A 55,087-nucleotide genomic window follows, 5' to 3' on the forward strand; every position below is an offset into this window, starting at 1 on the left:
AACGTCTTCGACACGCGCCCGCCCATCTCGGCGTCGGTTGCTCCGGCACCGGCCGCCGGCGGAAACACCTACGAGATCCACTTGCACGCCGCGCCCGGCATGAGCGAAGCGCAGCTCGTGCAGTTGCTCGAGCGCAAGCTGCAGGAGATCCAGCGCAAGGATGCGGCCCGCGCACGCTCACGCTTCACCGATCCAGACTGAGAGGTAGATCATGATGATGGCTTACGGGCTGTTCGTGTTCACGTTGAACACGGTCGCCTACCAGGAGTTCACCCGCCAGATCAACTGGCGCTTCGCGGCAAACCCGCGTGTCGGCTTGCGGCCGGCGCGGCAGTTCATCGGTGTCGATGAAGACCCGATCACGCTGAAGGGGACACTGCTGCCCGAGCTGACCGGTGGGCGCATGTCGCTCAAGATGCTCGAGCTGCTCGGCTCCCAGGGCAAGGCGTGGCCGATGCTCGAGGGATCGGGCACCATCTATGGCATGTACACGCTCGAGAGCCTGGAGACCACCAGTTCGCTGTTCTTCGACAACGGAGCCCCACGGCGCATCGAGTTCACGGCGACGTTCAAGCGCGCCGACAACTACGACCTGCGCCTCATGGGACTCGCCACCAGCCTTCTGGGCGGGCTTGCCGGCAATCTATTGGGAAGCGCTGGTGGTCTGGTCGGCGGCGTTGTCGGTGGCCTGGGTGGCAACGTGGTTGGAGGCATTGCCGGCGACGTCGTAGGAAAGGTGCTGTGATGGATCTCTTGGGCACGGCCACTGGCATGTTGGGCAAGGTCTTCGGCGCGCAGGACGATCTGGCGCCGGTGCCAATCTACCGTATCACCAAGGACGGTAAGGACATCACCGGCGCGTTCACCGGCCGGCTCATCAGCCTCACTCTGGAAGAGAACCGTGGCTTCACGGCCGACCAGCTCGACATCGAGCTGGACGACTCGGACGGTGCGCTGGAGCTGCCGTCGCGCGGCGCTAAGTTGGCGGTCGCGTTTGGCTGGCAACACGAGGGCCTGGTCGACAAAGGAAAGTTTGTTGTCGATGAGATTACGCACGAAGGCCCGCCGGACCGACTCATCATCCGCGCGCGCAGCGCGGACCTGCGATCTGGCCTCACCACGAAGCGAGAAACGTCCTATCACAACGTCTCCCTGCTCGACCTGGTGAACCTCATCGCACAGCGCCACAACCTCGGCGCCATGATCGCGTCGGCCCTGGCGAACCAACTGCTCTCTCACATCGACCAAACCGGCGAGTCGGACGCGAGTTTCCTCACCAGAGTGTCGAAGATGTTTGACGCCATCGCGACGGTCAAAGCCGACAAGCTGCTGTTCACGAAAATCGGGCAATCGTTGACGGCATCCGGCAAACCACTCCGCCCGATGACCATCACCAGACAGAGCGGAGACCGCCATCACTTCTCCGTTGTAGATCGCGAGTCGTTCGATTCCGTTGTCGCGTATTACCAGGACACGCGCGCGGCGAAGAAGGGGCAAGTGGTGGTCACGGCCGTAACCGAGAAGAGCACATCGACGTCGACGAACACCTCCGGCAACAAGAGCCAGAAGGGCAAGAGGAAAAAGCCAGAGGCTCCCGTTGTCGAACCAACCGGCAACACCAAGGAGTTGCGGCACACCTATGCCAGCAAGACGAACGCGATGCGCGCCGCGCGATCTGAGTGGCAACGCATTCAGCGTGGGGTCGCGAGCTTCTCGATGACGCTGGCCCGGGGCGACGCTGGGCTGTTCCCCGAGGTTCCGGTGACGATTCGCGGAATCAAGCCGCAGATCGATAGCACGGACTGGATACTCGCGAAGACACGCCACACGCTCGACGCACACGGTGGCTTCACGACGCAAATTGAGCTGGAAATCAAGGCGACCGAGGTACCAGACGAGGCTGCCGATCCTTGAATACACCACCGAACGGTCGGACGCGGAACGCCTATTTATCCCGCGCGCCAGTTGCCTTCTGGTTCCGTCGCTCCGCAGCTTCTTTTGCTCCTTCAGGGAGCGCACCGAACATCGCTGCAATTTGCTTCGGCGTTGAGAGCAACTCGCCGGCGAGCACGTTGATCAATTGAAACAACTTTATCGCTATATCTCTGTCATCACGGAGATCCAACTCTCCAGGATGCACCGCATTGTTTCCATAGACCCGTACAATATCCATCACCATAATCAAGCGTGGGTCCACCTTGTCGGCATAGAGTTTTGCAATCGCTGCATCAATCGAAAGACCTTGGTATCCTAATTGTCCGCATAATTTTTGAAGACACAGTCGCAGTAACGCTGCGGCACCTCGCGGCGATTTTTCAACAATAGCCCTGGCCTCGTTATAGTCGGCCTTGATATCGTCGGCTAGGTCTTCATTCGGCGGAGGACACGAAGATAGTTCCGGGTAGATCATGGCCTCCGCTACCCAGACAGCAATCCCATCGCAGCTTTCGCATTTGCTCAAGTTCAGCCCAGCGCCGTACCGAATCTCGCGCACACCCCGATTCTGGATAAATACCGCAATTGGGCCGATCTGCCGCAAGTGTAACGAATGACTATCTCCGACTTTCGGTCGCTCGGACAGCGTTCGACCTGAAATGAGTGCCTGCGCGATATTGGCGAGCGAATCTTTGGCAGTCGAAAAAGCAAGACTTTCGTACCAAGTGTGTGCGGAAAACGCGCCGCAGTGAGGGCAGTTGAAGCGCGGGTTCGAAAATGAAGGTGGGGCGATCTGCGTCAAGGAACTACTCCTGAGAAAATTTCGCGTGGCGCTTAGTCAACGCGTACCGGATACCAGTTCGCACCGCGGCGCGCTTCCGATTCCCGACACTCTCTACCCTGCCGATTCGGCACGATGATTAAACTGCCAATTGAATAAGCGCGTCCCTCGTAGTGACATATCGGCGCATCGTTGGAAGGGGTGGTGATTGCAAACGCTAGCCAACCTATCGCAATGGAAATCGCGACCATAGCGATTGCCGCCCATTTCATCCACCTTCGCCCACGTGCAGGGCAGCCAGAGCACGTTGGGCTGCGTCGGACGAGTATGGCCCCGGTCATCGGGCCGTTCGCCGCATTGCGCAACGTACGTTGATCCACTTCGCCGTAGATGCTGGCTGCGAGCTCCGCAGCGGTCTGAAGACGTTGTCTCGCCTTCTCCTCGCCACTGGAGCGCACACCGACAGTTGATCGAGCTGCAATACTAACGTCGTGACCGGCGACGTTCCCGACGTCGCCCAAAAAAAAATCTGTTGCCTGACCATGCCTCGCTAAACCCCGAATTTGCGTGATAGGTCAGTCTGGTCGGTTACTGCTGTTACTTCTTTTTATCGACGCCGACGACCTTTCGCGATTTGATCTTCACGTCACCCACTGTTTGATTTCCAATCGTGGCGCCGCCGAAATTCATCTGGTACTTGCTGCTGCTTGGTGCTGCGCCTGCCGTCAGTGCGGCAATGGCTGCGGCTTTCACTACATCCGGCGCATCGCGGTAGCGACGCACCAAATCCACTTCATCGGCGGAAAGCACTGAGGCATCCGGCCGCCCGGTAACGACAAAAAGCGCATCGACGCCGCTCTCAGAGAGATTAGCCAGGAAGCCGACATCGGGCGTCCGTTCGCCTTTTTCATAGAGAACCATCGTCTTTTCCGACACCCCCCCCAGCGCACCGAATGCCTTCAGGCTGAGAGCAAGGCGCTTTCTCTCGGCACGCAGCCGCTCACCAATACTTTCCATTTGGTGTGTTTTCTGTTGACGTACAAACCGAACGGTGTGTACTATTGGTTTGTGCAAGGTTAATCGTCCCAAGTATATCGCCATGACCTCTGAAAAGAAGCCGCTACGCCGCGCCCCTCGCGGCGTTATGTCGGACAAGCCGCTCTACACCCGCCTCACTTCCAACGAGCGCGACGAAGTTCTGCGCGTTTCTGACGCGGAGCGCTGCTCGGCCTCAAGCATCGTGCGTCGCCTCGTCTTGCTCGGCCTCTCCGTCTATAAGGCGCAGGCCGGATCCCGTTCTTGATCCGCTCCGAATGGAGGCCACCGTGTATCTAGATCCGAAAAGTGTCCGCGACAACCGAATGACGCTGCGGCTCAACGACGCAGAGCTGGCCATCATCACATCGATGGCGCAGTACCTCGGCGAACAGCCGGCCACGCTCGCCCGCCAGCTGCTGCTGCGCCAGGCGTCCGAAGCGTTTGGCCTGGCGAGCAATGTATCGCGCGACGCCGCGTAATCGAAGTCGACGAAGAGCCGCTCATCAGATGCCGGAACTTGAAATTGCCGTCAGCGACAGCGAGCTGGAGTTGATCGAAGAAATCCGCCGCACGCTCAATTTGCCGAGCATCGAAGAGGCAGCAACGTGGCTGTTGAAGGCCCGCATGCGTGAACAGATGGAGCGCGTCGCAGGTCGGCGACGCGCGATGTACGAAGTGAAGAAGCAAGGACGTGCGCAATGAAACTGGTTTGTCCGCACTGCGCGCGACGATTGAAGATCCGCACCAGCCGAATCATGACTCGCCAGACGAGCCAGCTGTACTTCCAGTGTGAGAACGTCGAATGCGCCTTCACCTGCATGGCGCTCCTCTCCATCGTTCACACGCTGGCACCGAGCCAGTCACCTGACCCCACGGTGTTTATCCCGGCGGGTAAGGCAAAGCTGCAAGAAACCGACGTCCGGCAGATGGACCTGCTGGACAGTAGCGAGTAACGCGCACAACTGAATCACCCCGAGTTGCCCCTCGCATCGTGCCCCTACGGCGCGAGGGGATTTTTTTGCCCAAATTTTCTAAGAGGAGATCGAAATGAAGCGCTCATCGGGTACCGCCAAGCTATCCCTCATCCAGCAAATGATTGCCGACGAAAATGAACGTCACGCCTATCGCATCAAGGAAATTGCCGGCATGACTGCGCGGCTCAAGTTGCTGGAGCCAGTACTGGAAGCACTGAAAGAACGCTGCGCATTCAACTGCGATACCCACAGTATCCGGCCCCTCTTTAACCGTGAGATCAAGGTTTCGGGATGGCTGGTCTATGTGCCAGTTCGGGTGCACGAGACGTTGCTGGAGATCGGCTTCGAGGAGACCTCTCGCCATGACTATCAGTCGACTTACACCGTCCGCCTGAAAAAGGGCCGACTCCGGATCGCAGTCTCCGTAGACCTGCATTACACCAGCCGCCTTTCTTGAGAAGCGCGATGGCGATCCACGACGTCACCGACGCCGACCGTCAACGTGCGCTGCATGCCGTCGACGCTTCTGCGGGATACGACGGCTTCTCATCACCAATGATGCAAACCACCTTGGCAGTCGTCTACCGCGCGTTGTTCAACCGCGCAGCTCGACAACTGCCCACACCTCGCGAACCTGCCAGCGTCGACGTAAAACGTCGTGCCGCCGGCGACCGCGATTAACCGTAGCAGGAGTAATCATGCGCCACCGCAAGACCCGTTGTGACCTGATTCACCGCACCGCCCTCGGCGGCTACACCATCGACGGCCCCTATGTCCGTCAGCGCGGCATCCGTCGCTTGGTGGCACGCATCGTCGCGTGGTTTGGGGGTGTCCGATGAACATTCGCACCTTCGGCCTGCCCGTCTCCTTTCCCGAGTTCCTGGTGCCCGCCGCCGCTGTCGCTTTCATGCTCGCGCATCGCGGCCGCACGCTTGAGGAGGCCATCGACGCGGGCCACGCCCTCGGCTACCGGCCCACTGTTTGCCCGCTCCCGCAGATGGACGGCGGGTGGACGTATGGCTTTGGTCTCACCGTGGAGCGCCTAGTCGTTCCCTTCGTGGTCGAGCTGTCGGAATTTCCGGCAGGTCACGCTTGATCGGGAGAAGAACATGCCGACCAGCAAGCACCGCAAACAACGCCGCGCCTACGTTCCGACCGAACGCCGCATCCCGGTCATTCTTTGCCACAACGGCGCAGCCGAATGTCAGCTCATGCTCGTGCCGCACGAGGAGCTCGAGAAGCTGCGCACCGGCTCTGCGACCGAGGAGTCCTGGCACACGCTGGCTTTTCGCATCAACGTGGGCCAGGCGCTCGCCGTCGCCTACTTCACCCCGGACGTGCGCGAAGCGCTTTCCGACGCAGCTATCGCAGTTTCCGAGGTTGGGAAGCGATACCTGGCGGACAAGCGCCTCGGTGTCACCGGCGACCAATTCCGCGCCATCGCGCGGGGCCTGACCATCACGGACGATCTACAGAAGATCACAACACGTCGCGAGCAGCTCGCAGCGCACGAGTTCGCGCTCACCACCGCACAACGAGTTCCAGCCGGAGAGGTCTTCACATGCAACCGATGACTTTCGGTGACCTCGTCCACCTGATGGGCGATCTAGGAGTCGTGGCTGAATGGGATCTCCCACCGAGCATCGCCAGCCTATGTCAAAGAGCGTTTGACTTTATCGAAGCGACCATCAAACACGGCCAACTCGCGCAAATCCTCGCGAGTATCGATACGGACGAGAAATTCATTGCCTTGCTGCGTACCGAGATCGCGCTGACATTGCTTGATAGCGATACGCAGCTCGCGCTCCAGCGTCCTGCAGCTCCTTATCGAACTGAGAAGGGCTGCACGTGATGAGGGGCCTCGCACAACTCGCCGGTATTTGGTGCGCGTCGCCGGACTTCCATCGTTGGCTCTGCGAGCTTGGCGGCATGCCCGCCGCCGAGGAGGATGCCATCGAGTTCATCTATCTCGCCTGCGAGATCAACTCACGCGCCGAGCTGGATACCGACGAACGCGCCGCTCGCCTCTTCGTTGAGAAAGTCCGCGGCCCCTTCCGCGAATGGCTCAACGGCAAGCCAGCAGCCTCCCCATCCCGACAACGCAAAAAGTAATCCCGCCGGCGCGAGCCGGCTTCTCTCATACCGAATAGATAAATGGCATCCATCGAGCAACTGAAACTGCGCATTAACCTTCACGAGCTTGCGGAGCGCCTCGGACTCAAACGCGCGCCAGGCGGTGACAAGGCGCTCTATCACTCGCCGAAACATGAGGACAAGAGCCCGTCGCTCTCGATCTTGCAGGACCACCCGAAGCACGGCACATGCTGGAAAGATCACAGCTCCGGCGAGGGCGGCTCGTGCGTGGATCTCGTTATCTACGTGCGCGGTGGCACCGTCGGCGAAGCAATGCGCTGGTTGCACGAAGCCTTCGGCATCGCTTTCGACAAGCCGGAGGCGAAAGAGCAAGAACGCAAGGGCAAGCTGGACTACATCGCTGACCGCTGCCTGGCCGGCAGAGAACGAGCGCGCGAGTATCTGAAAGGTCGCGAGATCTGCGACGCCGCTTTGGATGCGGCTATCGCAACCAGGTCGCTCGGATTCAACGACTGGACCAGCCAGCAACTCTCCAGCGGAAACGTTGGGTATGGTGGCCCCGCCGCCGCCTTCATCGTTCGCACCCAGGAAACCGGTCAGATTGTCGCCATCGACATGCGTTACCTCGATCCGGCCGCGAATGGTGGCGTCAAGACGCAAACCCAAGGGGCCAAGGACGGCCACGGCTGGACGGCTGACTGGCGCAAGCTCAAGCGCGCACATCGCGTCGTCGTTGTGGAAAGCGCCGTCAATGCGCTGTCTGTAGATACGTGTGGCATCCCTGGCACCGCGTCGTTCGCCATGCGTGGCATCGGCAACGTCCAACACATCGACTTTTCGTTTCTCCAGGACAAGCAGGTCGTCATCTGTTTCGACAACGATGAACCCATCGAAGAAGGCAAGCCGCGCGCGGGCCACCGCCCCGGCCCCGAGGCTGCGTGGGCACTGCACGAACGCCTGACCGCCATGAACATCAGCGCGATGCTTGTCGACCAGGCGCACTGGTCGGCGGATCTCGCCGACGGATCTACGGAGCACCAGCCGATCAACGACGTGAACGATTACCTGCGCCTGCGTGGCGCGCAGAAGCTTGCCCGAGCGCTGGAAACGCTCGAGCACTGGCTCATTGCCGGCCTCGCCGGTGACGACAAGGTGAAGGGCAAGAAGCGCGTGTTCCTACCGTCGCATGACTTCGCGCAGTACTGGAAATTCAGGGTGCGGCCCGACTTCACCAGCTATGTGTCGAAGATGAATAAGAACGAAGAGACCGAGGTGGAAACTCCGGTCATCAATGACCTGGCCGGCTTTCGTATCGCGTCGCTAAGTCGAGTATCCGTTGCCAGCGCGACGTCGACCATGACCGGAGATCCCGACCAGTCCCCGACCGTCTATTTCGCCGTATCGGTGCAGACGCCGCGCCACGGAGCCAAGCTCATCCGCAAGGTCATGCTCGATGACCAGCTCCACAACGTCGACCAGTGGGGCAAGTTCGGGCCGATCTGGTCGCCGGCGCCGTTCAAGCGCATGGTGAACATTCTCGAGCGCACCGCGCACCTCGGCGCGCGCCACGCGGCCAACTTCGTGGGCCTCGCCTGGCGCGATGGCCAACTCATCGTCAACGAGGGGCCGGACTGCTATTTCACCGAGGCAGACAAACAGTGCCCGTATCACAACCTGACCTTCCCTTCCGGGCCATCCACCGACGCGCGCAAAGTCGTCAATGCGTACCAGGAGACGTTCCGGCAGAACGCAGCGACAATTCCCCTGATTTGGTCGCTCGGGGGGCACCTGAAGGCGCTCCTGGGCTTCTGGCCGCATATGACCGTGCAGGCTGACAAGGGCGCGGGTAAATCGACGCTTATCAAGCGGCTTGAGCGCACGCTCGCCTTCACGATGTTCTCGGGCCAGAGCCTGCAGACCGAATTCCGTCTGCTCACCAGCATCAGCCACACGAGCCATCCGGTCGGATGGGAAGAACTGTCAGCGCGCCGCCAGGACGTCATCGACAAGGCAGTCGGCCTGCTGCAAGAGAACTACCAGTACACGGTGACGCGACGCGGCACCGACATGACCGAATACCTGTTGTCGGCACCCGTCATGCTCGCCGGCGAAGACGTGCCCGTGCGTAGCCTGCTCGGCAAGTTGGTGCGCACCACGTTGACCGGCAAGAAGGGGCCGATGATGCCCGACGATCTTCCGCGGTTCCCGTTGCGCCAGTGGCTCGAATTCCTGGCCAGCCTGAATCGCCTCGAGGTGCTGGCCAAGTACCGCGATCTGCGCGATTACTGTCTGAGCAGAAGCCGTGCAAGCGGTAGCGACGACGGGGCGATGCGCATGGCAGGTAACTATGCGGCCGTGCTGCTCGCATGGGGCTATCTGAGCGAGTTCGCGGGCATGGACCGCGACGAAGGCGGCTTCCCGAAAGATCTGCTGACCGAGATGAACACGCACATCGCCGAGACGAGCGCCGACCGTGAGCCATGGGTCTGGATCATGGAGACCGCGCTTTCCGAGATTGACGCCAGCAACTTCAAACACCCCTACACCTTCGACGACGTCGACGGCGAACCATGCCTACTCGTGCGCACGAGCCACGTCATGGACCACATCGCGCACTCCTCATCGCTGCGCGAGAAATGGAACGGCCTGCCGGTCAAGAGTGACCGCGTGTTCAAGAAGCAGATCCAGTCCGCCGGCGTCATCGTCGGCGAGAAAGAGCAAGAGCGAACGATCCACAACCGCCGCGTCAACTACCTGTCGGCGATCTCGCTCGACCGCATCAAGAACTTCGGCCTGGCCGTGGCCATCCGTAACGACAAGTGAACCCCATAATGATCTCGTACTCCGGCGGTGTCTTGTGCCTCATCACTGGACGCCGCATCGGCCGGCGCATCGTGCTCCGGCACTTCCTCATGATCGCGCTCCAATACCACGATGGCGTCCTGGCCAACTGCGCCTTGCGTCAGCTCGACGGTCTCGCGGGGGCATGGTAATGCCCCGCATCGTTCCATTCGCGGCCGGTACGGCCGCTGTATTCGATCAATCCCCGGCTGCCGGGCCAACGGCCCGCCCGGCGCATGGGACGTCCTACGGGGCGCGTGCCCGGGCGATTCTGGTCGGAGGTACGCGCCTTCAGATGGGTAGCGTGGTCAGCGCGCCTACGTCGACCTTCCTCGACTCCCCCGTACCCCCCGCGAGTGTTAGTCGGCGCGGGGAACTGCCGACCGTGAAGGAGGGGGCCGGCCGGGAGCCGATTTTGCGCAAGGGTACGTCGGGGAGCGCAAATAACTCGTGGATTTTGCCTACCGGTGTCGCTAAGTCATTGATTCCTGAAGCGACATGCCTCACGAGTCGTGGTGCTTTTTCCACGGGTCACCCAATTTTTTCCACGAGTCGTATTTTGCGAGTTTCACCCTGTCTCTATACCTCTCTCTCTCTTAAATTATTGAAGAAGAAAGAGAAAGCAGAGAAGAAAGGGATCGAACGGCGCACAAACCAGCATCCACGAGTCGGGGCATCTTTTCCACGAGTCAGCAAAGCTGCCTATTTTTTAATCCACGAGTTTTACCCCCTTCCACGAGTCGACTCGTGGAAACTCGTGGAAAATATTTCGTTAATATTCAACGAATTAACATTCATTGGCGGCCAATCCACGAATCCACGAGTTGCGCTGCCTGTGGTCACGTCCGCGCAGCAGGTCGAGCGGCAACGGATCGACCGGAAAGCCTCGCTCGTCGGCCGGGTAACGAACGCGTATCCGAGGGAGGTGGCATGAGTCTGCTCGTGACGCCCATATTTCTGACCAAAGACGAGATTCGCGAGATGACCGGTCGTGTCAGATATAAGTCGCAGGCGCTTGTACTTTCGGCGCTCGGGATCGAGCACAAAGTGCGGCCGGACGGCAGCATGCTCGTGCTCCGCGCGCATGTGGAGCAGTCGCTTGGCGGCGTGACCAAAACGCAGACGCGCCAACGCGTCTACGAGATCGATAGGAGCACTCTCTAAATGCCTCGCAAACGTAATAAGGAAAACATGCCGCTACCAGTTCGCTGGCAGTTCACTCACGGTGCTTACTACTACCGGGTGCCACCTGGCCTCGAACGCCTGTGGGATAACAAGAAGCGGTTCCGACTGGGCAAGACCTTGCCGGAAGCCTATAGGGAATGGGCGAACCGCATCGGCTCGCTCGATTCCGCGCGCAATGTTGGCGAGTTGCTGAACCGCTATGCGCTGGAAGTGATCCCGACGAAGGCAAACACAACACAGACGCTTAACCTGCAAGCGCTCAAGAAGCTGCGCGTCACGTTCGGATCATGGCCCCTCAGCGCCGTCGAGCCGCACCACATCTACACCTATGCAGATGCTCGCACGAAGACCGTGAAGACGGCTGACGGTGGAGTGAAGCGAGAGAAGGCATACACCGCAGCGTTGCACGAAATTGAGGTGCTTTCGCACGCATACACGAAAGCTGTCGAGTGGGGCTATATCAAGCGGCATCCATTCGCACACGAGGTGCGCCTCAAGAGCAAGCAGCCACGAGACCGGTACGTTGAGGATTGGGAAATCGCCGAATGCCTCGCCATCGAGCCGAAACGTAAGTTAGGCGGCGTACGGGCGGTGCAAGCATACATCCGAGTGAAAGTGCTGACCGGCCTGTCACGCGGCGATCTGCTGCGCTTAGAACCCGACGAGCATATCCTCGATGACGGCATTCACGTCCAACGGCATAAGACCAAGAACAGCACAGGTAAACGCACGCTGTACCTCTGGAACGACGATCTGCGCGCCGCTGTCGCCGAAGCTCAGGCCGCTCGTCCGGTCGCGACATCACGCTGGCTCTTCTGCACCCGCAAGGGCGAATGCTACGTCAAGGACCACGGGCGCGCGGGCGGATGGGAGTCACTCTGGGGCGATTTCATGGCTCGCGTGATGGCAGAAACGAAGGTGACGATCCCGTTCAGCGAGCATGACATTCGCGCCAAGGCGGCAAGCGATGCCGAGTCGCTCGAGCAAGCGCGTGCCCTGCTATCTCATGCAGACAGCAGAACAACGCAACGCATCTATCGTCGGAAGGCCGAGCGTGTGAATCCGCTCAAGAAACCGGGTTGAATGACACAACACCCGATCTGTGACACAGACGGACTTCCTGAACTGCCCGGAAACCCATATGAAATAAGGTGGCGGAGAGACGGGGATTCGAACCCCGGATAGGCTATTAACCTATACACGCTTTCCAGGCGTGCGACTTAAACCGCTCATCCATCTCTCCTGAAGGTCGCGAATTATAGCAGATCATCGGCAACATCCCATACCCTTTCGTGCGAACCCTGCCAAATTCACCTCCAGCCCCGCGTCGTCACGGGCGACGAAGATGGTCCACCAGTTGCCGGTCACGCTCGCTCGGACGCTTACCCAGCCAACTGAATACGATCGCCACAGCAAACCCCGCCGGTACCCCGAACGCCCCCGCCGAAATCGGATCCACCCCCCACCAGCGCGCCCCGACGAATCCCGTCAAACGCGTGAAGAACGGGTACGTCGTCATGATGTAATACACACACACCAGCAACCCGCTCACCATTCCCGCCGTCGCGCCCAGCCGCGTCGTGCGCTTCCAGAACACCCCCAACACCAACGCCGGGAACAAACACGACGCCGCCAACGAAAACGCCGCCCCCACCAGGAACAAAATATTCCCCAGGTTCAGCGACGTCACATACGACGCAAACATCGCCACGCATAACAACAATATCTTCGACGTCGTCACCCGCTTCTGACTCGACGCATTCCGATCCACCATGTGAAAGTAGACGTCGTGCGATAACGCATTCGCTATCGTCAGCAACAACCCGTCCGCCGTCGACAACACCGCCGCCAATGCCCCAGCCGCCACCAACCCCGAAATGACGTACGGCAACCCCGCGATCTCCGGCCCCGCCAACACCAGCATGTCCGGCTGCATCCAGATCTCCCCCCACTGCACCACCCCGTCTCGGTACACATCCGAGATATCCAACTGCACCGGCGTCGCGTGCCGCCACTGCATCACCCACCCCGGCAGATTCTCGTACCGCGCGCCCGCCAGATGCAACAGCACGTCGTACTTGAGCATCACCGCCAACGCCGGCGCACTCACATACAGCAGCGCCACGAAGAACAGCGTCCACCCCACGGAACTGCGCGCACCCTGCACCGTCGCCGTCGTCCCATAGCGCGTCAAGATGTGCGGCAAACTCGCCGTACCAATCATCAGGCACGCCATCAGCAACAGAAAGTTCAAACGCTGTGCACTGCGCGTCGTGTCGTCCCGCGCCGGAAACGGCTCCGTCATCGCGTGCTGCGGCTCGCTGCGCTCCACATACTGATTGCGCATCTCCAGCCACCGGTTCTGCGCGTCGCCGACGTCGCGCGGGAACGCGTCGAGCTTCGCCTCGAGAACCTTCACGTCACGCAACGGCCCATTGCGACGCTTCGTATCCAGCAACTGCCGCTCCAGCTCCGCACGCTCGCCATAAAAGCTGTCCGGCAAGCCGTCCAGCCGGCGCTGCATCTGCTCCGCCTGCTCACGATAGTAGTCGCGCACCTCGCGCTCAGGCACCGACTGCTGAATCTCTCGCTCCAGCGCCTCGACCTTCGCCAACGCCGTACCATAGCTGAACTGCGGGAACCAACCGTTACCCGTCTGATGGCCAATCATGGCCGTCGGCACCAGGAACGCCGTGATCATGATGATGTACTGCGCCACCTGCGTCCACGTCACGGCGCGCATGCCCCCGAGGAACGAGCACACGAGAATGCCCGCCAACCCGAAGAAAATGCCAATGGTGAACTCCACACCGATGAATCTCGACGCGATCAGCCCTACCCCCTGAATCTGCGCCACGAGATAAACGAACGAACACAGAATGGTCGAGAAAACGCCCAACCCCCGCACCACATTGCTGTCGTAGCGCGTGCCAAGAAAGTCGGGCACCGTGTAGCGCCCCATCTTGCGCAGGTACGGAGCAAGCAGGAACGCCACCAGACAGTAGCCGCCCGTCCATCCCATCACGTACGCCAGACCATCGTAGCCCGACACGTACAACGATCCCGCCAACCCCATGAACGACGCCGCGCTCATCCAGTCCGCCGCGCACGCCATGCCATTGAATACCGGCGGAACACGACGCCCCGCCACGTAGTACTCGGCAGCGTCCGACGTCCGGGAGATCAGGCCAATCACCGCGTACACGGCAATCGTCACGAACAGGAAGGCGTAACCGATCCACACGCCCGGGCCATTGACCCGCTCAAGCAGACCCATCATCAGCACGAACGAGAGGAATCCCGCCGTGTAATACACGTAATAGCGCAGCATCCTGCGCGTGAAACTCATCGGGAGGTCGGCGCCGACTCGGCGCGAGAGGAGGAACGAGAGGACGCCCCCAGGGATGTCGAACGCGCCGCAGGCGGGGGCGTGCCGCCGCCATCCTGGCCGAGACTGACGCGATGGGCATCGCGCAATGCCTGTAGTTCACGATGGTAGCGCGCGTCGTTACGCCGCTGCAGCAACGCATAGGCGACGATCAGGCCAATGTCGATCAGGATCGCCCCCTGGGCCCCCATGTAGAACGGCAGCGGCCACCCGGCAAATCGCACCGTGGCCCATTCGCGTGCCCAGAACTGCGGCACGAAGGTCACCACGAAGCCAATCGCCATGAGCACCGCCACCCGCCGCAAGGTGCGCCGCCAGTGACGCGCCGCAATGCCAGCCGCCGCCCCATGCCAATCGACATCGGGCAGCGAGCCTCCGGCCGCAAGGCCCGGCGGCCCGCTTGCGCCCGCCGGGTCGGCCTTGCCGGCCGGGCCGGTCTGCGAGCGATTTGCCATAGCCGCCCAGGAATCCGCGCTTACTGCGCTTGCTTGAGCTGCTCCAGGATGGCCGGATTTTCAAGGGTGGACGTATCCTGCGTAATCTCCTCGCCCTTCGCAATCACGCGGAGCAAACGGCGCATGATCTTGCCCGAGCGGGTCTTCGGCAGGTTGTCACCAAAACGGATGTCCTTCGGCTTGGCGATCGGTCCGATCTCCTTGCCCACCCAGTTACGCAGTTCGAGCGCCAACTGCTTGGCTTCGTCGCCGGTTGGGCGCGAACGCTTGAGCACCACGAACGCGACAATAGCCTCGCCCGTCGTGTCGTCGGGGCGTCCCACGACCGCCGCTTCCGCCACGATGGGGTTGGCGACGAGCGCTGACTCGATTTCCATCGTGCCCATGCGGTGACCCGAGACGTTCAGCACGTCGTCGATGCGGCCCATGATCGTGAAGTAGCCGGTCTTGATGTCGCGAATCGAGCCATCCCCCGCCAGATAGATCTTGCCGCCCAGCTCCGACGGGAAGTAGCTCGACTTGTAACGCTCCGGATCGCCCCAGATCGTGCGAATCATCGACGGCCACGGACGCTTGATCACCAGCATGCCGCCCTGACCGTTGGGCACGTCCTGCCCGGTTTCGTCGACGATCGCCACGGCAACACCCGGCAGACCCAGCGTGCACGACCCCGGCACCAGCGGCGTGGCGCCCGGCAGCGGTGTAATGACGTGTCCCCCCGTCTCCGTCTGCCACCACGTGTCGACGATGGGGCAACGCCCGCCGCCAACGTTTTCGTAATACCACATCCACGCTTCCGGATTGATCGGCTCGCCGACGGACCCGAGAATGCGCAACGACGACAGGTCGTACTGCTTGGGGTGTACCGCCGGCGTCTGCTCGGCCGCCTTGATCAGCGAACGGATCGCCGTCGGCGCCGTGTAGAACACCGACACCTTGTGACGCGCGATCATCTCCCAGAACCGACCCGCGTTCGGATACGTCGGCACGCCTTCGAACACGATCTGCGTCGCCCCCACGGCCAACGGACCGTAGGCGATATAGGTGTGGCCGGTGATCCAGCCGATGTCGGCCGTGCACCAGAAGACGTCGTCCGGCTTGATGTCGAAGGTCCACTGCATGGTGAGCGACGCCCACAGCAGATAACCGCCCGTGCTGTGCTGCACGCCCTTCGGCTTGCCCGTCGAGCCCGACGTATAAAGGATGAAAAGCGGATGCTCCGCGCCCACCCACTCCGGTTCGCACTGATCCGATTGACCCGCGACGAGGTCCTGCAACACTTCGTCACGACCGGCCTGCATCGTCACATTGCCGCCCGTGCGGCGGTAGACGATCACGGACTTCACGTGTTCGCAGCCGCCCATGGCGAGCGCCTCGTCGACGATGGCCTTCAACGGCAGCGCCTTGCCGCCGCGCATCTGCTCGTCGGCAGTAACGACGACCACCGCCCCGGCGTCGATCACGCGCTCGTTGAGCGACTTGGCAGAGAAGCCGCCGAACACGACCGAATGCGTCGCGCCGATACGCGCGCACGCCTGCATGGCGACCACGCCTTCGACCGACATCGGCATGTAGATGACCACGCGGTCACCCTTCTTCACGCCCTTGGCCTTGAGCGCATTGGCGAAGCGGCTCACGCGCGCGAGCAGGTCACGGTAGGTGACGGCGGTCACCGTGCCGTCGTCCGCCTCGAACAGAATGGCGTTCTTGTCGCCCAGACCCGCTTCGATCTGGCGATCCAGGCAGTTATAGGACGCATTGAGCTGACCGTCCTCGAACCACGTGTAGAACGGGGCATTGGTCTCGTCGAGCACTCGGGTGAACGGCTTGTGCCAGGCCAGATTCTCCCGCGCCTGACGCGCCCAGAATCCCTCGTAATCCTTGTCGGCCTCGGCGCACAGCGCCTCATAGGCGGGCATGCCGGAGATCTTCGCTTGGGCGACCAGCGCCTGCGGCGGCGCGAAGACGCGCTGCTCCTGCAATACCGATTCGATTGCTGCCATGAGTTGTCCCCTCTTATAGATATGCAAAAACTATTGCAATCCAGCCAAAACAGATCGCTGACATCACATTAAGACGAGCGACTTACTAACGCCTTACACTGGCACACGCGAGTCCCGCGCCTCGCGCGCGGGACTCGCACGAAGGCGCCGCCGCATGGCATCAGACTGTGGCGAATTCGCTACAATCCTACCCGCATCCCCTCTGACTCGCCACCCCCGGACTCGCCCGGAGCGCCCGTGAACTCGACACCCCCGTCTCAACCGCCCTCCGCACCTCGCTCGACGGCGTCGGCCACCGACCGCTTGTTTGCGCGCTTTCCGAGCTTCGCGCTGGCCGTGGCGATGACCTTCGTGGGCATCAACGTCGGTATCGGCAAAACCATGGTCGCCGTCATGCCGGTGGCCGCCTTCGCATTGTGGCGCTTCGTGATCGCCATCATCGCCCTTGCCCCACGCTACCGGCCGGCCGCCATGCGACGCGTTACAGGCCGCCAATGGCGCAACCTCTTTGTTCAGACGTTTTTCGGTACATTCCTCTTCACCTTGCTCATGCTTTCGGGCGTGCGGATGACGACGGCCACCGCCGCCGGGGTCATCACCGCGACGCTGCCGGCCTGTGTCGCCCTGCTGTCGTGGGCGGTGTTGCGCGAGCAGCCGTCGCGACGCACGCTCGCGAGCATCGGACTGGCGATCGCCGGCGTGGCCCTGCTCAACCTGTCGCGCGCCGATACGCACGGCGCCAACGCCACCGCAGCCGCCGGCAACGCCTGGCTGGGGAATGCGCTCGTGCTCGGCGCCGTGGTCTGCGAAGCCATCTACGTGATCGTCTCGAAACGGCTCGCGGCCGAACTCGCCGCCATCGATATCTGCGCGTATACGCACCTGATCGGTGGCGCGATGATGCTCCCCTTCGGCGTGGCGGGCCTGATGGCCGTGGATTATGCGGCGCTGACACCCGGGCATTGGGCACTCATCGTCTGGTACGGCCTCGCCGCCAGTGTCTTCTCATTTTTCCTGTGGATGCGTGGCATTCGGCACGTCAGCGCCCAGCTCGCGGGGGTTTTCACGGCGATGGTGCCCGTGGCAGCCACGGCCTACGGCGTGATCTTCCTGGGCGAACGGCTGACAGCAGCCCAGGGCGCCGCACTGGCCCTGACGGTGGCTGGCATCGTGCTCGCGGCGTTGCCGCGCGCCGGTTCGCGCAAGACGCTATTGCCCGCCCGGGATTGAATCGGACACGGCGCCTGCGGCAAGACGTTGTAAAATGCCCGCCAAGCGGAATGTCGCGACGCGATATCCGTGACGGGCAAGCGGTCACCGCGTAAAGCCGGATGCTTTGCCCGATGATTTCCTGTTGGATTTGCCTTATCGATAATTACGGCCTGCTGCGGCAAGCACGGGCCAACGTCACCACTTCGTCAAAACAACCATGTCGACCCCCGGCCGCCCGTCCGACGCGCCGATGCGCCCCCTGCCCCGCATCATCTTCTTCAGCCGCTGGCTCCAATTGCCGCTGTATCTGGGGCTGATCGCCGCGCAAGGCGTCTATGTCTACAAGTTCCTGGCCGAACTTTGGCACCTGATCTCGCACGCAACGACGTTCGACGAAACGCAGATCATGCTCGTCGTGCTCGGCCTGATCGACGTGGTGATGATCTCGAACCTGCTCATCATGGTCATCATCGGCGGCTACGAGACGTTCGTCTCACGCCTCGGCGTCGAAGGCCATCCGGACGAGCCGGAGTGGCTCGATCACGTGAACGCCGGCGTGCTCAAGGTCAAGCTGTCGATGGCGCTGATCAGCATTTCGTCGATCCACCTGCTGAAGACCTTTATCGATGCCGCCCAGCAAACGCCGCACACGATCATGTGGCAAGTGATCATTCACTGTGCCTTCCTGCTTTCCGCCTTCGTCATGGCCGTCGTCAACAAGATGACGAACGATAGCCACGCCCCGGCGTACGCGACACCGCAACTCATTACCCCCACCCGTCCCCACTAAGTCGAGAGCCGTTTCATGTCTACCGTCATTAAAGAAGACGACGTCATTCAGAGCGTCGCCGGTGCCCTGCAGTACATCAGCTACTACCATCCGGACGATTACATCCAGGCGCTGGGCCGGGCGTATGAGGCCGAGCAAAGCCCCGCCGCGCGCGACGCGATCGCGCAGATCCTGACCAACAGCCGCATGTGCGCCGAAGGCCGCCGTCCGCTGTGCCAGGACACCGGCATCGTGACCGTGTTCGTGAAGGTCGGCATGAACGTGCGCTGGGACGCCAAGCGCAACCTCACCGATATGATCAACGAAGGCGTGCGTCAGGCATACATGCACCCGGACAACGTGCTGCGCGCGTCGATCGTGGCGCCGCCCGAAGCCGGCCGCAAAAACACGAAGGACAACACGCCCGCCGTCATCCACTACGAAATCGTGGAAGGCGACAAGGTCGACATCACGGTCGCGGCCAAGGGCGGCGGCTCGGAGAACAAGTCGAAGTTCGTAATGCTCAACCCGTCCGATTCGATCGTCGACTGGGTCGTAAAGACGGTGCCGACGATGGGCGCCGGCTGGTGCCCGCCGGGCATGCTCGGCATCGGTATCGGCGGTACGGCCGAAAAAGCCATGGTGCTCGCCAAGGAATCGCTCATGGACCCGATCGATATCCATGATGTGATCCAGCGCGGCCCGCAGAACTGGAACGAAGAGCTGCGTATCGAGCTGTTCGAGAAGGTCAACGCCCTCGGTATCGGCGCGCAAGGTCTGGGCGGCCTGGCCACCGTGCTCGACGTGAAGATCCTCGACTACCCGACGCACGCGGCGTCCAAGCCGGTCGCCATGATCCCGAACTGCGCCGCCACGCGTCATGCGCACTTCACGCTGGATGGCTCGGGCCCGTCGTTCCTCGCCGCACCGTCGCTCGACGCGTGGCCGAACGTGCACTGGGCACCGAATACCGAGACGAGCAAGCGCGTCGATCTCGACACGCTCACGCCGGAAGAAGTCGCCAGTTGGACGCCGGGCCAGACCCTGCTGCTCTCGGGCAAGATGCTCACCGGTCGCGACGCGGCGCACAAGCGCATCGCCGACATGATCGGCCGCGGCGAGCCGCTGCCGGTGGACTTCAATGGCCGTGCAATCTACTACGTCGGCCCGGTCGATCCGGTGCGTGACGAAGTCGTCGGCCCGGCAGGCCCGACCACGTCCACCCGCATGGACAAGTTCACCGACATGATGCTCTCGAAGACGGGCCTCGCCGTCATGATCGGCAAGTCGGAGCGCGGCCCGGCCGCCATCGAGGCGATCAAGAAGCACAAGGCTGCGTATCTGATGGCCGTCGGCGGTGCCGCTTACCTCGTGTCCAAGGCCATTCGTGCGGCTCGCGTTCTCGCCTTCGAAGACCTCGGCATGGAAGCCATCTATGAGTTCGACGTCAAGGACATGCCCGTGACGGTGGCCGTCGATTCGACCGGCGTGTCGGTGCACCAGACCGGTCCGAAGGAATGGCAAGCCAAGATCGGCAAGATCCCGGTCGCGGCAGAGTGATGCGACGTAAAACAATGTAGCCGCAATGCAGCGCGCAACAAGGCGATACATGGCGATACAGGGCTGACCCGGCCGCAAACGATCAGGTCAGCCCCGCAAGATCGAGCCCGGCCTCCGCCGGGCTTTTTTTGTCCGCTCGCCGCCGTTCCGAGCCACGCCGATGCCACAATAAGGAGCACGAATGGATCGCATTTCCATTTGCACCTTGGTTCACGAAAGGCCTGGCAAGGCTTGGCTTCCCGACCTTTTCAGGCTACGCTTCAACCGCTCGTAAACCGAATAAGGCAGGGATCCCATATGAAAGGCGACAAGAAAGTCCTCGAACTCCTCAACGCACAGCTCACGAACGAGCTGACAGCGATCAACCAGTACTTTCTGCACGCCCGCATGTACAACCACTGGGGCCTCGCAAAGCTTGGCAAGCACGAGTACGACGAGTCCATCGGCGAGATGAAGCACGCCGACATGCTCATCGAACGCATTTTCATGCTCGACGGCCTGCCCAACCTGCAGGATCTGCACAAGCTGCTCATCGGTGAGAACACCGAGGAAATCCTGAAGTGCGACCTGAAGCTCGAATACCTCTCGCAAAAGACCTGCAAGGAAGGGATCGCTCATTGCGAAAGCGTGAAGGACTTTGTCTCGCGCGAGATCTTCAACGAGATCCTGCACGACACCGAAGAGCATATCGACTGGCTGGAAACGCAGATCGACCTGATCGGCAAGGTCGGCCTGCAGAACTACCAGCAGTCGGGCATGACGTCGTTTGACGAGTAACGTCGATACGCCGCAGCACGTGGACTCACCCGCGCATCGCCGCGCCGATATCGGTTTGCAGGCTTTGCGCTAGAATTCCGGGGCCGGCCATTTGCCGGCCCCTTTTCGTTTGCCATGCCCTCCAACGCGCCGATTGGCGTTTTCGATTCCGGTCTCGGCGGCCTGTCGGTGCTTCAGGCCGTACGCGCCTTGCTCCCGCACGAGTCCCTGCTCTACGTGGCCGACTCCCGCTTCGCGCCGTATGGCGAGCGTCCAGACGCATTCATCGAACAGCGCAGTCTGGCGATCGGTCGATGGCTGCGCGAGCGCGGCGCCAAGGCGCTCGTCGTCGCCTGCAACACCGCGACGGCGCACGGCGTGGCCGCGCTGCGCGCCGATGCGCCGTGGCCAGTCATCGGCGTCGAACCCGGCATCAAGCCCGCGGCGGCGGTATCCGCGCACGGCGTGATCGGGGTCCTCGCCACGGCGGCGACGCTGCGCAGCGCGCGGTTCGCCGATCTGCTGGCACGTCACACCGCACAGGGCCAGCGCTTCCTTTGCCAACCGGGCCACGGACTCGTCGAGCGCATCGAAGCCGGTGACGTCGACTCCCCTGAAGTCACGGCGCTGCTCGAACGGTTCATCGAGCCGATGGTGTCGCAAGGCGCCGACACGCTCGTGCTCGGCTGCACTCACTATCCCTTCCTGATACCGGCCATTCAGCGACGCTTCGGCACGACGCTTTCCCTCATCGACACCGGTGCGGCCATCGCCCGCCAGCTTCAGCGACGTCTCGACACCGGTGCCCTGAACGCTCCCTGCCTGCCCGACGCCCGCGGCGGCCTCCAACTGTTCACCACCGCGAACGCGAGCGCGCTGCAAACGATGGCCGACCGACTGCTGCCCAACGCTCCGCGCGTCCAGACGGTCGATGTCGCCGATATTGTCGACATCGCGGAGATCGCCTCGAGCGGCCCGGCCAGTCGCAATCCGCCGCCAGACCTTCCCATCATTTCCGCCTGACACCACTACCGCAAACCCCTGCGCCTGGCATGGAATAGGTCGACGGCACTTGCAAAACACGATCAATTGAATAATAATTATTCTCATTAGTGTTACATTTTGACGTTTTCATCATGATCGTCTGCGTCTGCAAATCCGTCTCCGACCGCCAGATCAAGGCCTGCATCGACGCCGGTGCCACCTCGATGGAAGATCTTCAGATCGACCTCGGTGTTGCACTGTGCTGCGGCAAGTGCGGCCCTTATGTCCAGGAAATGGTGTCGGGGGCTTCACCGTGCTGTGGTCGCTCGTGCGGCGGCGGCTGCCAGTCGATCCGCGTGACGGCCGCCTCGGACGTCGTGGTCGCACCGCCTTTGGCGCTGGCCGCCTGAGACGGCGCTCGCCCCCGCGCCCACAGCCCCCCGATTGCTCTACCTGCCCGGCATCGACGTTGCCGAGCGTTCTGCCTCGTGTTGTTCGATCCGCCCCTGCGACCCGGCGTCGCATCGGCGACAGAGCCAGCCACGGGATGTCCATGCGACGATCCGCATTGGCCGCCCAGCGCCAGCCAGCGACTTGTTACCCTCTGGAGGTGTCGGATGGAACTCTTGATTGGCTTTGTTTCGACGTTATGCTTGTCGTTTTTCCTGTTTCGAAGGTGAGTTTGCGCACGGCGCCTAACCCACTGCGTTCGCCGACCGCGCCGCTTGGCGCGGTTTTCCTTTGATCGTCTATCCGGCCTGTCCCGAGCCCCGAGTTTTCGCGCACTGCGCGGCGCTCACCGTTCATCGCCGCAATTTAGCGTACCCTAGCCGTTACCATGTCGACCGTGCCCCCTTCCGGCCTCACGCTCATGCCGAGCCGCGATCCGCTGACGTCGCCGCGAGCCGCTGCGATTGCGGCAGCGATCATCGTCATCCACATTGCCGCCTTGGTCGGGCTAACGCACCTGCGCAATACCCCGGAGCAGGCAACGATTGTGCCGACGGTCTTCACCGCCACGATCATCCCGCCCCAGCCGAAGCCAGCGCCGCCGCACGCCTCCCCGCCCAAGCCAGCACCCGAGCCCCCGAAGCCGAAGGTCGCGCCGCCGCCGCCGAAACCACGCGTACCGGCACCCAATGCGATCTCACAGAAGGCGGAGCCGGTGGCGCCGCCGCAGCCAACCGCCGAGCCGGTGAAAGACACGGCACCGGTCGCGCCCCCAGCACCGCCCACCCCCGTACCGGCCGCCGCACCGCCGGGCCGCGTCGAAGGCCTGAAACTCGAATGCCCTGACCCGCCACTGATCTATCCAACGCAGTCGCGCCGGCTCGGCGAGGAAGGCGTTGTCACGGTGCGGATGGTCATCAACACGCAAGGTCGGGTGTCTGGGGCAGACATCGTCAAGTCAAGCGGGTATCCGAGACTGGATAAGGCCGCCATCGAATCGGCCTACAAGATGCGTTGCGCCGCCCCGATGAAGGACGGCCGCGCGGTGGAAACCACGGCGATGAAGCCGTTCAGATTCAACATAGACAATTAACGCAACCCTTCACGAACGGGATCTCCCGAGGAAAGCAAAATGCAAGAGTATGGTTTGAGCCACGTCTGGGCGCAGGGCGATTTCGTCACCCGAGCCATCGCGATCGTGTTGTTGGTGATGTCGGTGCTGTCGTGGACGGTCATCCTCATCAAGGGCACGCAGGTCTTTCGCCTGAGCCGCCTGACGCGCACCGCCGAGCCGGATTTCTGGCACTCAGAGAACTTCTCTGCCGGCCTGCAGAAACTGGGCGAATCCGGGCAGAACAATCCGTTCCTTGCGCTGGCCCTCGCCGGTCAGGACGCCGCCGAGCATCACCGTCAGAGCCAGCCGCATCTGCACGACAAAATGGATGTGAGCGACTGGATCACGCGCGCCCTCAAGAACTCGGTGGACGACACGGTGTCGCGTCTGCAAAGCGGCCTGGCCATGCTGGCATCGATCGGCTCGACCTCGCCGTTCGTGGGTCTGTTCGGCACGGTGTGGGGCATCTATCACGCCCTGCTGGCCATCGGCGCATCGGGTCAGACGACGATCGACAAAGTGGCCGGCCCCGTGGGCGAGGCGCTTATCATGACCGCCTTCGGTCTGTTCGTCGCCATTCCGGCAGTGCTCGGCTTCAACGCCCTGACGCGCGCCAACAAGGGCATCGTGTCGAAGCTCAACCGTTTTGCCCACAGCCTGCACGCCTACTTCCTGACCGGCGCCAGCCTGCACCCGACACAGTTCGCGACCAACGTCTCGCCGGTGCGCAAGTCCACCCCGGCCAGCGCCAGCTAAGCCGCCGAGCACGACAAGGAGTTCGCCATGGCCATGGGTTCATACAGCAGCGACGACGGTGCCGACGACGCCATGATGAGCGAGATCAACATGACGCCGCTCGTCGACGTCATGCTGGTGCTGCTGATCATCTTCATCGTGACGCTGCCGGTGCTCAATCATTCGGTCAAGCTCGACCTGCCGCAAGCCAGCAGCCAACCGGAAGACACCCGGCCGGCCAAGATCGATGTGTCGATCCAGGCCGACGGCACCGTCTTCTGGGACAAGCAGCCGGTCGACGAGACCGCCCTCAAGGCACGTCTGGCGCAGGCGGCCGAAGCCCAGCCACAGCCGGAATTGCACCTGTTCGCCGACAAGAACGTGCGCTACGAGAGCGTCGCGCGCGTGCTGTCGGACGCGCAGACGGCCGGCATCACCAAACTCGGCTTCGTGACCGCCCCCGACACCAAGTAGGTTCGGCACATTCAGGATTCGCAGAAGCGCAAGCGCGGTGCTCGTCACCGCGTTTTTTTGTCCATTGCCGACGCAAACCGACCGGCGCGGCAGCGCTTTCGCAATATTGTTCCAAACGGGTAACAATCCTTCCTGCGTTACGGACTACTCCCGGGGCCATGCCCCCCGATATAGTTGGGGCATGACTTTGGACGCACAACGCCGCCTCGGCACGCGTCGTCACAGGAGATTCCCCATGAGTACCCCATACGCGCGCCCGGTTGCCCGCATCTTCACCGCAGCGCAAACGCAGGAAGGCGCCGGCTTTTACGTCAATCGTCCATTCCCGACGCGCATGATGACGGACTTCGATCCGTTCCTCCTGCTCGACGAGATGGGTCCGATGCAAGTCGCCCCCGGCGACGCCAAGGGCGCCCCCGATCACCCGCACCGCGGCTTCGAGACCGTGACGTACTTGCTCGCCGGCGAGATGGAGCATCGCGACTCGCAAGGCCACGCGGGCAAACTCACGCCGGGTGACGTGCAGTGGATGACGGCGGGTGCCGGCGTCATCCACTCCGAAATGCCCTCGCAGGCCTTTCAGCAGCGTGGTGGCGAGATGCACGGCTTCCAGCTCTGGGTGAACCTGCCGCGCACGGACAAGATGATGACGCCGCGCTACCAGGAACTGCCGGCAGCCGGCATCCCGCGCGCGACCAGCGAAGACGGCAAGGTATCGGTGCGCGTCATCGCGGGCGAGGCGCTCGGCACGCGCGCCGCCATCGAGACCCGAACGCCGATCCTCTACCAGCACTTCACGCTGCAACCGCAGGGGGCGCTCGATCATTCGGTGCCCGCGGACTTCAACGTGTTTGCCTACGTGATCGACGGCGAGGGGCAATTCGGCGCCGAAGCCACCTCGGCCACGGCGCATCAGATGGTCGTGTTTGGCGACGCCGGCGAGCGCATTACCGTGCGCAACGATAGCGACAAGCCAATGTCGTTCCTGCTGATCGGCGGCAAGCCGCTGGGTGAGCCAGTAGCCCGCTATGGCCCGTTCGTGATGAACACGGAAGTCGAGATTCGCCAAGCGATTCTCGACTTCCAGGCAGGTCGCATGGGGCGGATTCCAGCGTCGGGTACCGCCGACTGAGGCGGCGCCGTCGGGGAGATCCCTGCCGTTCGCACCGGCCCGGCGAAATTGGGTCACAATGACACGCAGAGCGCGTTGTGGTCCGACGTCGTCGCCGGGCCGTTCTCTTCATCTCTCGACATGTTCCATGACGTCCACCGTGACGTTGATGGAGGTCCCACAGGAGTTGCCATGGCTGCAGAAGCGATAGTCACCGCCCATTTGGGCGCCGCAGGTTTTACCACGCCACTCTCGGACGGCAAGCACGAGTGGCTGGCCGACGAGCCCGCGACGCTCGGCGGCGGCGACCTCGGCCCTGCCCCGGCGGCGTTGCTGCTCTCCAGTCTCGGTGCCTGCACCTCGATCACGTTGCAGATGTATGCGCGACGCAAGGAATGGCCGCTCAAGGAAGTGAAGGTGACGCTCGCGATGAATCCGGACGGAAAACCGCCCGCCGGGACTACGCAGATCACACGCAAGATCGAACTGGCCGGCGATTTGTCCCAGGAACAACGTCAGCGCCTCTTGGAAATTGCGAATGCATGCCCAATTCACAAGGTGTTATCGGGCACCATTGCCATCGACAGCACGTTGGCCGAGTAATATCCGGCGCGACGCCGGCATGCGGTGACTGCCTACGCGCCAGCCCCGACCGAAGGAGAGACTTTCTTGCAGTACGAACACCTGATCGAGGTCAACGACCTCCTGAATCCGCTGGCCTTTGCGCTGACGCGCGATCAACTGTGGCGCGGCCTCGTGCTGCGCGCAGAGCAGCCGGAAACTTTCGTGCTCGGACTCGATACGTGCATCGTGCACGAACGCACCGACGACTCGCTCACGCGCGAGTTGCGTTTCGGTGAGGCCGTGGTGCACGACCGGGTCGTCTTCGAGGCCGGGCAGTCGGTTCGCTACGAGACGGCTGCCACCGATCAACACGCAGGCGGCACCCTCACGATGCGTATCGAAGAGCCAACGCCGACGCACTACTTTGTGCGCTTCACCTACAGCACCACGCTGCAGGAAGACGCGGCCACGGCCGACACACGCTACAGCGAGTTCGTGAAGTCCGCCTATCGCGAGGCCGACATCGACACCGTCGCGCAAATCCGGGCGCTTGCCGAGCAAGGGGTACTGGGCTAAACCACCGTCAAGCTGTGCCTTGCCGGACGTGGCCTGCCGCCGTCCGGCAATCGCTCGATTAGTCATGATCTATTCGAAAAGATCAGAGATAGTAAAATTCAAATGTAAATAGTAATGATTCTCATTTAATATTCATCTCACAGTCAGCCACACGGATGAGCGAGATGACCGCAAGCCACACCCCAGCCCGCCAGACCCCGCCCGCCACGGCGCCGCGCCGTACCTTGTCGGCGTCGCGCGTGCAAGCCGCCAGCCCGACGGCGGCGAAACCGGCCAGCCACGCGACGGGGCGCGCGCTCACCAGCGATCACCTGCTGCAAGGCACGCAATGCGTGAACATCCTGCACAACGGACAGACGTATCAGTTGCGCGCCACGCGATATGGCAAGTTGATCCTGACCAAGTAAGCCGTTGAATCGATCAAGAATTCTGGCGGTGGCACGACCACGACCGTGCCCCCTCCTTTACCGAGTTTTGTGGGGACCACCTCGCCTAAGAGGTGTTTGGCAGTAGCCAGCGAATGCAACGCAATCCCATGTAGTTACGGCAAGCCCCTCTCTACCCGCGTTGCACGCCAGCCAAGCCACTTTTTTTGTCCACCCACTCGTGTTTCATTGGTGTTCTCCTCCTGGCCCAGCCCCTGCCAAGCCTCAGGCGGCGGCCATCCGGCCTGACAAGCCGTTGACCCGTCCACAAGGACGGGTTTTTCTTTGGGACCGTCAAAAAAAAAGCATCGCCGACGCTCGTCGGCGATACCTCTTCTCTTTCCGGCACCGGGGGCGAGCCCCCGGACGCGCATCGGTACCAGGTGTTTGTGCGCTCTTGCTTATGCGGCGCCCTTCAAGGTCGCGATTCCGGCCCGCGCAATCTGGGCATCCTGCGCCGACTTGACGCCCGACACACCCACGGCCCCGATCACGTTGCCGTCCACGACGATGGGCACGCCACCTTCGAGCATCGCGGTGTTCGGCGCGCTCAGGAACGCAAAGCGGCCGCCATTGATCATTTCTTCGAACGCGCCGCTCTCGCGACGGCCGACCGCCGAGGTCTGCGCCTTGCCCAGCGACATCATGGCGGTGCTGGGAGCCGCGCCGTCCATACGATGCAGCGACAGGGCATGACCGCCGTCGTCGACAATCGTGATGCACACGTTCCAGCCATTCGCGGTGGCTTCGGCCACGGCGGCGGCGTTGATTTTCTGCACGTCTTCAACGCCCAGGACAGCTTTCGTCTTCATACGTCTCTCTCGTTTGAGGTTGGCAATTCAAGGAGTCCGCGCCGATGCGCGGCTCCGGTTCGTTCATCGTCCTGCCCGAGACGCCAGTGCCGCGTGGCCTCTCGATGCAGATGGACGGCTCAATGTCCCACTGCCAGGGCCATCCATTCGCGCAGCGCCTGATGCGTAGTACGCAAGCCGCCAACGGTAGGCCACCAGCCCGGCATGACATCCGATTCGAACGCGTTCGCGTTGCAGCACGGTGCGGGTACCACCGTAAGACCGGCACGTTCGAACTGATCGCGGGCGCGGCGCATATGCCAGGCACTCGTGACCAGATAGACGCGCGACACGCCGGCGTTCGCCAACATACGCGCGCTGAAGGTGGCGTTTTGCGCCGTATTCAACGATTGTCCTTCGATCCAGCGCACCGGGACACCGAATTCGTCGGTGGCGACTTGCGCCATCATGCGCGCCTCGACCACTTCACCGGTCGGACTGCCTCCCGAGACGAGCACCGGTAATTGCGTGCGACGCGCGAGCAGCACTCCGTAACGCACGCGAGCCAGTGTCGCGTCGTTCACATCGGCACCGCTTTCGCGCCCAAATTCAGGCGCGTGCCGGGTCGCGCCGCCACCGAGGATCACCACCGCCTGAGGCAGCGTCGCCGCCGCCGAGGGCAACTGACGCGCGGCGTCGAGCGGCGGGAGCTCAAGCACAGCCCCGACTTCCAGCGGATCGGCCAGTTGTCGGCCGAACCAAGGCATCGCCTGCACCCAGAGCGCCAATGCGGCGGCGACCGCCAGCGTTTTGCCGACGCGCGGGCAGCGCCGCCAAACGACGAAAGCGGCGACCGCAAGCACCAGGACGTTGACTGGCGGCAGAAACAGGTTGACGAGAAGGTTGCGGGCAAGCCAATCGAAGGGCATCCGGCCAGTGTACTGGACTGCACCGCAGAGTGCACCCGTTGTCTATGACATTTCACCCCCGATAGGGGGGGCAGTCCGTATCGCGTGAGACACGTCGGACCGGCCGCATGGGCGGTGGCGGACGCAACGCCACGAAAGACGCCCGCGCGAGCGCACGGGCGTATGGCGCGGCTGCGGCAGCGACAGCCGCGACTCAGGCGAGCAAACTACGCAGCATCCACGCGTTCTTCTCGTGCAGTTGCATGCGTTGCGTGAGCAGGTCGGCGGTCGGTTCGTCCGACGCGGCGTCGACAGTCGGGAAAATGCCACGCGCGGTGCGTGTCACCGCCTCCTGCCCGTCGACCAATTGGCGAATCATCTCTTCGGCCGCCGGGACTCCGTCGGCTTCGGGAATCGATGACAGCTTCGCGAACTCCTTGTAGGTCCCCGGTGCCGGGTATCCGAGCGCACGAATACGCTCGGCAATCTGGTCGACCGCCAGCGCGAGTTCGTTGTACTGACCTTCGAACATCAGGTGCAGCGTGTTGAACATCGGACCGGTCACGTTCCAATGGAAGTTGTGTGTCTTCAGGTAAAGGGTGTAGGTGTCGGCCAGCAGATGGCTCAATCCATCGACGATACGCTTTCGATCCTTTTCGCTGATGCCGATGTTCACGCTAGCCACATTGTTCTTCTTTGCCATGGTCTGACTCCGTTGTTGATGGCGTCCCCTTCGTGCGGCAGGGACACACTGCAATGAAAATGCCGACGGCGCCCAACGCACCCTGGCTTCCGTCGGCATCGATCCAGTCTATCGGGATCGTGTGACGATACCCGGCACACCTGGGTGTGATACCGCCCTCTCGTCGATGTTCCTCGCGAGGGATCTCCGTACTTTCCTCAAGACTTGCGGGTCACCATTCCGGTTACACTGCGCGCATGTCCGCCGACCCCGCAGATTCCGCCAACCGCCTGTCGATGCCCGACCGCCCTGCCGCGCACGGTGCATTGAACCCCGCCACGCCCCTCTCGCAGACGCCGCTGCCACGCCAACTCCTGGTGACGCCCGACATCGTGTCGCGTTCGCAGATCGCCGGGTTCGCGTCGCAACTCGCGCAAGCGCTCGCCCGCGGCATCCGTCTTGTCCAGCTTCGCAATCGTTCGCTCGATGCCGACGGCTACCGGGCCCTGGCGGAGAGCGCCCTGGCCTTGACGCACGCGGCTGGCGCGCAGCTCATCCTCAACCCGCCGCACGACGTCGCGGATCTCTGGCTCGACGCCCCGAACGGCATGCATGCGAGCACCGTTCCGCAGGCCGACGGCTGGCATCTGACGAGCGCGCGACTCATGGGCTGTCAGCGTCGCCCTGTCGGCTGGCGGCTCGTGAGCGCGGCCTGTCATGACGCCGCGCAGGTCGAACGCGCCACCCGCCTGGGCCTCGACTTCATCACGCTTTCGCCGGTGCTCGCCACCGCGACCCATCCGGATGCCAAGCCACTCGGCTGGCCGGCGTTCACCGCGCTCGCCACGCAGACGTCGCTGCCGGTGTTTGCCCTTGGCGGCATGCGGGCCGACGTCTTGACGAGCGCGCGCAACGCCGGGGCTTACGGCATTGCGGCGATACGTGCCCTCTGGCCGTAGTCGAACCCCAAGTGGCACCTCGCGCCCCTCGAAGCCACTGTCATGTCAGATTAATTATTTTTATTGAAACGGTCGAATCAATCGTTTTTATATACTTAATAGCCAAAAGCAATACGCCGCAGCACAACGCTGCGGCGTATGACGTTTTCGACGATAACGGGCCGGGCGTGACCCCGTGTGTCAGTTCGACGTCGCCGGCAAATCGAGCGGAATCACGCCCGGCAGACGGCATCGGGCGACGGCTTGCGCCACCGCGTCGATCGCCGGCAGCCGCGTGAAGCTCTTGCGCCACGCCAGTACGACGCGGCGGTCGGGCACTGGCGCCGAGAATGGCACATAGCGCAGCAGACTATCCGGCGCCAGTGTTTCGGGCACCGACGTCTTCGGCAGCACGGTGATGCCTACGCCGCTCGCGACCATATGGCGAATCGTCTCGAGCGAGGACCCCTCAAATGTCTTCTGGATACCGTCGGCATTCTGCGAGAAGCGCATCAGCTCCGGACACACGCCCAGGACGTGATCGCGGAAACAATGCCCACTGCCCAGCAACAGCATCGTCTCCTGCTTGAGATCGCCCGCGTCGATGTGCGCGCGCTCAGCCCAGGGGTGCGAGCGCGGCAGCGCCACGACGAAAGGCTCGTCATAGAGCGGCCGCACCATCAGGCCGCTCTCCGGGAACGGCAGCGCCATCACCGCCGCATCGATTTCGCCCTGCTTGAGCAGTTCGATGAGCTTGAGCGTGTAGTTCTCCTGCAGCATGAGCGGCATCTGCGGCGTCGTCTCGATCATCTGCTTGACCAGGGACGGCAGAAGATACGGCCCGATCGTGTAGATGACGCCAAGGCGCAGCGGCCCGGCAAGCGGATCGCGTCCCTGCTTGGCGATTTCCTTGATCGCGATCGTCTGCTCGAGCACACGCTGCGCCTGCGCAACGATCTGCTCGCCAAGCGGCGTCACGCTCACTTCCGCGGCGCCACGCTCGAAAATCTGTACGTTCAGCTCGTCTTCGAGCTTCTTGATGGCCACCGAGAGCGTCGGCTGGCTGACGAAACACGCTTCCGCCGCGCGACCGAAATGGCGTTCGCGCGCCACCGCCACGATGTACTTGAGTTCCGTGAGGGTCATGTCGTCTTAACCTGTGTAAATTAATCGAGTTACCGCAATCGATAGATTTTGTTTTTTATAGCACAATCGAGCGGCAATTGCCCGTTTTCGGTCGACGTCCGCGCTGATGCCTGCATTGATGTCCTGCCGCCCGAGCGTCATGCCGACACCGGGGTCATGCCTTCAGATAGTCTTCCCGCGCGCCGAGCCAGCGCTCCAGGTGCGCAGCCACGGCACCGGGATGCGACGCGAGCAACGCATCGGCCACTTCCTGCGCGCCGGGGATCAACCAGGCGTCCTCGTTCAGGTCGACGAAGCGCAACATCGCCGCGCCCGACTGCCGCGCGCCGAGAAACTCGCCCGGGCCGCGAATTTCGAGATCGCGTCGCGCGATGACGAATCCGTCGGTGGTCTCGCGCATCGTCTGCAAACGCGCCTTCGCGCCCATCGATAACGGCGACGCGTACATCAGCAGGCACACGGATTCTGCCGAGCCGCGTCCGACACGTCCGCGCAGCTGGTGAAGTTGCGCGAGCCCGAAGCGCTCGGCGTGCTCGATCACCATCAGCGAGGCATTGGGCACGTCCACACCCACTTCGATGACCGTGGTCGCCACCAGCAGATGGGTGTCGCCGCGCGTGAAGTCGTCCATCACAGCCGCCTTCTCCGCCGGTGAGAGCCGCCCGTGCACAAGGCCCACGCGCAGTTCGGGCAGCGCCGCAACCAATTGCGCGTGCGTATCGACGGCCGTCTGCAGTTGCAGCGCCTCGCTTTCCTCGATCAGCGGGCATACCCAATACACCTGACGGCCGGCCAGCGCCGCCGCCCGAACGCGCTCGACCACTTCCGGACGCCGCGTGTCACTGATCAGCTTGGTCACGACGGGACTGCGGCCCGGCGGCAACTCGTCGATCACGGAAACATCCAGATCGGCGTAATACGTCATGGCGAGCGTACGCGGGATGGGCGTCGCGCTCATCATCAACTGATGCGGCATGGCATTGCCGCCCATGCCGGCCGCTTGCATCTTGCTGCGCAGCGCCAGACGCTGCGCCACGCCGAACCGATGTTGCTCGTCGACCACCGCCATGCCCAGCCGGGCGAACGTGACGGTATCCTGAATGATGGCGTGCGTACCGATAACGAGCTGCGCGGCGCCGCTCGCCACGCGCGCGAGGGCCTCGCGCTTTTCCTTCGCCTTCATGCTGCCCGCCAACCACGCGAGCTCGACGCCCAAGGGAGCGAGCCAGCCCGAAAGTTTGCGCAGATGCTGCTCCGCGAGAATCTCGGTCGGCGCCATGATCGCCGCCTGATACCCAGCGTCGATGGCCTGTGCGGCGGCCAGCGCCGCAATGATCGTCTTGCCGCTCCCCACGTCCCCCTGCAGCAGGCGCTGCATCGGATGGGGTTCCGCCAGATCGGCGCGGATCTCGGCCCACACGCGCTGCTGGGCGCCGGTCAGACGGAACGGCAGCGCCGCCTCGAAGCGCTCCAGCAAGCCCCCCGGCACCCGCGCGCCGAGCGCCGGGGCCGCGAGCCGTCGACGCGCCGCCTGCGCCCGTTTGAGCGACAGTTGCTGTGCAAGCAATTCCTCGCACTTGATGCGTAGCCACGCCGGATGGGAGCGCTCGACAAGCGCCGTCTCCGACACATTGGGCGGAGGCGCGTGCAGCAAGTGCACGGCGTCGGCCAACGCCGGCAGAGGATGGTCGGGGCCCAAGACGCGCTGTAGCAGTCCTGGCGGCAGCAACTCGGGCAGCGGCGTGCGCTCCATCGCGTTGTGGATGGCTTTGCGCAGATAGGCTTGCGACAAGCCCGCGGCACTCGGGTACACCGGCGTAAGGGACTCCGGCAACGGCGCCGCGGCGTCCTGCACCACGCGATATGCGGGGTGCACCATCTCCAAACCGAAGAAGCCGCCACGCACTTCGCCGCGCACGCGCACACGCGTGCCGACGGCGAGCTGTTTCTGCTGGCTACCGTAGAAATTCAGAAAACGCAGCACGAGTTCGTGACCGTCGTCCGCAATGCGTACGACCCATTGACGGCGCGGCCGATAGGCCACATCGCTCGACGTGACGACGCCTTCCACCTGCGCCAATTCGCTCGGCAGCACATCGCCGATCTTGCGCAGCGTGGTTTCGTCCTCGTAACGCATCGGCAGATGCAGAATCAGGTCGATGTCGCGCTTCAGACCGAGCTTGACGAGCTTATCGGCCGTGCCGGAGCCAGCCGTCTTGCGCGCAGCGCTCTTCGCATTTTTCGAAGACTTGGCCGACTTGGCGGGCGCCGTCTCGTCAGCGCCGGTTGGCGCCGTAGCCGGCAAGGCCGGGCGCCGCGCACGTTTGGCCGCGGGGCGTGGCGCGACGTCGACCTGCGCGCTGGCGGCATCGGCAAGATCCACGAGGTCGGCAGGGGCGTCGTCAGGCGCGGTGGCGGGCATTCTGCGTTCGGTCATGCAGTCGCGAGTCGGGAGCGTTCGGCCACGAGGCGCACACCATGCCGGCAGGCCTTCGGACGAACCAAGTAAAATGTCGGTTGCTACGCATTGTAAACGCTGATGTATACCCTTTCCGATTTCGATTTCGACCTGCCGCCCGAACTGATCGCGCAGACGGCGCTCACCGAGCGCACCGCCAGCCGCCTGCTGGAGGTCGATGGCAGCGTCACGCCGCCCCATCTGTACGACCGGCGCTTCGCCGATCTGCCCAGCCTGCTCGCCCCCGGCGACCTGCTTGTGTTCAACGATACCCGCGTCATCAAGGCGCGCCTGTTCGGCCAGAAGGCGAGCGGCGGCAAGATCGAAGTGCTTGTCGAGCGCGTGATCGACAACCGCACCGTGCTTGCGCAGATCCGCGCAAGCAAGAGTCCAGCGCCGGGCACCGTCCTCCACCTGGCCGATGCATTCGATGTGACCGTCGGCGAGCGCGTCGAACCGTTCTACACGCTGCACTTCCCGGACGACTGCTATACGCTGCTGGAGACCTACGGCCGTCTGCCGCTGCCACCGTATATCGCGCATGACGCCGACGCCGCCGACGAAACACGCTACCAGACCGTCTATGCCCGCAACCCGGGCGCGGTGGCTGCGCCGACCGCCGGGCTGCACTTCGACGACACCCTCTTCGCCCGACTCGACGCCTTGGGTGTGCACCGCGCCACGCTCACGCTGCACGTGGGCGCCGGCACGTTCCAGCCGGTGCGCGTGGAGAACATCGGCGAGCACAAAATGCACTCGGAGTGGTACGAGATCACGCCGTCGCTGGTCGATGCCGTCGCCGCCACGCGCGCGCGCGGCGGCCGCGTGGTGGCGGTCGGCACGACGTCGATGCGCGCCCTGGAGTCCGCCGCACAAGCCACGCTAGCCGCGGGCGGCACGCCGGGCACGCTGCGCGCCGGCAGTGCCGAGACAGACATCTTCATCACGCCAGGCTATCGTTTCCAGTTGGTCGACCGGCTCATTACCAACTTCCACTTGCCCAAATCGACGCTGCTCATGCTGGTGTCGGCGTTCTCGGGGATGGCGACGATTCGCGCGGCCTACCAGCACGCCATCGAGCAGCGCTACCGCTTCTTCAGCTACGGCGACGCGATGATCCTCTCGCGCGTGGCGCCGCACGACGCGCCGAAAGCCGCCGCCTGACCCCGGCCACCTGACGCAGCGCGGCCGTGCGGTCGACGGCCGTGCGACCCGGTACAATATCGCCTTGGCCGCGCATGGGGCGCTGGCCGCTTTTTTTGACGTCCCGCGCGGGCGCCGGCTTGTGTTGCCGGTGGTGCCGGGGCGCACGACACATGCTCAAGTTCGAACTCATCACCACCGACGGGCAAGCCCGCCGGGGGCGCGTCACGCTCAACCATGGCGTCGTCGAGACGCCCATCTTCATGCCCGTCGGCACCTACGGCTCGGTCAAGGCGATGTCGCCGGCCGAACTGGTCGAGAACAACGCCCAGATCATCCTCGGCAATACCTTCCACCTCTGGCTGCGCCCCGGGCTGGAGACCATTGCGGCCCATGGCGGACTGCACCGCTTCATGGGCTGGGATCGTCCGATTCTCACGGATTCCGGCGGTTTTCAGGTGTTCAGCCTCGGCGAACTGCGCAAGATCAGCGAAGAAGGCGTGAAGTTCGCGTCCCCCGTGAATGGCGACCGCCTCTTCCTTTCGCCCGAAATCTCGATGCAGATCCAGCACGTGCTCAATTCGGACATCGTCATGCAGTTCGACGAATGCACGCCGTACGAGATCGACGGTCGCCCGGCCACGGAAGTCGAGGCCGGCCAGTCGATGCGCATGTCGATGCGCTGGGCCAAGCGCTCCATCGACGAATTCAACCGTCTCGAGAACCCGAATGCGCTGTTCGGGATCGTGCAGGGCGGGATGTATGAACATTTGCGCGATGAGTCGCTCGCCGGGTTGTCGGCACTGGACTTCCACGGCTATGCGATTGGCGGATTGTCGGTCGGCGAGCCGAAGGAAGACATGATGCGTGTGCTCGAGCACGTGGCCCCGCGGTTGCCGGCGAACAAACCGCATTACCTGATGGGGGTCGGCACGCCGGAGGACCTCGTGGCCGGCGTGGCGGCGGGCATCGACATGTTCGACTGCGTGATGCCCACGCGCAATGCCCGCAATGGCTGGCTCTTCACGCGATTCGGCGATCTGAAGATCCGCAACGCGTCGCACAAGACCGATACGCGTCCCCTGGACGAAACTTGCGGCTGTTACGCCTGTCGAAACTTTTCGCGCGCCTACCTGCACCATTTGCAGCGAGCCGGGGAGATTCTGGGCGCGCGACTCAACACCATCCACAACCTGCATTACTATCTCACGCTGATGCAGGAAATCCGGGATGCCATCGAAGCCCACCGTTTCGACGCGTTTACGGTCCAGTTCCGGGCCGATCGCGCGCGCGGCGTGCATTGACGGCCAGCGCGCACAAGCGGGCACCGAAACCCGGGGATCGGGGTTGGGCAGTGGTAAAATGCCGGGCTTGGATCCTGCATCCTCGCACCGAAACACACGCCGCGCGTGTCCGGAGTCCCGGCCACACGCGGCTTTTACACGTCTTACATAAGGAGAACCGAACGTGCTGATTTCCGAAGCTTTCGCTCAGACGGCAGGCGCCGCGAGCCCGACCAGCAACCTGATGAGCTTCCTGCCGCTCGTGCTGATGTTCGTGGTGCTCTACTTCATCATGATCCGTCCGCAAATGAAGCGCCAGAAAGAAACGCGCAACATGCTGTCGGCCCTCGCCAAGGGCGACGAAGTCGTGACCTCGGGCGGCATGGCCGGTCGTATCTCGAAGGTGGGCGAGACTTTCGTGACCGTGGAGATCGCCGAGAACGTCGAGATCAATGTGCAAAAGGGCGCTATCACCACCCTGCTGCCGAAGGGCACCCTCAAGGCGCTCTGAGCCTTCGCGCCACCGCACTGCGGCCGCCCTACCGGCGGCCGCAGTGCATGGCAAGCTGGTCTGAAGCACGGTTTGCCACAAGGCATCACCCTAGCCCGCTGCTATGAATCGCTATCCTCTCTGGAAGTACATCGTCATTCTGGTGGCCCTTGCCATCGGCGTGCTCTATACGCTGCCAAACCTGTTCGGTGAAACGCCGGCAGTACAGATTTCCAGCGTCAAGGCGACCGTCAAGGTCGATCCCTCGACGCTCGCACGCGCCGAAGACGCACTCAAGGCGCAGAACATCGCCTACCAAGGCGCCGTGTTCGACAGCACGAGCAACAACCCGAGCGTGCGCATTCGCTTCGCCGACACCGACACGCAGTTGCGCGCCAAGGACTTGCTCCAGACGGCGCTGAACAACGACCCGACGGATCCGACCTACGTCGTCGCGCTCAACCTGCTCTCGGCCTCGCCGGAATGGCTCACCCGAGTCCACGCGCTGCCGATGTATCTCGGCCTCGACCTGCGCGGCGGGGTGCACTTCCTGCTGCAAGTCGACATGGCCGGCGCCATCACCAAGCGCCTGGACGCGAGCGCCGCCGATGCCCGCACGCTGCTGCGCGACAAGAACATCCGCCACAGCGGTGTGACGCGCACGGACAGCGGTATCGAAGCCGTCTTCAGCGACCAGAACGACGCCGAGCGCGCGCGTGGTGCCCTCACCGACGGTCTGCCCGATCTGTCCTACACCACGCAAGCCGGCCCGAACGGGACGTTCAAGGTCGTGGGCGCGTTCACGGATGCGGCCCGTCGCGCGGTACAGGACAACGCAGTCAAGCAGAACATCGTCACGCTGCATAACCGGGTCAACGAACTCGGTGTGGCCGAGCCGGTGATCCAGCAGGAAGGCCCGGATCGGATCGTCGTGCAGTTGCCCGGCGTGCAGGACACCGCCAAGGCGAAGGACATCATCGGCCGCACGGCAACGCTCGAAGCGCGCCTGGCCGATCCGGACGCGCCGCGCCTCATCACGGCCAACACGCCGGTGCCGCCGCAGGACGAACTGTTCCTGCACGGCAACGGCGCGCCGGTGATGCTCAAGCGTCAAGTGATCTTCAGCGGCGATCGCATCACCAGCGCCTCGGCGGGCTTCGACGATCACCAGCAGCCGTCGGTCAGCATCAAGCTCGACGCCGCCGGCGGCCGTGTGCTGCGCGACGTGTCGCGCGACAACATCGGCAAGCCGATGGGCATCGTGCTGTTCGAGAAGGGCAAGGGCGAAGTGCTGACGGTGGCGAATATCCGCAGCGAACTGGGCCAGAGCTTCCAGATCACCGGCATGGGCTCGGCGCAGGCCGCCAATGACCTGGCACTGCTGCTGCGTGCCGGTTCGCTGGCCGCCCCGATGGAGATCATCGAAGAACGCACGATCGGCCCGAGCCTCGGTGCCGACAACGTGCAAAAGGGTGTCGACTCGGTGATGTACGGCCTGGCCGCCATCACGTTGTTCATGATGGCGTACTACATGCTGTTCGGCGTGTTCTCGGTGATCGCCCTGCTGTTCAACCTGTTGCTGCTGGTGGCCGTGCTCTCGATGATGCAAGCCACGCTCACGCTGCCCGGGATTGCGGCTATCGCGCTCACGCTCGGTATGGCCATTGACGCCAACGTGCTGATCAACGAACGCATTCGCGAAGAACTGCGTGCCGGTGCGTCGGCACAGAAGGCCATTTCGCTGGGCTTCGAGCACGCCTGGGCAACGATCCTGGATTCGAACGTGACGACGCTCATTGCCGGTCTGGCGCTGCTGGCGTTCGGTTCGGGCCCGGTGCGTGCATTCGCCGTGGTGCACTGCCTGGGTATCCTGACCTCGATGTTCTCGGCCGTGTTCTTCTCGCGCGGCCTGGCCAACCTGTGGTACGGCGGCCGTCGCAAGCTCAAGACGCTGGCGATCGGTCAGGTCTGGCGCCCGGACGGTGCGAAAACCGCACCCGACGCAGGCGAGCAATAACCGCAGGCGCGAGAGGAAACAGTCATGGAATTTTTCCGCATCAAGAAAGACGTGCCGTTCATGCGGCACGCCCTGATTTTCAACATCATCTCGGCGCTCACGTTCGTGGCGGCAGTGTTCTTCCTGCTCACGCGGGGCCTGCACATGTCGATCGAGTTCACCGGCGGTACGGTCATGGAAGTGGCCTACACGCAGGCGGCCGATCTCGAGAAGATCCGGGGCGAAGTCGGCAAGCTCGGCTATCGCGACGTGCAGGTGCAGAGCTTCGGCACCTCGCGCGACGTGATGATCCGACTGCCGATTCAGAACGGATCTGACGGCAAGCAGGTCACCAGCGCACAGCAAAGCGACGCCGTGATGTCCGCCCTGAAGGCAGACGCCCCCAACGTGCAGTTGCGTCGCGTGGAATTCGTCGGTCCGCAGATCGGCCACGAGCTGTTCACGGATGGCCTGCTGGCGCTGACCTTCGTGGTCATCGGCATCATCATCTACCTGTCGTTCCGCTTCGAATGGAAGTTCGCCGTGGCCGGCGTGATCGCCAACCTGCACGACGTGGTGATCATCCTGGGCTTCTTCGCCTACTTCCAGTGGGAGTTCTCGCTGGCGGTGCTGGCCGGGGTGCTGGCGGTGCTCGGCTACTCGGTAAACGAATCGGTCGTGATCTTCGACCGGATTCGCGAGACCTTCCGCAAGATGCGCAAGGCAACGGTGCGCGAAGTCATCGACCACGCCATCACGACAACCATGTCGCGTACGATCATCACGCACGCGAGCACGGAAATGATGGTGCTGTCGATGTTCTTCTTCGGTGGGCAGACGCTGCACTACTTCGCCCTCGCCCTGACCGTCGGTATTCTGTTCGGTATCTACTCGTCGGTGTTCGTCGCCGCCGCCATCGCGATGTGGCTCGGCGTGAAGCGCGAAGACCTCATCAAGCACAGCAACAAGGACGGTGAAGAAGGCGTCGATCGCAACGATCCGAACTTCGGCGCACGGGTCTGACCGGCTCGCAGCGCATCGTCAGGAAGACCGCCGGCATGTCCGGCGGTTTTTTTTCGTGCGCTCGTCGCGCACGGGCGTCACCATGCAAAACGGGCCGCAGAAGCGGCCCGTCTCGTTGAAGCGGTGGAAGCGTTCTGGGCGTGCTCAGACCCGCTTGGCGAGCGATTCGGCGATACCGACGTAGTTCGCGGGCGTCATTTGCAGCAGACGGGCCTTCGCGTCGTCGGGGATGGCCAGTTGCTTGATGAAGTCCTGCAGCGCTTCGCGCGTGATGCCCTTGCCGCGCGTCAGCTCCTTGAGCTGCTCGTACGGATTGGGCACCCCGAAGCGGCGCATCACGGTCTGCACCGGCTCGGCCAGTACCTCCCACGTGTTGTCGAGGTCTTCGTTCAAACGCTGCGGATTGACTTCGAGCTTGTCCAGGCCACGCTTGCATGAGTCGTACGCGAGCAGGCTGTAGCCGAAGGCCACGCCGATGTTGCGCAGCACGGTCGAGTCGGTCAGGTCACGCTGCCAACGCGAGACCGGCAGCTTGTCGGCCAGATGGCGCAGCACGGCGTTGGCCAGACCGAGGTTGCCCTCCGAATTCTCGAAATCGATCGGATTGACCTTGTGCGGCATGGTCGACGAACCGATCTCGCCGGCCTTCGTCTTCTGCTTGAAGTAACCGACCGAGATGTAGCCCCAGATGTCGCGGTTCAGATCGAGCAGGATGGTGTTGGCGCGCGCGACGGCGTCGAACAGCTCGGCCATGTAATCGTGCGGCTCGATCTGGATCGTGTACGGGTTGAACGTCAGGCCCAGGCGCTGCTCGATCACGGTCTTCGAGAAGGCTTCCCAGTCGTATTCCGGGTAGGCCGAGAGGTGGGCGTTGTAGTTACCGACCGCACCGTTCATCTTGGCGAGCAGCTCGACGCGGCGAACGCGCTCGAGCGCGCGGGCCAGGCGCACGGCCACGTTGGCCAGTTCCTTGCCGAGCGTGGTCGGCGACGCCGGCTGACCGTGCGTGCGCGAGAGCATCGGCTGCGCGGCATGCTCGCGGGCCAGTTCGCCGAGCTTGGCGACCAGCGATTCGAGCGCGGGCACGACGACCTTGTCGCGCGCGCCCTTGATCATCAGACCGTGCGAGGTGTTGTTGATGTCCTCCGACGTGCAGGCGAAGTGGATGAATTCGCTCGCCTTTTCAAGTTCCGCCTGGCCCTGCACCTTCTCCTTGAGCCAGTACTCAACGGCCTTCACGTCGTGATTCGTGACCTTCTCGATGTCCTTGATGCGCTGCGCGTCGGCGTTCGAGAACTGGGTGGCCAGGTTCAGCAGGAACGTCTCCGCATCGGCCGAGAACGGGGCGATTTCCGCGAAACCGGCCTTTGACAGGGCGATCAGCCAGTGGATTTCGACCGTCACACGGTGGCGCATGAACGCCGCTTCGGACAGCCACGGACGCAGGGCGTCGGTCTTGCTGGCATAACGGCCGTCGAGCGGGGAAAGCGCGGTCAATGGGGAGAATTCGTCGGACATGGCACTGGGCACCGAAAAGGAAAATCGGGGGAGCCGGCGAGCCGCCAACTCGGAAAGGCCGATATTTTACCATTCTCGGCTTCGCCCATCCCGGCGCGGCACAACTTTGTCGCAATTCCGGTCGTCATCGCCCTGTGCCGCGGCGTTCGCAACACGCGCGCGCGACACCCCGGAGCGCACGTTATACTCTCCCCCGCACTACCGCGATTTATCAAGGATTCACATGAAGTTGATCGGTGCCCTCGCCAGTCCCTACGTTCGCAAAGTCCGCATTGTGCTGGCTGAGAAGAAGCTCGACTACAAGCTCGAGCTGGAGAACGTGTGGGCAGACGACACCCGTATCCAGCAGTCCAATCCGCTGGGCAAAGTGCCGTGTCTGGTCATGGAAGACGGCGAAGCCGTGTTCGACTCGCGGGTGATCTGCGAGTACCTCGACACGCTCTCCCCGGTGGGCAAGCTCATTCCGCCTTCGGGCCGCGAACGCGCCGAAGTCCGTTGCTGGGAAGCGCTCGCCGACGGCCTGACGGACGCCGCCGTGCAGATTCGTGTCGAGGCGATGTTTCACGACGAAGCCTCGCGCTCGCAGGCGCTCATCGACCGTCAGCGCAGCAAGATCGACGAAGGGCTGCGCGCGATGGCACGCGGACTCGACGTACGCCCGTGGTGCGCGAGCAACCGCCTGACGCTGGCCGACGTGGCCGTCGTCTGCGCGCTCGGATATCTCGATTTCCGGTTTCCGGAGATCGCCTGGCGCGACACGCATCCCAACCTTGCAGATCACTTCGCACGCATGTTCGCGCGCCCGTCGGTCGCCGACACCGTCCCCACGCTCTAGCCTGGTCCACCGACCGCGCTCCGGTCGTCGCGCCCATGCGAGGGCATGACGACCGCCGGCCGGTCGCGTCCGTGATCGCCGGCGGCTTCCGCCGACGGGCTGCGCGTCAGCAGCGCCCCCACCCCCCGCAGCAACCGCCAGGCGCGCGCCGTCGCGGCGCCGTCCGAGCCGACATCACCGCGTTCCGAGGCACGCGTTGCCCCGGCGGGTGCGTTGGTATTGGCCTTCGTGTCCGCAAGAACGGCGGCTGGCTGCACGGGCTTCATCGGCCGCACGGGCCGCGTGGTCTGCAAAGGCGGCTTGGGCACGACGGGCTCCGGACTCGCGTCGCGTAAGCGCGCGTATCCGGCCATCACCTTGCGCACGTAATTCTGCGTCTCCGGGAACGGTGGAATCTGACGCCCGTAACGCAGCACGGCGCCCTCCCCCGCGTTGTAGGCCGCCAGGGCAAGCGTCAGGTCGCCGTCGAAGCGCGACAGCAACCAACGGACGTAGGACGCCCCGGCGCGCACATTCTCGGCCGGGTCTTCGAGGCGCCGCACGCCGAAGCGCTCGCCGGTACGCGGCAGCACCTGCATCAACCCGATCGCGCCCCGCACGGACACCGCCTGCGGGTCATACCCCGACTCGGTGTCGATAATGGCGTGCAGCAGCGCCGCGTCGACCGATGCCACCTGCGCCGCGCGGCGCACCAGCGCGTCGAACGGCAGCGCGGGCTCGGCAGACATCGGCGCCGCCGTGTCGCGGCGGGCGGCGAGCGCAGGCGTTTGCGCCGGTCGCACCAACGGTTCTGGCATGGCGCGCGGCACGGGCACCACGAGCTGCGCGTCGGCCACTCGCGGGTGACGCGGCAGCAATCCCCGTTCCGTCGCCCATGCGGGCGTCGACGGCCCCATCACGCTCATCACGCTCAACACACTCCCCGCGAGCCGTGTGCGCCACCGGCGCAAATCCCGAATCCGGCGCCCACTCATACGCCGTCTCCCGAAGCCGTGCGCGCGGGCATGTCCGGCGTCTCGCTTGCGCTGGAGCCGCCCTGCAGCGTCACATCGGCGTGCGGCGTGGCCTTCGCCGCTTGCACCTCATAGGGTAGATCGAGCGCGAGCCGCAGAATCGCGGCCACCGCGTCGAACAGATCGGGGGGAATCGGCGCATCGATCTCGACGTCGTCCATCAGACGGCGCGCCACCGGCACATGTTCGACCACCGGCACGCCTTCGCGCTCGGCGAGGCGGACAATGGTTCGCGCGCGCGCATTGCGGCCCTTCTCGATAACGAGCGGCACGGGCGTCTCACCGGGCACGTAGCGCAGGCAAACGGCGAGGCGCGTCGGGTTGCGCACCACCGCCGTCGAGCGCTTCACGTTGTCCGACAGGCTGCCACTCTCGATCGTCTCCCGGTGAATGTCGCGCCGCTTGTTCTTGATCTCCCGGTTGCCCTCGACCTCCTTGGATTCCCGCTTGATCTCGTCGTGGGACATCATCAATTGCTTGCGCAGTTGATACTTCTGATATGCGAAGTCGAGCCCGCCAAACACCACGTAGGCGACGACCAGCACCGACATCAGCCAGAACAGCAACCGGGCCGTGAGGGCAAGACCGCAGGACGGCCCGCACTGCGGCAGCGCAGCGAGCGAGGGCGTGTACTGCCGGATGAGATAGAAAAAGACGACGGCCAGCACGGCCACCTTGACGAGTGACTTGCCGAACTCGAAGAGCGATTGCATCGAAAACAGCTGCTTGGCCTTGGCGATGGGATCGATGCGCTCGTACTTGGGACGAACGCTCTCGGGGGCCACGAGCATGCCCACCTGCAGCACCATCGCGAGCCATGTGGTCGTGATCAACAGCACGGCGAGACCGCCGGCGAAGCGCACGAAAAGCAGCAGCGACGGACCGAGCATGCCGCGCACGGCCTCGTCCACCGGCTCGTTGAGCCCCCCCAACATGCGCGATACGAGGGCTTGCAGCGCGTCGTAAAGCGCCGGACCTTCGAACATCAGCCACGCCAGCACCACACCGAGTTGCATGCACACGGCAAGGTCGGCGCTCTTCGCGACGCGCCCCTTCTTGCGCTCGTCCTCGATCTTCTTGGGTGTCGGCGGCTGGCTCTTTTCGCTCATGTCGGCCTCACGATGCGGGCAGCGCCAGCGCGGCCCAGGCGCGAAACACATCAGGCAGGCGATACCAGCCCTGCAGCGGCACGGCAATGGCGAACGGCAGACTGGCCACCGTCACGAGCAGCGCCATCGCGCTTTTCACGGGCATGGCGAGAAAGAACACATTGAGCTGTTGCGCGGCCCGGTTGACGAAGCCCATCGACATATCGACGAGCACCATCACCACCATCGCGGGCAGCGCCACCGCCACGCACATCACCTGCATCGCTTGCCAGAGCGCGAGCAGCCAGGCCACGCTGTCGTCATGCCATTGCCACGGCTGCCCGACCGGCAGCGCGGCGTAGGAGTCATAGAGCGCGGTGAGCAGGGCCTGCGCCGCCGGGGTGACAAAGAACAGCACGCAGAGCATCTGCGTGAGCGCGATGCCGAAGACTGACGACTGGGCCCCCATCAGCGGATTGAGCACGCTCGCCATGGACGCGCCGCGCATGGTGTCGATCACGTAGCCCGTCATGTCGACAGCCCAGAACGGCAGCGCGGCGGCGAACCCCAGCAGGCCGCCGATGCACAATTCGCGCAGGATCAGCATGCCCCACGCGCCCCAGTGCGACGGCATGTCCGGGCTCGCGTGCACGAGCGACACGACCGGCAACGCGAGCGCCAGCACCAGCGCATTGCGCAGCATGCCGGCACCGAGCATGCCGACAGAGAACACCGGCAGCAGCATCGCGATGCCCAGCGGGCGCAGCATTGCCACGCCCCACGCCACCCACCAGCCGTACAGGTCGGCCCACAGCGGCGAGAGCAAGGTGTCGACGTCGGGCGCCATGCCCGGCACGAAGGAAGACGTCATGCCGCTCACCGCATTCGACTGATCTGCTCGAACGCGTTACCCGCGTAATGCAGCAGCACGTGGCCCATCCACGCGTAGGTGGCGGCCAGCGTGACCGACACCGCGATGAGTTTGATGAGGAACTGCACGGTCTGGTCCTGCACCTGAGTGAGCGCCTGCACCAGCGAGACCAGCACGCCCACCACCGCCGCCACGACCACGGTGGGCAACGACATCAGCAGCGTGAGCCAGAGCATCTCGCTCGTGAGATTAACGACGATGGCTTCGCTCATTGACGCGCTCCGTGCCCCATCATGCGTAGGAGAGCATCAACTGGCGAACCAACTGCTCCCAGCCGTTCATCATCACGAAGATCAGCAGCTTGAACGGCAGTGCGATGGTCATTGGCGAGACCATCATCATGCCCATCGCCAGCAGAATGTTGGAGATCACCAGATCGATCACGACAAACGGCAGGTACAGCAGCAGCCCGATCTTGAACGCTTCGGCCAGTTGGCTCAGCGCGAACGCCGGCATCAGCACGAGCAGGGAGTCGCTCCCCAGGCGGTCGCGATGCGCCTGCGGCCAGGTTTCGCGACCGACGCTGGCGAAGAAGTCGCGTTGCCTCGCATCGGTGTGGCGGGTGAGAAACGCACGGTACGGCGACAGGACACTCGCATCGACATCGGCCACGAAATGCTTGGACGACAACGACACTGGACGCGCCTCGAGATTGGCCTCGATGTCGAAGGCCACCGGCGCCATGATGAAGCACGTGAGCACGAGCGATAAGCCGTAGATGGCGATATTGGGTGGAATCTGCTGCGTGCCAAGCGCATTGCGCAATAGGGCAAACACAACCGCGAGCTTCAGAAACGCAGTTCCCAGCACCACCAGCAACGGCATGATCGAGAGCAGCGACAGCAAGACGATGAGCTGCACCGGGTGGTCGAGCAGGGACATGCGAACTCCAATGAGCGTCGTTGGCTGCCGGGCTTGGCGTCTGGTCAGCGCCGACAAGGCAGAACGGAACCGTGCGACGTGCCCAACGCCAAACGCCACCGAGTGATGCCGTCGGAAGCGTTCTCCGCGCACACGGTCGGCGTGGCGCCATGCAAGCGACGCGCGCAAGCCGCAGCCTTTGGTCGAAGGATGTTAGGTCGTCTCCGGATGCACGCCCATCCGGTCACGACCCGAAATATCGCTGGGAAAATCGTCGCAAGCGGGCGTGCCATGTTCGCTTGGCGAGACCTCGATCGCGTGGCTCGCGGCGGGCGCGCCGATCATGCCGTCGATGCACACTGCGAGTCGGCCGTCTTCGAAACGCAGCAAACGCCCGGTGGCCCACGGTGAGTCGTCGCGCAGGAGCGTGACTCGATCGGCAGGCAGCGCACAAGCGGCCGCCTCGCATTGGAACGTCGCATCGCTGCCGGTACGCCAGGCGGTCAGCAACGGAATGGGAAATTGCCTCTCGGCGACGAGGGCAGACAATCGCACGATGGCCGCGTCCGGGTGTGATGCGGCGCCTGTCGACAAGGTGCCGCCGGGAGGGCCGGCGTCAGTGCCATCGAATGGGATGACGCGATGATCCAGTGGCATGCCGTCACGCATGGCAATGGCGTGATCGCCGTCCAGCAGCCAATACTCACCGCTCGCGATGTCCGCCGCCACGTCAAGGAGCACGGCATCTCCCACCTGGAGCCGCTCGCACTGCGCGCGCGGCAACGTCGCCCATCCGGCCGCCAGCGCACATCGCCGCGTCGGCAATCCCGACGGGTCGAGCGCGGTGTCGCCGGGCGTCGCCTGCCGGCAGCGCTCACGCAACCACGCCGTTGCACCATCGAGATACATCAGCGCCAACCGACGCCCCGCTCGGTGCAACACCATACCCACGCGCCACGCCGTCTCCACCTGCGCGGGCGCGAGGGTTGTCGCACGCGGCCATGATGCGGTATCGCAGGCGCCTTCGGCGGCACCGGCCACGACTGACCCGCTACCCCGTTCCGCCACATCCCCCACATCCTGCGCGTCGGCCACGGCTTCGGGCGACGTGTCAGCGCGCGCGCTGCCCACCGCCAGCGTGAGCGACGCCGCGCTCGCCTGCCATGCGGGCGGCAGCGCGTCCCACGACGACACCGGCAAGCTCGGCGCGAGCCAGTCACACCACTGCTGTGCATCGCACCAGAAGCGCGTGTGGCCAACGACACCTTCGTCGACGCTGGCGGTCACGATGAGACCGTCGCCACCCGCGCGAAGCCAGCCAACGCTGACTTGTGTATCACCCTCGGCAAGACGCACGCAGGAGACGCCCGCGAGTACGTCGTCCAACGGCCCCGACGGCGCGGTCGGGATCCCGACGTCCGGCTCAAGGGGCATAACGCGCCTCGACTTCGATCGTGACGGGCACTCTCAGCCGCGACGTCAGCGCGCGCTCAAGCCGGCCTCGATGCGCGAGCAAGCGCCGGTACATCGTGAGCTGCGCGCAGAGCAGACTCACCGTGACGCCCTGCCGCCCACGCCGCGCCTCGACGACCAACGTATCGAGTGCGCCGCCATGGACCAAGACCCGCAACGAACTGCCGCCCTCCCAGTTGGCGTCCTGGCGCGCGTACCAGATGCGCAGCCAGCGCAGCACGTCGGCGGGTCCGGAAACACACGCAGCCGGCTCGCATGCCAGGGTGAACGTCCGCTCGTGACGGTCGTCGTTTCGCCCGGCACCGGGCGTCGCCGTGTCACGCTGCGGGGAGGACGATCGGTCGCCCAGGCTGACGAACGCATCGGCTGACAGGCCACTTCGGTGAAGGGTACGCATCGTGAAGTCCTCTTGATGGCAAACGTGGTGAGCGCGTTTCGTTCTGCGTGGGTGCGCAATCCCCTCGATGCCGGACAATGGAACGGGACGATTCCCATGTCCCGTGGCCCATTCACCGGCGGTAAAACGTCAGCAACTCCCGCAGCTTCTCCTGCTTGCGTGCATTCGCCTGCAGACGTTCGTGCTGCTGGTGCACTTCGTCGGCGGCCTGCTTCGCGTGCGCGAGTGCGGCGCTGTGCCGGGTCCTGGCCTCGCCAAGTGCCGCGCGCTGCGCTTCCACCACATTCGGCGCGCTCGCGGCCTCGCGCCGCCCGTAGACGCCGCCGCACGATAGGGCGTCCTGCCACACGCGGCGCTGCGCCTCGCACGCGCGCTCGCATGCCGTGACCGCCTCGTTCGCCTCGCGCGCCGCAGCCGTCATGCGAACCAGTGCGGCGCGCAGGCTGGCATCGCGGCGTCGGGCGAGGTCGGCCAGCGCGGCGAGGCCTTCGCCATGCTTCAGTTCGCCAGATGTTCGAGCCATGCGCGTGTGTCGTCGAATGGCGCCACGTCATGCTGGGCCTGACAAAGAAAGGCGCGGATGTCCGGGGCGCGGGCGAGCGCGTCGTCCGTCTCGGGATCGTTGCCCGGCTGATACTCCCCGACGCGCACCAGCAACTCGACCTCCGCCGCCAGCGCCATCGCGCGCCTGACGCGGGCCGCCGCGTCGACATGCGGTGCATCGGTTACCGCCGCCATCACCCGAGAGAGGCTTTTCGCGACGTCGATGGCGGGATAGTGATTTGCCTGCGCAAGACGCCGCGACAGCACGATGTGACCGTCGACGATCGAGCGCACCTCGTCGGCCAGCGGCTCATCCAGGTTGTCGCCTTCGACGAGCACCGTGTAGAACGCGGTAATGCTGCCGCGCGTGCCGGTCCCCGCACGCTCCAGCAACCGCGGCAGACGCGCATAGAAACTCGGCGGCAAACCGCTCGTCGCCCCGAGCGGCTCGCCCGCCGCCATTCCGATATCGCGCACGGCGCGTCCGAAGCGCGTCAGTGAATCCATGAGCAACAACACGTCCTTGCCGTCGTCGCGAAACGCCTCGGCGATGGCCGTTGCGGTGTAGGCGGCCTTCATCCGTTCGAGCGCGGGTCGATCGGACGTCGCCACGACACACACGGTCCGTGCGCGCGCCTCGGGGGTGAGGGCTGTCTCGAGAAACTCGCGCACCTCGCGCCCGCGCTCGCCGATCAGGGCGACGACGATGACGTCGGCTTGCGCGCCGTGGCACATCATCGCCAGCAGCGTGCTCTTGCCGCCCCCCGCCGCGGCGAAGATGCCCAATCGCTGGCCGCGCCCGCAGGTGAGCATGCCGTCGATGGCGCGAATGCCGATGGGCAGGCACGTGGACACGAGCGCGCGCGTCATCGCAGGCGGCGGCTCGGCGTCCAGCGAACGCCACGCAATGCCGGACGTCACGCCCTCGTCGCTGGCGGCCGTGGGGGCCAACGGCCGTCCCAGCCCATCGAGCACCTCGCCGATCAGGTGACCGCCCACGGCCACGCGCGACGACGTTCCCAGCGCTTGCACCAGCGCACCATTGGCCACGCCGGTCGGCTCGGCATACGGCGCTAGCCACACGTGCCGCCCCTCGATCGCGATGACCTCAGCGTCAAGCGGCGGGAAGACCACGCGACATTGCTCGCCAAGTGCCGCGCCCGGCAAGCGGGCACGCATCGCATTCGGGGTGATCTGGTCGATATGCCCAAAGCGCACTTCACCGCCGGACGTTGCGCGCCACTCGTCACATGCCTTGCGCCGCGCGTCGAGCGTTCGGCGAAGCCCGTTGGCGATGCGCGCGGCGTCCGGGCGACGCATCTCAGCACGCTCCCTGTACGTCAATGGTGCCCAGCACCCGAACGTGCGGCTCGTCCGCCACCTCCTGGAACGACAACACCGCCAGGTCGGCGCGCTCGCGCTCGACGAGCTTGCGCAGGAAGCGACGCACGTCCATGGCGGTGAACAGCACGGCCGGCGTGCCGTCATGCTTGGACATGACGTCGTCAATGGCATTCAGAATGGCGTCGGTCTGCGCGGGATTCAGATCGGCATAGGAGCCCGACGCCGTCTGCCGCACGGCGGCCCGCACGGTATCTTCGATGCCGCGCCCCACGTTCCATCCCGTGACGTGTTCGGCCCCCCCGCGAAAGCGTCGCGTGATATGACGCCGCAGACCGAGCCGCACGTACTCGGTCAACATGATCTGATCGCGCTCGCGCGGCGCCCATTCGATCAGGGCCTCGAAGACGCGCCGCAGATCGCGGATCGACACCCCCTCGGCGACCAGCCGCTGCAGGACTTCCGCCGTTCGGTTGATCGGCAATTGACGTTGCAGCTCCTTGACGAGTTCGCCGTAGCGGTCCTCCATCGCATCCATCAGGAAGCGCGCTTCCTGGACGCCGAGAAAATCGGCGGCATGCGCGTCGATGACCAGCGACACGCAGTGCGCCACCCGGTCCGCGCCCTCGATCACGGTACCGCCTTGCCTCTGCCAGGCCTGGCGTTGCGCGTCGTCCAGCCAGAACAGGATCTGCCCACCGAACGGCAACGGCGTCTCGCGCGGCGCCCCGGCGTCGAGCTTGCGCAAGACGGGCACCGGATGCGCCGCATCATGGTGTGCCAACACGGCGTCAGGGGCCACATCGATCGTCATCACGCTCTCGTGATAGAGCTGAACGTCCAGAGCGTCGCTCGAGAGCGTAGCGTCGACGACCACCCGCACCTCGGGCATCGGCACACCGAACTGTTCGAACTTCCGGTCGCGCAAGGCATCGATGCCCGCTGCCAGTGCCGCGGTGCCTCCCCCCGCCTCGGCCAGCGCAGCCCCCAACCGCACCTGCAACGGCTGTGCGCCCGGGCGTCCCGGCTTCGCTTGCGCTGCGCCGGCCTCCCCGTTGGCACCGTCCTTGTCGGCGCTGCCCTCGCCTGCGACACGCCCCACCCACCACGCGGCGGCCCCCGCCAGCGCCGCGAGCAGCAGGAAGTAATGCATCGGAAAGCCCGGGATCAGGCCGAAGAGCACGAGCACGACGGCCGCCAAGCTCAGCGAGCGCGGCTGTGCGGCAAGCTGATCGGTGAGTTCGCGCGCCAGATTGCGACGCTGCTCGCCAGGCACCCGCGTGACGATAATGCCGGCCGTCACGGAAATGAGCAGCGCCGGAATCTGCGACACCAGCCCGTCGCCGATGGAGAGAATCGCGTAGATCGCCGCGGCATCGCCAGCGCTCATGCCGCGCATGAAGACGCCGACGCCGATGCCCCCCAGCAAGTTCACCACGATGATGACGAGGCCGGCGATGGCATCTCCCTTGACGAACTTCATCGCCCCGTCCATCGCGCCGTAGAACTGGCTCTCCTTCTGCACGACGCGGCGCAGGCGCTTGGCCTCGGCCGCATCGATCGTGCCCGCGCGCAGATCGCCGTCGATGCTCATCTGCTTGCCGGGCATGCCGTCGAGCGAGAACCGGGCGCCGACTTCCGCCACGCGCTCCGAGCCTTTTGTGATGACGATGAAGTTGACGACGGTGATGATCAGAAACACGATCATGCCGACGACGATGTTCCCGCCCGCCGCAAAGTCGCCGAACGTGTAGACGATGTCGCCCGCGTCGGCCCGCAGCAGAATCAGGCGACTGGTGCTGATGGTGAGTCCCAGCCGGAACAGCGTGGTCATCAGCAGCACGGAAGGAAACGCCGAAAAATCGAGCGGCTCGTTGATGTAGAGCGCCACCATCAGCAGCAGCAGCGACACGCCGAGATTGAGCGCGATGAGCAGGTCCATCACCGACGGTGGCATCGGGATGATGATCATCAGCACCGTGATGAGCAGCAGCGCGGCCAGGACGATGTCCTGCCGGCCGGCAGCGGCGCGAAGCCAGGGCAGGAGTCGCGTCACGGGCGGGCCTCGTGCCATTGCCGGGCATCGAGTCGCTCCAGCAGGCGACGCATTCGGGCAAGGCAAGCGAACCAATCGACCGCTTGTGAACGACCGCCGGCCGGCGGCGTGGCGATCAGCATCGGACGTCCCTGCGCCACGCAGGCGCGCACGGGAATGCCGAGACTCCACTCTGGCGCGCAGGTTTGCAGCAGCAGGGGCAGGCACCGCGGCGCGTGGGCAGCGCGATCGATCAGCGTCAACACCAGCGTCGCGCCGTGCGGCTCGACCTCGATCATCAACAGACAGGGGGCGAGCGAAATTTGCATGCGAGGCTCGACGCGTTGCGGCGGCAGCGCCAGCAATTCGAAAAGCTGCTCGAGCTTGCGTTGTGTCTGGGTGTCCATCGGGCGATCTTGCGTTGGGAACGTGCTTGCTGCGCACGTGCGGCGCGGAGGGCGTTCGAGAAGAGGTTGCGGCATGGTCGCGCATTCACGGCCGTGGCGGCAATCGGGCGCAGACCTGAACTTCGCGGCTTGCGTCTCGCCGGGAATCCGAGCGCGTCACAACATCATGCGCAGGCGATGCGCCCAGTTCACGATATCGGCGACGTTGTGCGCATCGAGCTTGCGCATCATGTTCAGCCGATGGGTCTCGACCGTCTTCACACTGATCGACAACAGTTGCGCGATGTCGCGATTGCGTTGCCCTTCCGCGACCAGCTTGAGCACCTGTCGCTCACGCAGCGTCAGCAGCCTCTCAGGCATCTCGAAGGCGCATGGGCGTGGCACATGCCGTGCGCTCGCCGGATCGTGCATGCCTCCGAACACGGCCGGATCGACGAAGCGCTCGCCCCGGATGACCTGGTACGACGCATGGATCAACGTCCCGCGCGGGCTGCTTTTGAGCACGTATGCTGCCGCCCCGGCCTCCAGCGACTGACGCGCGCGTTCGCTGTCGTCGCTGGCCGAGTTGACGACGATGCGCAGATCCGGCCAGCGCTGGGCACATTGGCGGATCACATCCACGCCGTCCATGCCGGGCAGGCCCAGATCCAGCAGCAGCAAGGCCGGTCGATGCACCACGCAGGCCCGGTAGACGTCGAGCCCATTGACGACCCGGGCAAGCACACGCCAGCCGAGATCCTGCTCGATCAGGAAGCAAAGTCCGTCGGCCAGTAACTCGTGGTCCTCGACAACGACGACACCGATACACCCCGTCATTCGCAGCTCCTCGACAGTTGGTCATAAGCACTTACGCAAGCGCTCATACGGATTCTTGTTCACTCTCTATCGACTTCGGGCCACTTGCGCGAATCTTGTGCCTTCGCCCGGCCCCAGGCGTAGGAAGACACCCCAAGCCACGGTCCCCGAGGCGCACTTCAGGTCTGCGCCGGATTGTGCCGGCACCTCGGCGCTTGATAATGACAAGCCTTGTGCGACGCCGTGTGGATCGACGGCGCCCCGTGATGGCGTGTGCAACAACGGATGTCGCATGCGCTTCGTTCCCCGTGCCTGTGCACTGCCTCCTTCAGATACCTATGCGTTTGCCATTTGCGCTTGCCGCGCTCGACTGGATTGCCCCGCGCGACGTACAGGGATCGCGCATTGCGCTCGATCTCGACGGCCAGCGCGGCTGGACCTGCCCGGTCGACGGCGGCTATTGCGTAGCCACGGCGGTGACACTGCCGCCGCCCACGCATATGCGTACACAGCCGCTCGCCACCGCGCTTGGCGACGACCCGGCACTCGCCCGCTGGCTCATGCGGATTTCCCTCGTGCTGGCGGGTCAACCGGCGTTGCGCGACGACAGCCTGTGCCTTGCGAACGACATCCTCTGGTGGGTTCATCGCTTCGACGCCGACGCACCGGCAGCCCGCGTAGAAGCGCAACTTCGGCGCCAACGGCTGGCCTGCACGATGGTCGCGTCGCAAGGCATGCACGCCGACGCGGCGCCGACGACGTCGCTCATGCCTCGTGCCGCCGGTCATCCCACCGGTGCCGCTGACGCCAGCCGGCGTCTTCAAGCGCTACGCCGCGGCTGACCATGCAGCCTTCCTTCACGTCGCGCGCCGCCGCCCTGCTTGCCGGGATCCTGTTGGCCACACTGGCCGTCGCGTCGTCTGCCGCGCCAGTGGCCCGGCCCGCGACACCCGACTGGCGTGGCGGCCCATTCGTCTTCCAGAGCGCCGGCACGCCCCTTGCGGAGTTGTTGCGCGACTTCGGGGCGCACCACGGCATTCCCACCGTCGTGAGTCCGCACATCGATGATCGCTTCATCGGCACGCTACCTGCGGGCGCCGCTCAGGCGACCCTCGATGCACTATCGGAACGGTATCGGCTTTCGTGGTACTTCAACGGCCAGACGCTGAACGTCTACAAGTCCAGCGAGGCAACCCGGCGCGTCGTGTCGCTGCGTTACGCCCTGCCAGGTGACCTGCTGGGGCACCTGCGCGACGCAGGCGTGCTGCACCCGCGGCACTGTGTGGCACGGACGATTCCGGCCACGCACGCGCTCGAAATCGCAGGCGTTCCGGCCTGCATCGAGACGGTCGCCATGCTCGCCGACTACCTCGAAAGCGACGCCCGCGATCAGCAGGAGAGCGAAGAGACCATCAAGATATTTCCCCTGAAATTCGCAACGGCGGACGACACAAGGTACTTTTATCGCGGGCAAGAAGTCGTCGTGCCGGGCGTTGTCAGCGTATTGAAGGATTTGATTCTCGGCGCCGGTCCGCTCGGCGCGCCGTCGGCGACGCTTGTCACGCCGG

General features: G+C 64.0%; 63 protein-coding genes and 1 tRNA gene (2 of these 64 cut by a window edge). 40 read left to right on the top strand and 24 right to left on the bottom strand.

Annotation, left to right across the window (positions count from 1 at the left end):
- The 3 genes in view from PTE31013_RS22280 to PTE31013_RS22290 are tightly spaced (at most 29 nt apart) and all read left to right on the top strand, a layout consistent with a single transcriptional unit that may run on beyond the window.
- On the top strand, positions 1–201 hold the 3' portion of the coding sequence (locus PTE31013_RS22280; RefSeq protein ID WP_150614829.1) for a phage tail tape measure protein. Its footprint begins 2,460 nt before the window's first position; only the last 201 of its 2,661 coding nucleotides appear in the window; its start codon lies off the left edge, out of view; its stop codon occupies positions 199–201.
- Between the two features lie 10 nt (positions 202–211).
- Entirely contained in the window at positions 212–745 is a 534-nt protein-coding gene (locus tag PTE31013_RS22285; protein WP_150614830.1) for a phage tail protein, read from the top strand.
- Positions 746–774: 29 nt separating this feature from the next.
- A complete protein-coding gene (locus tag PTE31013_RS22290; protein WP_246174826.1) occupies positions 775–1,914 on the top strand; it encodes a phage late control D family protein in 1,140 nt (379 codons plus the stop codon).
- A 31-nt stretch (positions 1,915–1,945) separates the two neighbouring features.
- On the opposite strand, the gene PTE31013_RS22295 is transcribed toward PTE31013_RS22290, so the two are convergent.
- Both PTE31013_RS22295 and PTE31013_RS22300 read right to left on the bottom strand, forming a co-directional pair.
- Positions 1,946–2,737 carry a DUF4145 domain-containing protein gene (locus tag PTE31013_RS22295; protein WP_150614831.1) on the bottom strand — a complete coding sequence of 264 codons (792 nt, stop codon included), beginning with the start codon at positions 2,735–2,737 and terminating at the stop codon, positions 1,946–1,948.
- A 576-nt stretch (positions 2,738–3,313) separates the two neighbouring features.
- Positions 3,314–3,733 (bottom strand): helix-turn-helix domain-containing protein, encoded by a 420-nt coding sequence (locus PTE31013_RS22300; protein WP_150614832.1) that lies wholly within the window; start codon positions 3,731–3,733, stop codon positions 3,314–3,316.
- A gap of 82 nt (positions 3,734–3,815) precedes the next feature.
- Between PTE31013_RS22300 and PTE31013_RS22305 the strand changes: the two genes are divergently transcribed.
- The 15 genes from PTE31013_RS22305 to PTE31013_RS22365 all read left to right on the top strand — a co-directional run bounded on the left by PTE31013_RS22305 (position 3,816) and on the right by PTE31013_RS22365 (position 11,931).
- Complete coding sequence (locus tag PTE31013_RS22305; protein ID WP_150614833.1) at positions 3,816–4,019, top strand: hypothetical protein; 204 nt, start codon at positions 3,816–3,818, stop codon at positions 4,017–4,019.
- A 58-nt stretch (positions 4,020–4,077) separates the two neighbouring features.
- On the top strand, positions 4,078–4,233 hold the full coding sequence (locus tag PTE31013_RS22310) for a hypothetical protein (RefSeq protein WP_246174827.1): 156 nt from the start codon (positions 4,078–4,080) through the stop codon (positions 4,231–4,233).
- Positions 4,234–4,261: 28 nt separating this feature from the next.
- Complete coding sequence (locus PTE31013_RS22315; protein ID WP_150614834.1) at positions 4,262–4,456, top strand: hypothetical protein; 195 nt, start codon at positions 4,262–4,264, stop codon at positions 4,454–4,456.
- The gene (locus tag PTE31013_RS22320; RefSeq protein WP_150614835.1) at positions 4,453–4,707 is read left to right on the top strand and encodes an Ogr/Delta-like zinc finger protein; all 255 of its coding nucleotides are present in this window, start codon (positions 4,453–4,455) and stop codon (positions 4,705–4,707) included. The genes PTE31013_RS22315 and PTE31013_RS22320 overlap by 4 nt, the downstream gene beginning before the upstream one ends.
- Before the next feature lie 94 nt (positions 4,708–4,801).
- Positions 4,802–5,185, top strand: coding sequence for a hypothetical protein (locus tag PTE31013_RS22325; protein ID WP_150614836.1), 384 nt, complete (start codon positions 4,802–4,804; stop codon positions 5,183–5,185).
- Positions 5,186–5,193: 8 nt separating this feature from the next.
- A complete protein-coding gene (locus PTE31013_RS22330) occupies positions 5,194–5,409 on the top strand; it encodes a hypothetical protein (protein WP_150614837.1) in 216 nt (71 codons plus the stop codon).
- 17 nt (positions 5,410–5,426) lie between these two features.
- A complete protein-coding gene (locus PTE31013_RS24950; protein ID WP_174978678.1) occupies positions 5,427–5,567 on the top strand; it encodes a hypothetical protein in 141 nt (46 codons plus the stop codon).
- Positions 5,564–5,824, top strand: coding sequence for a hypothetical protein (locus PTE31013_RS22335; protein WP_150614838.1), 261 nt, complete (start codon positions 5,564–5,566; stop codon positions 5,822–5,824). The genes PTE31013_RS24950 and PTE31013_RS22335 overlap by 4 nt, the downstream gene beginning before the upstream one ends.
- 13 nt (positions 5,825–5,837) lie before the next feature.
- The gene (locus tag PTE31013_RS22340; RefSeq protein ID WP_150614839.1) at positions 5,838–6,302 is read left to right on the top strand and encodes a hypothetical protein; all 465 of its coding nucleotides are present in this window, start codon (positions 5,838–5,840) and stop codon (positions 6,300–6,302) included.
- Complete coding sequence (locus PTE31013_RS22345; RefSeq protein ID WP_150614840.1) at positions 6,290–6,580, top strand: hypothetical protein; 291 nt, start codon at positions 6,290–6,292, stop codon at positions 6,578–6,580. Before PTE31013_RS22340 ends, PTE31013_RS22345 begins: the two co-directional genes overlap by 13 nt.
- A 77-nt stretch (positions 6,581–6,657) precedes the next feature.
- The gene (locus PTE31013_RS22350) at positions 6,658–6,840 is read left to right on the top strand and encodes a hypothetical protein (RefSeq protein ID WP_150614841.1); all 183 of its coding nucleotides are present in this window, start codon (positions 6,658–6,660) and stop codon (positions 6,838–6,840) included.
- A 42-nt stretch (positions 6,841–6,882) separates the two neighbouring features.
- A complete protein-coding gene (locus PTE31013_RS22355; protein WP_150614842.1) occupies positions 6,883–9,645 on the top strand; it encodes a toprim domain-containing protein in 2,763 nt (920 codons plus the stop codon).
- Positions 9,646–9,653: 8 nt separating this feature from the next.
- Entirely contained in the window at positions 9,654–9,815 is a 162-nt protein-coding gene (locus tag PTE31013_RS24955; protein WP_174978679.1) for a hypothetical protein, read from the top strand.
- Between the two features lie 778 nt (positions 9,816–10,593).
- Positions 10,594–10,827: a DUF4224 domain-containing protein gene (locus PTE31013_RS22360; RefSeq protein WP_150614843.1), complete on the top strand. Its 234-nt coding sequence runs from the start codon at positions 10,594–10,596 to the stop codon at positions 10,825–10,827.
- Complete coding sequence (locus tag PTE31013_RS22365; RefSeq protein WP_174978680.1) at positions 10,828–11,931, top strand: site-specific integrase; 1,104 nt, start codon at positions 10,828–10,830, stop codon at positions 11,929–11,931.
- A 69-nt stretch (positions 11,932–12,000) separates the two neighbouring features.
- Here the strand turns inward: PTE31013_RS22365 and PTE31013_RS22370 are convergent.
- From PTE31013_RS22370 to acs, 4 genes are all read right to left on the bottom strand, one after another.
- Positions 12,001–12,091 (bottom strand) — tRNA-Ser (locus tag PTE31013_RS22370).
- An 87-nt stretch (positions 12,092–12,178) separates the two neighbouring features.
- Positions 12,179–14,197: a sodium:solute symporter family protein gene (locus PTE31013_RS22375; protein WP_174978681.1), complete on the bottom strand. Its 2,019-nt coding sequence runs from the start codon at positions 14,195–14,197 to the stop codon at positions 12,179–12,181.
- Entirely contained in the window at positions 14,194–14,691 is a 498-nt protein-coding gene (locus PTE31013_RS22380) for a DUF4212 domain-containing protein (RefSeq protein WP_150614844.1), read from the bottom strand. Before PTE31013_RS22380 ends, PTE31013_RS22375 begins: the two co-directional genes overlap by 4 nt.
- A gap of 20 nt (positions 14,692–14,711) precedes the next feature.
- Positions 14,712–16,694, bottom strand: coding sequence for an acetate--CoA ligase (acs, locus tag PTE31013_RS22385; protein WP_150614845.1), 1,983 nt, complete (start codon positions 16,692–16,694; stop codon positions 14,712–14,714).
- A gap of 237 nt (positions 16,695–16,931) precedes the next feature.
- On the opposite strand from acs, the gene PTE31013_RS22390 reads away from it, so the two are divergent.
- The 13 genes from PTE31013_RS22390 to hemP all read left to right on the top strand — a co-directional run bounded on the left by PTE31013_RS22390 (position 16,932) and on the right by hemP (position 27,406).
- Positions 16,932–17,924 carry a DMT family transporter gene (locus PTE31013_RS22390; protein WP_425495587.1) on the top strand — a complete coding sequence of 331 codons (993 nt, stop codon included), beginning with the start codon at positions 16,932–16,934 and terminating at the stop codon, positions 17,922–17,924.
- 199 nt (positions 17,925–18,123) lie between these two features.
- The gene (locus PTE31013_RS22395; protein ID WP_150614846.1) at positions 18,124–18,696 is read left to right on the top strand and encodes a TIGR00645 family protein; all 573 of its coding nucleotides are present in this window, start codon (positions 18,124–18,126) and stop codon (positions 18,694–18,696) included.
- A gap of 15 nt (positions 18,697–18,711) precedes the next feature.
- Positions 18,712–20,235, top strand: coding sequence for a fumarate hydratase (locus tag PTE31013_RS22400; RefSeq protein WP_150614847.1), 1,524 nt, complete (start codon positions 18,712–18,714; stop codon positions 20,233–20,235).
- 297 nt (positions 20,236–20,532) lie between these two features.
- Complete coding sequence (bfr, locus tag PTE31013_RS22405) at positions 20,533–21,012, top strand: bacterioferritin (RefSeq protein ID WP_150614848.1); 480 nt, start codon at positions 20,533–20,535, stop codon at positions 21,010–21,012.
- A 114-nt stretch (positions 21,013–21,126) separates the two neighbouring features.
- Positions 21,127–22,014, top strand: a complete 888-nt coding sequence (gene murI / locus PTE31013_RS22410) for a glutamate racemase (RefSeq protein WP_150614849.1) — start codon at positions 21,127–21,129, stop codon at positions 22,012–22,014.
- A 113-nt stretch (positions 22,015–22,127) separates the two neighbouring features.
- On the top strand, positions 22,128–22,385 hold the full coding sequence (locus tag PTE31013_RS22415) for a (2Fe-2S)-binding protein (RefSeq protein WP_150614850.1): 258 nt from the start codon (positions 22,128–22,130) through the stop codon (positions 22,383–22,385).
- 428 nt (positions 22,386–22,813) lie between these two features.
- Positions 22,814–23,518 (top strand): energy transducer TonB, encoded by a 705-nt coding sequence (locus PTE31013_RS22420; protein ID WP_150614851.1) that lies wholly within the window; start codon positions 22,814–22,816, stop codon positions 23,516–23,518.
- Between the two features lie 39 nt (positions 23,519–23,557).
- Positions 23,558–24,295 carry a MotA/TolQ/ExbB proton channel family protein gene (locus tag PTE31013_RS22425; RefSeq protein ID WP_150614852.1) on the top strand — a complete coding sequence of 246 codons (738 nt, stop codon included), beginning with the start codon at positions 23,558–23,560 and terminating at the stop codon, positions 24,293–24,295.
- Between the two features lie 27 nt (positions 24,296–24,322).
- Positions 24,323–24,748 carry an ExbD/TolR family protein gene (locus PTE31013_RS22430; protein WP_150614853.1) on the top strand — a complete coding sequence of 142 codons (426 nt, stop codon included), beginning with the start codon at positions 24,323–24,325 and terminating at the stop codon, positions 24,746–24,748.
- A 235-nt stretch (positions 24,749–24,983) separates the two neighbouring features.
- Positions 24,984–25,880, top strand: coding sequence for a pirin family protein (locus PTE31013_RS22435; protein WP_150614854.1), 897 nt, complete (start codon positions 24,984–24,986; stop codon positions 25,878–25,880).
- Positions 25,881–26,051: 171 nt separating this feature from the next.
- Positions 26,052–26,462, top strand: a complete 411-nt coding sequence (locus tag PTE31013_RS22440) for an OsmC family protein (RefSeq protein ID WP_150614855.1) — start codon at positions 26,052–26,054, stop codon at positions 26,460–26,462.
- Between the two features lie 66 nt (positions 26,463–26,528).
- Positions 26,529–26,999 (top strand): SRPBCC family protein, encoded by a 471-nt coding sequence (locus PTE31013_RS22445; RefSeq protein WP_150614856.1) that lies wholly within the window; start codon positions 26,529–26,531, stop codon positions 26,997–26,999.
- A gap of 164 nt (positions 27,000–27,163) precedes the next feature.
- A complete protein-coding gene (hemP, locus tag PTE31013_RS22450; protein ID WP_343039561.1) occupies positions 27,164–27,406 on the top strand; it encodes a hemin uptake protein HemP in 243 nt (80 codons plus the stop codon).
- Between the two features lie 419 nt (positions 27,407–27,825).
- Here the strand turns inward: hemP and PTE31013_RS22455 are convergent, their stop codons facing one another.
- The 3 genes from PTE31013_RS22455 to PTE31013_RS22465 all read right to left on the bottom strand — a co-directional run bounded on the left by PTE31013_RS22455 (position 27,826) and on the right by PTE31013_RS22465 (position 29,826).
- Complete coding sequence (locus PTE31013_RS22455; RefSeq protein ID WP_150614858.1) at positions 27,826–28,236, bottom strand: GlcG/HbpS family heme-binding protein; 411 nt, start codon at positions 28,234–28,236, stop codon at positions 27,826–27,828.
- Positions 28,237–28,355: 119 nt separating this feature from the next.
- Positions 28,356–29,144, bottom strand: a complete 789-nt coding sequence (locus PTE31013_RS22460; RefSeq protein WP_150614859.1) for a YdcF family protein — start codon at positions 29,142–29,144, stop codon at positions 28,356–28,358.
- Positions 29,145–29,337: 193 nt separating this feature from the next.
- Positions 29,338–29,826, bottom strand: coding sequence for a Dps family protein (locus PTE31013_RS22465; RefSeq protein WP_150614860.1), 489 nt, complete (start codon positions 29,824–29,826; stop codon positions 29,338–29,340).
- A gap of 236 nt (positions 29,827–30,062) precedes the next feature.
- On the opposite strand from PTE31013_RS22465, the gene PTE31013_RS22470 reads away from it, so the two are divergent.
- A complete protein-coding gene (locus PTE31013_RS22470; RefSeq protein WP_425495588.1) occupies positions 30,063–30,764 on the top strand; it encodes a thiamine phosphate synthase in 702 nt (233 codons plus the stop codon).
- A 180-nt stretch (positions 30,765–30,944) separates the two neighbouring features.
- Here PTE31013_RS22470 and PTE31013_RS22475 read toward each other — a convergent pair whose 3' ends face one another.
- Together PTE31013_RS22475 and recG are read right to left on the bottom strand one after the other, a co-directional pair.
- Positions 30,945–31,889: a LysR substrate-binding domain-containing protein gene (locus PTE31013_RS22475; RefSeq protein WP_150614861.1), complete on the bottom strand. Its 945-nt coding sequence runs from the start codon at positions 31,887–31,889 to the stop codon at positions 30,945–30,947.
- Positions 31,890–32,043: 154 nt separating this feature from the next.
- Positions 32,044–34,326 (bottom strand): ATP-dependent DNA helicase RecG, encoded by a 2,283-nt coding sequence (recG, locus tag PTE31013_RS22480; protein ID WP_150614862.1) that lies wholly within the window; start codon positions 34,324–34,326, stop codon positions 32,044–32,046.
- 102 nt (positions 34,327–34,428) lie between these two features.
- Between recG and queA the strand changes: the two genes are divergently transcribed.
- From queA to secF, 5 genes are all read left to right on the top strand, one after another.
- On the top strand, positions 34,429–35,511 hold the full coding sequence (queA, locus tag PTE31013_RS22485) for a tRNA preQ1(34) S-adenosylmethionine ribosyltransferase-isomerase QueA (RefSeq protein ID WP_150614863.1): 1,083 nt from the start codon (positions 34,429–34,431) through the stop codon (positions 35,509–35,511).
- 152 nt (positions 35,512–35,663) lie between these two features.
- A complete protein-coding gene (tgt, locus tag PTE31013_RS22490) occupies positions 35,664–36,794 on the top strand; it encodes a tRNA guanosine(34) transglycosylase Tgt (RefSeq protein ID WP_150614864.1) in 1,131 nt (376 codons plus the stop codon).
- Positions 36,795–37,017: 223 nt separating this feature from the next.
- Entirely contained in the window at positions 37,018–37,284 is a 267-nt protein-coding gene (gene yajC / locus PTE31013_RS22495; RefSeq protein ID WP_246174841.1) for a preprotein translocase subunit YajC, read from the top strand.
- A 103-nt stretch (positions 37,285–37,387) separates the two neighbouring features.
- Complete coding sequence (gene secD / locus PTE31013_RS22500) at positions 37,388–39,280, top strand: protein translocase subunit SecD (protein WP_150614866.1); 1,893 nt, start codon at positions 37,388–37,390, stop codon at positions 39,278–39,280.
- 24 nt (positions 39,281–39,304) lie between these two features.
- Complete coding sequence (secF, locus tag PTE31013_RS22505) at positions 39,305–40,282, top strand: protein translocase subunit SecF (RefSeq protein WP_150614867.1); 978 nt, start codon at positions 39,305–39,307, stop codon at positions 40,280–40,282.
- A 144-nt stretch (positions 40,283–40,426) separates the two neighbouring features.
- On the opposite strand, the gene purB is transcribed toward secF, so the two are convergent.
- Entirely contained in the window at positions 40,427–41,800 is a 1,374-nt protein-coding gene (gene purB / locus PTE31013_RS22510) for an adenylosuccinate lyase (RefSeq protein ID WP_150614868.1), read from the bottom strand.
- A 223-nt stretch (positions 41,801–42,023) separates the two neighbouring features.
- On the opposite strand from purB, the gene PTE31013_RS22515 reads away from it, so the two are divergent.
- A complete protein-coding gene (locus PTE31013_RS22515; protein WP_150614869.1) occupies positions 42,024–42,635 on the top strand; it encodes a glutathione S-transferase family protein in 612 nt (203 codons plus the stop codon).
- Here the strand turns inward: PTE31013_RS22515 and PTE31013_RS22520 are convergent.
- The 12 genes from PTE31013_RS22520 to PTE31013_RS22575 form a co-directional block, all read right to left on the bottom strand.
- The gene (locus PTE31013_RS22520; RefSeq protein WP_246174831.1) at positions 42,632–43,609 is read right to left on the bottom strand and encodes a lytic transglycosylase domain-containing protein; all 978 of its coding nucleotides are present in this window, start codon (positions 43,607–43,609) and stop codon (positions 42,632–42,634) included. The genes PTE31013_RS22515 and PTE31013_RS22520 overlap by 4 nt on opposite strands.
- Positions 43,606–44,757 carry an EscU/YscU/HrcU family type III secretion system export apparatus switch protein gene (locus tag PTE31013_RS22525; protein WP_246174833.1) on the bottom strand — a complete coding sequence of 384 codons (1,152 nt, stop codon included), beginning with the start codon at positions 44,755–44,757 and terminating at the stop codon, positions 43,606–43,608. Before PTE31013_RS22525 ends, PTE31013_RS22520 begins: the two co-directional genes overlap by 4 nt.
- Positions 44,758–44,764: 7 nt before the next feature.
- Positions 44,765–45,607, bottom strand: coding sequence for a type III secretion system export apparatus subunit SctT (gene sctT / locus PTE31013_RS22530; protein ID WP_150614870.1), 843 nt, complete (start codon positions 45,605–45,607; stop codon positions 44,765–44,767).
- A gap of 5 nt (positions 45,608–45,612) precedes the next feature.
- Positions 45,613–45,879 (bottom strand): type III secretion system export apparatus subunit SctS, encoded by a 267-nt coding sequence (gene sctS / locus PTE31013_RS22535; protein ID WP_150586623.1) that lies wholly within the window; start codon positions 45,877–45,879, stop codon positions 45,613–45,615.
- Positions 45,880–45,898: 19 nt separating this feature from the next.
- A complete protein-coding gene (gene sctR / locus PTE31013_RS22540) occupies positions 45,899–46,549 on the bottom strand; it encodes a type III secretion system export apparatus subunit SctR (RefSeq protein WP_150614871.1) in 651 nt (216 codons plus the stop codon).
- A gap of 192 nt (positions 46,550–46,741) precedes the next feature.
- Positions 46,742–47,962, bottom strand: coding sequence for a hypothetical protein (locus tag PTE31013_RS22545; protein WP_150614872.1), 1,221 nt, complete (start codon positions 47,960–47,962; stop codon positions 46,742–46,744).
- Positions 47,952–48,398, bottom strand: coding sequence for a hypothetical protein (locus PTE31013_RS22550; RefSeq protein ID WP_150614873.1), 447 nt, complete (start codon positions 48,396–48,398; stop codon positions 47,952–47,954). The genes PTE31013_RS22545 and PTE31013_RS22550 overlap by 11 nt, the downstream gene beginning before the upstream one ends.
- Before the next feature lie 112 nt (positions 48,399–48,510).
- Positions 48,511–48,921 (bottom strand): hypothetical protein, encoded by a 411-nt coding sequence (locus PTE31013_RS22555; RefSeq protein WP_150614874.1) that lies wholly within the window; start codon positions 48,919–48,921, stop codon positions 48,511–48,513.
- Positions 48,897–50,261 carry a FliI/YscN family ATPase gene (locus PTE31013_RS22560; protein WP_150614875.1) on the bottom strand — a complete coding sequence of 455 codons (1,365 nt, stop codon included), beginning with the start codon at positions 50,259–50,261 and terminating at the stop codon, positions 48,897–48,899. The genes PTE31013_RS22555 and PTE31013_RS22560 overlap by 25 nt, the downstream gene beginning before the upstream one ends.
- Before the next feature lies 1 nt (position 50,262).
- The gene (gene sctV / locus PTE31013_RS22565; protein WP_246174834.1) at positions 50,263–52,338 is read right to left on the bottom strand and encodes a type III secretion system export apparatus subunit SctV; all 2,076 of its coding nucleotides are present in this window, start codon (positions 52,336–52,338) and stop codon (positions 50,263–50,265) included.
- On the bottom strand, positions 52,335–52,724 hold the full coding sequence (locus PTE31013_RS22570) for a type III secretion chaperone SycN (protein WP_150614877.1): 390 nt from the start codon (positions 52,722–52,724) through the stop codon (positions 52,335–52,337). Before PTE31013_RS22570 ends, sctV begins: the two co-directional genes overlap by 4 nt.
- Before the next feature lie 156 nt (positions 52,725–52,880).
- Positions 52,881–53,540 carry a two component system response regulator gene (locus tag PTE31013_RS22575; RefSeq protein WP_150614878.1) on the bottom strand — a complete coding sequence of 220 codons (660 nt, stop codon included), beginning with the start codon at positions 53,538–53,540 and terminating at the stop codon, positions 52,881–52,883.
- Positions 53,541–53,857: 317 nt separating this feature from the next.
- Here PTE31013_RS22575 and PTE31013_RS22580 point away from each other — a divergent pair, with 317 nt between their 5' ends.
- Together PTE31013_RS22580 and PTE31013_RS22585 are read left to right on the top strand one after the other, a co-directional pair.
- The gene (locus PTE31013_RS22580) at positions 53,858–54,361 is read left to right on the top strand and encodes a hypothetical protein (protein ID WP_150614879.1); all 504 of its coding nucleotides are present in this window, start codon (positions 53,858–53,860) and stop codon (positions 54,359–54,361) included.
- 2 nt (positions 54,362–54,363) lie between these two features.
- On the top strand, positions 54,364–55,087 hold the 5' end (the start) of the coding sequence (locus PTE31013_RS22585; RefSeq protein WP_150614880.1) for an EscC/YscC/HrcC family type III secretion system outer membrane ring protein. 878 nt of this gene lie beyond the right edge of the window; the window shows 724 of its 1,602 coding nt (coding positions 1–724); it begins with the start codon at positions 54,364–54,366; its stop codon lies beyond the right edge, outside the window.

The sequence above is a fragment of the Pandoraea terrigena genome (genome assembly GCF_902459705.1).
Lineage (GTDB): Bacteria > Pseudomonadota > Gammaproteobacteria > Burkholderiales > Burkholderiaceae > Pandoraea > Pandoraea terrigena.

Bases quoted from the DNA above. Each gene is read 5' to 3' on its own strand.
- PTE31013_RS22355 (WP_150614842.1), top strand. From the start codon at position 6,883: ATGGCATCCATCGAGCAACTGAAACTGCGCATTAACCTTCACGAGCTT.
- PTE31013_RS22440 (WP_150614855.1), top strand. From the start codon at position 26,052: ATGGCTGCAGAAGCGATAGTCACCGCCCATTTGGGCGCCGCAGGTTTT.
- secD (WP_150614866.1), top strand. From the start codon at position 37,388: ATGAATCGCTATCCTCTCTGGAAGTACATCGTCATTCTGGTGGCCCTT.
- queA (WP_150614863.1), top strand. From the start codon at position 34,429: ATGTATACCCTTTCCGATTTCGATTTCGACCTGCCGCCCGAACTGATC.
- PTE31013_RS22345 (WP_150614840.1), top strand. From the start codon at position 6,290: ATGCAACCGATGACTTTCGGTGACCTCGTCCACCTGATGGGCGATCTA.
- PTE31013_RS22380 (WP_150614844.1), bottom strand. From the start codon at position 14,691: ATGGCAAATCGCTCGCAGACCGGCCCGGCCGGCAAGGCCGACCCGGCG.
- PTE31013_RS22580 (WP_150614879.1), top strand. From the start codon at position 53,858: ATGCGTTTGCCATTTGCGCTTGCCGCGCTCGACTGGATTGCCCCGCGC.
- PTE31013_RS22320 (WP_150614835.1), top strand. From the start codon at position 4,453: ATGAAACTGGTTTGTCCGCACTGCGCGCGACGATTGAAGATCCGCACC.
- PTE31013_RS22470 (WP_425495588.1), top strand. From the start codon at position 30,063: ATGTCCGCCGACCCCGCAGATTCCGCCAACCGCCTGTCGATGCCCGAC.
- yajC (WP_246174841.1), top strand. From the start codon at position 37,018: ATGAGCTTCCTGCCGCTCGTGCTGATGTTCGTGGTGCTCTACTTCATC.
- murI (WP_150614849.1), top strand. From the start codon at position 21,127: ATGCCCTCCAACGCGCCGATTGGCGTTTTCGATTCCGGTCTCGGCGGC.
- acs (WP_150614845.1), bottom strand. From the start codon at position 16,694: ATGGCAGCAATCGAATCGGTATTGCAGGAGCAGCGCGTCTTCGCGCCG.
- sctT (WP_150614870.1), bottom strand. From the start codon at position 45,607: ATGACGTCTTCCTTCGTGCCGGGCATGGCGCCCGACGTCGACACCTTG.
- PTE31013_RS22550 (WP_150614873.1), bottom strand. From the start codon at position 48,398: ATGCGTACCCTTCACCGAAGTGGCCTGTCAGCCGATGCGTTCGTCAGC.
- PTE31013_RS22335 (WP_150614838.1), top strand. From the start codon at position 5,564: ATGAACATTCGCACCTTCGGCCTGCCCGTCTCCTTTCCCGAGTTCCTG.
- PTE31013_RS22400 (WP_150614847.1), top strand. From the start codon at position 18,712: ATGTCTACCGTCATTAAAGAAGACGACGTCATTCAGAGCGTCGCCGGT.
- PTE31013_RS22395 (WP_150614846.1), top strand. From the start codon at position 18,124: ATGTCGACCCCCGGCCGCCCGTCCGACGCGCCGATGCGCCCCCTGCCC.
- PTE31013_RS22520 (WP_246174831.1), bottom strand. From the start codon at position 43,609: ATGAGTGGGCGCCGGATTCGGGATTTGCGCCGGTGGCGCACACGGCTC.
- PTE31013_RS22425 (WP_150614852.1), top strand. From the start codon at position 23,558: ATGCAAGAGTATGGTTTGAGCCACGTCTGGGCGCAGGGCGATTTCGTC.
- PTE31013_RS22330 (WP_150614837.1), top strand. From the start codon at position 5,194: ATGGCGATCCACGACGTCACCGACGCCGACCGTCAACGTGCGCTGCAT.
- sctS (WP_150586623.1), bottom strand. From the start codon at position 45,879: ATGAGCGAAGCCATCGTCGTTAATCTCACGAGCGAGATGCTCTGGCTC.
- PTE31013_RS22365 (WP_174978680.1), top strand. From the start codon at position 10,828: ATGCCTCGCAAACGTAATAAGGAAAACATGCCGCTACCAGTTCGCTGG.
- PTE31013_RS22575 (WP_150614878.1), bottom strand. From the start codon at position 53,540: ATGACGGGGTGTATCGGTGTCGTCGTTGTCGAGGACCACGAGTTACTG.
- PTE31013_RS22435 (WP_150614854.1), top strand. From the start codon at position 24,984: ATGAGTACCCCATACGCGCGCCCGGTTGCCCGCATCTTCACCGCAGCG.
- PTE31013_RS22340 (WP_150614839.1), top strand. From the start codon at position 5,838: ATGCCGACCAGCAAGCACCGCAAACAACGCCGCGCCTACGTTCCGACC.
- PTE31013_RS22570 (WP_150614877.1), bottom strand. From the start codon at position 52,724: ATGGACACCCAGACACAACGCAAGCTCGAGCAGCTTTTCGAATTGCTG.
- PTE31013_RS22525 (WP_246174833.1), bottom strand. From the start codon at position 44,757: ATGAGCGAAAAGAGCCAGCCGCCGACACCCAAGAAGATCGAGGACGAG.
- PTE31013_RS22515 (WP_150614869.1), top strand. From the start codon at position 42,024: ATGAAGTTGATCGGTGCCCTCGCCAGTCCCTACGTTCGCAAAGTCCGC.
- PTE31013_RS22460 (WP_150614859.1), bottom strand. From the start codon at position 29,144: ATGCCCTTCGATTGGCTTGCCCGCAACCTTCTCGTCAACCTGTTTCTG.
- PTE31013_RS22430 (WP_150614853.1), top strand. From the start codon at position 24,323: ATGGCCATGGGTTCATACAGCAGCGACGACGGTGCCGACGACGCCATG.
- PTE31013_RS22420 (WP_150614851.1), top strand. From the start codon at position 22,814: ATGTCGACCGTGCCCCCTTCCGGCCTCACGCTCATGCCGAGCCGCGAT.
- PTE31013_RS22300 (WP_150614832.1), bottom strand. From the start codon at position 3,733: ATGGAAAGTATTGGTGAGCGGCTGCGTGCCGAGAGAAAGCGCCTTGCT.
- PTE31013_RS22475 (WP_150614861.1), bottom strand. From the start codon at position 31,889: ATGACCCTCACGGAACTCAAGTACATCGTGGCGGTGGCGCGCGAACGC.
- recG (WP_150614862.1), bottom strand. From the start codon at position 34,326: ATGACCGAACGCAGAATGCCCGCCACCGCGCCTGACGACGCCCCTGCC.
- PTE31013_RS22465 (WP_150614860.1), bottom strand. From the start codon at position 29,826: ATGGCAAAGAAGAACAATGTGGCTAGCGTGAACATCGGCATCAGCGAA.
- PTE31013_RS22545 (WP_150614872.1), bottom strand. From the start codon at position 47,962: ATGCCCCTTGAGCCGGACGTCGGGATCCCGACCGCGCCGTCGGGGCCG.
- PTE31013_RS22455 (WP_150614858.1), bottom strand. From the start codon at position 28,236: ATGAAGACGAAAGCTGTCCTGGGCGTTGAAGACGTGCAGAAAATCAAC.
- PTE31013_RS22305 (WP_150614833.1), top strand. From the start codon at position 3,816: ATGACCTCTGAAAAGAAGCCGCTACGCCGCGCCCCTCGCGGCGTTATG.
- PTE31013_RS24955 (WP_174978679.1), top strand. From the start codon at position 9,654: ATGATCTCGTACTCCGGCGGTGTCTTGTGCCTCATCACTGGACGCCGC.
- PTE31013_RS22325 (WP_150614836.1), top strand. From the start codon at position 4,802: ATGAAGCGCTCATCGGGTACCGCCAAGCTATCCCTCATCCAGCAAATG.
- sctR (WP_150614871.1), bottom strand. From the start codon at position 46,549: ATGTCCCTGCTCGACCACCCGGTGCAGCTCATCGTCTTGCTGTCGCTG.
- bfr (WP_150614848.1), top strand. From the start codon at position 20,533: ATGAAAGGCGACAAGAAAGTCCTCGAACTCCTCAACGCACAGCTCACG.
- secF (WP_150614867.1), top strand. From the start codon at position 39,305: ATGGAATTTTTCCGCATCAAGAAAGACGTGCCGTTCATGCGGCACGCC.
- PTE31013_RS22285 (WP_150614830.1), top strand. From the start codon at position 212: ATGATGATGGCTTACGGGCTGTTCGTGTTCACGTTGAACACGGTCGCC.
- PTE31013_RS22315 (WP_150614834.1), top strand. From the start codon at position 4,262: ATGCCGGAACTTGAAATTGCCGTCAGCGACAGCGAGCTGGAGTTGATC.
- PTE31013_RS22415 (WP_150614850.1), top strand. From the start codon at position 22,128: ATGATCGTCTGCGTCTGCAAATCCGTCTCCGACCGCCAGATCAAGGCC.
- PTE31013_RS22310 (WP_246174827.1), top strand. From the start codon at position 4,078: ATGACGCTGCGGCTCAACGACGCAGAGCTGGCCATCATCACATCGATG.
- PTE31013_RS22560 (WP_150614875.1), bottom strand. From the start codon at position 50,261: ATGCGTCGCCCGGACGCCGCGCGCATCGCCAACGGGCTTCGCCGAACG.
- PTE31013_RS22360 (WP_150614843.1), top strand. From the start codon at position 10,594: ATGAGTCTGCTCGTGACGCCCATATTTCTGACCAAAGACGAGATTCGC.
- PTE31013_RS22350 (WP_150614841.1), top strand. From the start codon at position 6,658: ATGCCCGCCGCCGAGGAGGATGCCATCGAGTTCATCTATCTCGCCTGC.
- hemP (WP_343039561.1), top strand. From the start codon at position 27,164: ATGACCGCAAGCCACACCCCAGCCCGCCAGACCCCGCCCGCCACGGCG.
- tgt (WP_150614864.1), top strand. From the start codon at position 35,664: ATGCTCAAGTTCGAACTCATCACCACCGACGGGCAAGCCCGCCGGGGG.
- PTE31013_RS24950 (WP_174978678.1), top strand. From the start codon at position 5,427: ATGCGCCACCGCAAGACCCGTTGTGACCTGATTCACCGCACCGCCCTC.
- PTE31013_RS22555 (WP_150614874.1), bottom strand. From the start codon at position 48,921: ATGGCTCGAACATCTGGCGAACTGAAGCATGGCGAAGGCCTCGCCGCG.
- PTE31013_RS22375 (WP_174978681.1), bottom strand. From the start codon at position 14,197: ATGAGTTTCACGCGCAGGATGCTGCGCTATTACGTGTATTACACGGCG.
- purB (WP_150614868.1), bottom strand. From the start codon at position 41,800: ATGTCCGACGAATTCTCCCCATTGACCGCGCTTTCCCCGCTCGACGGC.